Here is a 57,671-nt window from a genome sequence, read left to right on the forward strand (position 1 = left end):
AAGCATTAAAAAACAGTGGGTTTAAAACAGCTGTTCTTCCGGCTTTCCGTCCTGATACCTATATCAATATGATCAATCCTGAACAATATCTTTCAGGAATTAAAAAGCTTGAAAAAGTCTGTGGTTTTTCCATCGCATCAGTCTCTGATCTGTTGAATGCACTTCAGTCCAGAATCAATTATTTTGTGGAAGCAGGAGCAAAAGTAGCTGATCACGGCTTTGAATATTTCCCGGATACCACAAAGTGGAATCAAAACCTTGAAAAAGAGTTTTCAGAATTTCTGAAAGGAAATATTTCGACATTTTCCAATCCGGATGCATTATGCGGCTATTTGCTGAAAGAACTTTGCAAAATGTATGCAGAAAAAGGGTGGGTACAGCAGTTTCATGTAGGGGCAACCCGAAACAACAATTCAGAAATGTTCACGAAAATGGGTGCCAATGCAGGATATGATGCCATTGGAGAACCATATTACGCACAGCGATTGAGCGTTTTGCTTGATGCATTGAATTCAGAAGGAAAACTGGCCAAAACCATTATTTACAATCTGAATCCGGCATTTAATGAAGTTCTGGCTACTCTTGCCGGAAATTTCAATGAAGGAGGCATAAAATCCAAAGTACAGTTTGGAGCAGCCTGGTGGTTTCTTGATCAGCTTGACGGGATGACCAAGCAGATGAATACGCTTTCCAATATCGGTCTTATCAGCACTTTTGTCGGCATGCTGACCGATTCCCGAAGCCTTTTATCATTCTCAAGACACGATTATTTCAGGAGGCTTTTATGCAATATGTTCGGAAGTGAAATGGAAAGAGGTCTTCTTCCTGATGACGAAAAATGGGTAGGAAAGATCATTCAGGATATCTGTTATCACAATACAAAAAATTATTTTGAAATATAAAAGCATGCAGGATTCATCGAAAATATTATGTTTCGGGGAACTGCTTCTCCACTTTGCCCCGGATTCCGAAGGAAACTGGCTGAATGAGCAATCTCTTAAGATGTATATAGGCGGAGCTGAATACAATGTAGCAGCTGCACTTTCCCAATGGAAGAATTCTGTGAAACTGTTATCAGCATTACCGGAGAATTTTGTAGCAAACCAGCTGGAATCTCAGCTTAACAGTAAAGGAATAGAAGTCCTTGCAGAAAAGAACAAGGGAAGAATAGGAACATTTTATCTTTCTTCCGATGGCGATATGCAGAATGCTTCAGTGGTGTACGATCGCTTTCCGTCTGTTTTTACCCAGTCGGATTTTGAAACTTTCAGTGATGATGAGATATTTTCAGAGGTAAAATGGCTGCATATCAGTACCATCACACCGGCTTTGAGTGACCAGGCATTCCACAAATGTCTGCAAATCATGAAGGAAGCCAGAACAAGAAATATTACGGTTTCTCTTGACCTGAATTACAGGGCGTTGCTTTGGCAAAACCAGAATCCTCACAAAATTAAAGAGCTGATGCCTTTTGTGAATGTTCTTATGGGAAATATCTGGTCTGTGGAGCAGTTTCTCAATATTCCTGTTGAATATGAGCTTAACGGAAACTTCGATGATGAAAACCTTCTTAAACAGGCCGAAAAAACAGCATTGGAAATCAGAAGACAATTCCCTGAGGTGGAAAAAATTGCGAATACCTTCCGTTTTACAAACGGAGAACAGGTGAATTACTTTGCCACCTTATTTACTGATGAGCTTTTGATTTCGAAAAAATATAACTCAGATACCATTAAAGAAAGAGTAGGAAGCGGTGATTCTTTTATGGCCGCCCTAATTCATGGAATTTTAAAAGGAAATCCTGAACAGCAGATTCTGGAAGATGCTACAAAAGTTGCTTTTAAAAAGCTTTTTGTAAAGGGAGATACCATTGATGAAAGCATTAATATCGAAACATTATGAGTGAAATAGTACAAAAAATAAAAGACCAGAAAATCGTTCCGTTGTTTTATAACGAATCGTTTGAAGTCTCAAAAAATATCATAAAAGCTTTATACGAAGCAGGAATCCGTGTGATAGAATATACCAACCGCGGTCATCAGGCACTGGAAAACTTCACTAAGCTGAAAGAAATTTCCCATATTGAATTTCCAAGCCTTCTGTTAGGAATCGGAACAGTAAAAAATGTACAGGAAATGGATGATTATGCTCATGCAAAAGCAGATTTCATCATTACACCTGTCATCAGTGAAGCATTGGTAAAACATGCACTTGAAAGAAATATCCTTCTGATTCCGGGCTGTTTCACCCCTTCCGATATCAATATTGCCTATCAGAACGGTTTAAAACTGGTTAAAATATTTCCGGCTGATGCTTTAGGAAAGAACTACATCAAATCTGTGAAACCTGTTTTTCCGGGAATGAATTTTATGCCAACCGGAGGAATTCATGCTGAAACTGAAGATATCAGAGAATGGCTCAATGGAGGTGCCATAGCAGCAGGGTTGGGAAGCTCTCTCATCGGAAAAGATATTAATGATGAAGAACTGACGCTGAAAACAAAAAATTTATTACAACAACTTAATCAATAACTCAATGCAGGCTCCTCAAAACCGCAATATAAGATGGTGGATGCTGTCTCTTGTCTTCCTCGCTACTACGATCAATTATCTTGACCGTCAGGTAATGGGCTTGCTGAAACCTGTGCTGGAAAAAGAATTCAGCTGGGATGAAAAAGATTACAGTTATATCGTCATGGCTTTTACCACGACTTATGCTATAGGTTATATGGCCATGGGAAGATTTATAGACAGGGTAGGAACCAAAATCGGGTATGCCGTTTCCCTGATTGTATGGAGCCTTGCCTCGATAGGACATGGCTTTGTCAAAAATACCATCGGGTTTATCATTGCGAGAAGCACGTTGGGAATCAGTGAAGCAGGAAACTTTCCTGCCGCCATCAAATCAGTGGCTGAATGGTTTCCCAAAAAAGAAAGAGCACTGGCAACGGGAATTTTTAACTCAGGAGCGACGGTGGGAGCTATTTTAGCGCCACTATTGGTTCCGTTCATTCTCGGGCATTACGGCTGGAGACAGACTTTTGTATGGATTGGCGCTTTGGGTATGGTTTGGATTGTCCTTTGGTGGAAATTTTATGCCGTTCCGGAAAAAGCCAAAAATATCAGCAAGGAAGAACTGCAGTATATAAAAAGCGATCAGGCTGAAAAAACTGAAGAGAAAACGAAAATTCCTTTATCGGAATTACTGAAATATAAAGTAACATGGTCGTTTGCCATCGGTAAAATGTTAACTGATCCTATCTGGTATTTCTTCATGTTCTGGCTGCCGGCGTATTTTTCGGATGTATTCAAAATGGATTTAACAAAACCATCCCTTCCATTGATTATTATTTATAGCGGAACGACGATCGGAAGTATCGGCGGAGGATATCTTTCATCATTTCTGATCAAAAAAGGCTGGGCCATCGGAAGAGCCAGGAGTTTTACAATGTTATTATTTGCTTTGATGGTGGTTCCGGTCATGTTCTCAAAATACGTAGATAATATGTGGATGATTACGATCATTATTGCTTTTGCAACAGCCGCACACCAGGGATGGGGAGCCAATCTTATGACCACGGTCGGAGATCAGTTACCCAACAGCTATGTAAGTTCTGTCATTGGTTTTGGCGGAATGCTCGGTTCAGCGGCAGGAATTATTTTTCCATTGTTCATCGGGATCGTTTTGGACACATTCAAAAAGGCAGGAAATGTCAATGGTGGTTACAATATTATTTTCTTTATTGCAGGAATTTCATATGTTGCAGCCTGGGGACTCATTTCGTTGATCAACAGAAAGAAAACAGTTTAGTATAACAATAATATAGTTTGAAGTTTAAAAAGTAAAAATGAAATCCGGGTTTTACATCACCATAGGTCTTCTGATCAGTATATTTTCCTTTGCCCAGAAAGGAGGAAAGTATAAGCTGTGGTATGACAAGCCCGCAAAACAATGGGTGGAAGCTTTACCGGTAGGAAACGGAAACATTGCAGCTATGGTCTATGGAGACCCTTATCAGGAAAAGCTTCAGTTGAACGAAGGGACATTCTGGTCCGGAGGCCCTTCCCGAAATGATAATTCGGATGCTCCAAAAGTTCTGGATTCAATTCGGTATTATATTTTCAACGGAAACTTTAAAAGAGCCCAGATCCTTGCGGATAAGGGATTAACAGCGAAAACAGTTCACGGTTCGGCATTCCAGAATATTGGTGATTTTACGCTGGATTTCAATAACCTCAAGGATATCAGAAATTATTACAGAGAACTGGACATTGAAAAAGCAATCGCAACCACTACATTTACCTCTGATGGCGTTAATTTTAAAAGAGAAGTTTTCGCCTCAATTCCTGATCATGTGATTGTCATTAAATTAAGCTCAGATCACAAAAATGCATTAAACTTTACAGCAAAATTCAACAGCGAGCTCAAAAAGGAAGTCAAAGCCATTGATGCCACTACTTTACAGATGGATGGGGTTTCTTCCACATTAGACGGCATTCAGGGGCAGGTGAAGTTCAGTGCACTGGCAAAACTCATGACCAAAGGTGGCAAAACTCAGATCTCAGAGAGCGGAATTTCGGTAAGCAATGCTCATGAGGTTACGATTCTTATTGCAATGGCCACTAATTTTACAGACTACAAAAATTTAAATACAGACGAGGTTGCAAAAGCCAGAAAGTATATTGAAGCAGCAGCAAATAAAAGTTTCAAAACTTTAGTTCAAAACCATCTGAATGCTTATCAGAACTATTTCAAAAGAGTAGATCTGAATTTAGGAACTTCCGAAGCAGCAAAAAATCCTACAGATGTCCGTATTAAAAATTTTGCAACGGGCTATGATCCGGAACTTATTTCATTATATTATCAGTTCGGGCGTTATCTCCTGATTTCTTCCTCTCAGCCGGGTGGCCAGCCTGCGAATTTGCAGGGGATCTGGAACAATTCCAATAAACCGGCCTGGGACAGCAAGTATACGATTAACATTAATACGGAAATGAATTATTGGCCGGCGGAAAAGACCAACCTTCCTGAAATGTATGAACCATTGATCCGGATGATAAAAGATTTGAGCGAAACAGGAAAAGAAACGGCAAAAACAATGTACAACAGCCGTGGCTGGGTAGCACATCATAACACCGATATCTGGAGAATAACAGGGGTGGTGGATTTTGCCAATGCCGGAATGTGGCCGATGGGCGGAGCCTGGCTTTCACAGCATTTGTGGGAAAAATATTTATACAGCGGAGACAAAAACTATCTGCGAGCCATTTATCCTGTTCTGAAATCTGCAGTACAGTTTTATGAAGATTTTCTGATTGAAGAGCCTGCACATCACTGGCTGGTGGTAAGTCCGTCAATGTCTCCCGAAAATATTCCGCAGGGACACCAGGGAAGTGCCCTGGCAGCGGGAAATACAATGGACAATCAGTTGATGTTCGATCTGTTCACCAAAACAAAAAAGGCGGCACAGATTCTCAATACAGATTCAGATAAAATTCAGGTCTGGAACACTATTATTTCAAAATTACCACCGATGAAAATCGGAAGTTACGGACAATTGCAGGAATGGATGGAAGACCTGGACGATCCTAAAGGTAACCACAGACATGTTTCCCATTTGTACGGATTATTTCCTTCCAACCAGATCAGTCCCTTTACCACACCGGAATTGCTGGACGCCTCCAGAACCGTACTCGTTCACCGTGGTGATGTATCCACAGGCTGGTCAATGGGCTGGAAAGTCAATCTCTGGGCTAAGTTATTAGACGGAAATCACGCCAATAAATTAATCAAAGATCAGTTAACGCTGGTGGAAAAAGACGGTTGGGGCAGCAAAGGCGGAACATATCCGAATCTTTTCGATGCCCATCCGCCATTCCAGATTGATGGAAATTTCGGCTGTACTTCCGGGATTACCGAAATGCTTCTGCAGACTCAAAATGGTTTCATAGATATTCTTCCCGCACTTCCGGGTGAGTGGAAAAACGGCAGCATTTCCGGGCTGAAAACGTATGGAGGTTTCGAGATCAGTATTACCTGGGAAAACAACAAAGCTAAAGAAATCACTATAAAATCCGGATTGGGAGGAAACTGCAGAATAAGGATTCCGAACGAAATGCAGCTTTCCGGAAACACAAAACTGAAAAAAGCAGAAGGTAAAAACCCGAACTCTTTTTTTGAAATTCCGGAAACTCCGAAACCTCTGATTTCTGACAAAGCAAAATTGAATCCTGTTGAAATTAAAACTGATCTTATCTATGATTTCCCGACTGAAGCAGGGAAGGTATATACATTAAGAAGGAGTGATAAAAGCTCTGAAAGACAATCCGAAACTAAATCTATTTACAATAAAAACTAAAAAATCTATATATGAAAAAGAGTCTAATGAATCCTGTTTTTTTTAAGAAATAAAACCCATGTCATTGCAGTGGCGGCTTTACTTTCCATCAGTAACCTCTCTGCACAGACTTTTTCCGACTTCAACTACCATGGAAACGATAAAATATATAATGACAACCCTCTTAAGCCGGACGAGTTCTATTCTCCGATTTTGCAGGGTTGTTATCCCGATCCCAGCATTACCAAAAAAGGTGATGATTATTACCTGGTAAACTCTTCTTTCTCAATGTTTCCTGGTGTTCCGATCTTCACTTCCAAGGATTTGGTCAATTGGAAGCAGGTTGGACACGTTCTCGACAGACCTTCTCAGTTAAAGGTGGAAAAAGGAGGTGTTTCTCATGGAATTTATGCGCCTGATATCAAATACAATAAACACAACGATACATTTTATATGATCACTACCCAGATTGCAGGCGGTATCGGAAATATGGTCGTAAAAACCAAAGATCCGGCAAAAGGGTGGAGCGAAGTCCAGAAACTGAATTTTGATGGTATTGATCCTGCCATTTTCTTTGATGATGACGGAAAAGCTTACATCGTTCACAACGACGCGCCACCACAAGGAACCGAACAGTATCAAGGTCACCGTGTTATTAAAATGTGGGATTACGACCTTGAAAAAGATCAGGTTGTGGCAGGTTCAGACAGAATTATTGTAAACGGTGGAGTCGACCTTTCTCAAAAACCCATTTGGATTGAAGGTCCGCATTTGTACAAATACAAAGGGAAATATTACCTGATGTGTGCAGAAGGCGGAACCGGAGGCAACCATAGCGAAGTGATTTTTATGGCAGATTCTCCGAAAGGACCATTTGTTCCCGCTAAAAATAATCCGATTCTTACGCAAAGATATTTTCCGAGAGACAGAAAGGAAAAAGTGGATTGGGCAGGTCATGCAGATTTGGTAGAAGGTCCGAACGGACAATGGTATGGCGTATTTTTAGCAATTCGTCCGAATGTAAACAACCGTGTTACCAAAGGCCGCGAAACTTTCATTCTTCCTGTAGACTGGAGCGGAACGTATCCTGTTTTCCAAAATGGTCTGGTTCCGATGAAACCAAAATTGAAAATGCCACAAGGCGTTCAGAATCAAACCGGGCAAAACGGATTTTTCCCGAACGGCAACTTTAAATACAACGATAAACTAACCGATAAAAACCTCGATTTCCGTTGGATTGCGATGCGTGGTCCTCGTGAAAACTTCATTACAGCAACAAAAAATGGTGTAAAAGTGAACCCAATGGAAACGAATATCAAAGCGTTGGCTCCGGTTTCATCTTTGTTCCACAGATTACAGCACGAAGATTTTGAAACTTCCGTAACCTTGGATTATAAACCAAAATCGGAAAAAGAATTGGCTGGAATTACCCTCTACCAAAGCGAAACATTCAATTACGTTTTCGGAATTACCAAAAAAGATAAAGATTTCTATATCGTATTGGAAAGAACAGAAAAAGGCCAATCAAAATTGATTGCAAGCGAAAAAATTTCACTTTCAAAGACTATCAAATTTCAGGCTACAGGAGAAAAAGATGAAATTAGCTTCAATTATTCTTTGGATGGCAAAAACTTCAAAAATCTGGGAGGACAAGTTTCAGGAGATATACTTTCTACTGATGTAGCGGGAGGTTTTACGGGGAGTCTTATCGGACTGTACAGTACTTCTTCCAATGATATTATCCCGCAATAGTAGGACATTAGAAAAGATACTTAATGACAAAGATTAAGTGTTTTAAAATGAAAAACTAAGAGTAAAACCAAACATCACATACATTTTGAAAATCAAAATATCTTATATAGTTTCTTTTTTGGGGTTTATCGGGCTGAATCTTCTTTCAGCCCAGGTAAACTCTTCCGGAAAGCAGAGTACAACTTTTACCAATCCCATCATCTGGGCAGATGCACCGGATCTATCCATTACCAGAAACGGAAATGATTTTTACCTGATCAGTACCACCATGCATCTGATGCCCGGAGCTCCGGTAATGCATTCCAGAGATCTGGTACATTGGGAAATGTCCGGGTATGTTTTTGACACTTTGAACGACAACTCGAAATATGATTTATTGAACGGAACCGTTTACGGCAGAGGCCAATGGGCTTCATCAATTCGCTACCATAAAGGGAAATATTACGTTTTGTTTTCTCCGAATGATGAACCTTTCAAATCCTATTTCTATGTGACTGATCATCCCGAAAAGGGAAAATGGAAACTCATCACCAGAACACGGCATTTTCATGATGCGTCTTTGTTTTTTGATGATGATGACAGGATATATGTTTTCACTTCCAATAAAGTTTTTGAACTGAGTCCTGATTTTAAAGAAGTGATCGGAAATCCGGATGGAACTGAGGTATTTCAGAAAGATGCTTCGGAAACCGGACTTCTGGAAGGTAATCAGATCATCAAAAGAAACGGAAAATATTATATGATGATGATATCATGGCCAAGAAACGGAAAACGCCGCCAGGTAGTCTACAGGGCAGATAAAGTGACAGGTCCTTACGAGAAAAAAGTAATTCTGGAAGATAATTTTTTAGGATTTTCCTATGCAGGTCAGGGCGCTTTGATAGATGATAAAAACGGAAACTGGTATTCCCTTATTTTCCAGGACAGAAACGGAGTGGGACGAGTTCCGTTGCTTCTGCCTGTTCAATGGGAAAACGACTGGCCGGTATTGGGAGATAACGGAAAAGTTCCTTTGAAAGGAGAAGTTCCGCTTCCGCCGTTCAAACCCAAAAATCATCTGGTGGAAAGCGATGAGTTCTCTGGTAAAACAATGAAAATCCAGTGGCAATGGAATCATAATCCGGTGAATGAAGCATGGTCTTTATCTGAAAGAAAAGGCTTTCTGAGACTGAAAACCAGCAGAGTGGTAGACAATCTGTACGCGGCTCCCAACACTTTGACCCAGAGAATGGAGGGTCCGACTTCTTCAGCAGTTGTCGCAATGGAACTTAAAGGAATGAAAGATGGAGATGTAGCAGGTTTCAGTGCCTTCAACGGGGATTCCGGGATTTTGTCAGTAGTAAAGGAAGGTGAAGAAAAATTCATTGTTTTTTCAACCAACGAAGTGAGCCTGGATAGTAAAACAAAAGCCATTACAGGGGTTAAAAAAGAAGAAAAAAAACGGATTCCTCTTAATTCTGATAAAGTTTTTCTTCGTATCGATGCTGATTTTAACCTCGGGAAAGATCTTGCAGACTTTTATTACAGTACTGATCAGAAGAACTGGACGGAAATGGCAAAAGATTACAAAATGATCTTTGATTACCGTAGATTTTTTATGGGATCAAAATTCGCAGTTTTCAATTATGCCACTAAAAATACCGGAGGCTTCGTAGATGTGGATTTTTTCAGAGTCACTGAAGTCGGAAAATAAGAATCAGATAAAAGTCTGTTGTAAACAGTAAATAAAATATACGCTATTATTTTTTTATCTCAATTAATAAGTGTAAAAAATACAAATAAAAATCATGAATAAATCAGTTATATTGGCTTTAGGACTTGTTTTGTCGGGAATGTTTGTTTCCGCACAAACCCTTGATCAACAGGCACCGCAGGGTTTCGATGTGGAAAATGCTGCTGTTTCCCACGGAAAAATTGACACAATTCAATATCCGTCAAAAACTGTTGGAACAACAAGAAAAGCTTTGGTTTACACACCCCCGGGTTTCAAAAAAAAATGAAAAATATCCCGTTCTTTATCTTCTTCACGGAATTGGCGGGGATGAAAAAGAGTGGTTCAACCAGGGAAAACCCAATATTATTCTGGACAATCTGTATGCACAGGGAAAACTGCAGCCGATGATTGTTGTACTTCCCAACGGCCGTGCAATGAAGGATGACAGAGCAACAGGAAATATAATGGCTCAGGATAAAGTGGAAGCTTTTGCAACTTTTGAAAAAGATTTGCTGACTGACCTGATTCCGTTTGTAGAGAAAAAATATCCGGTTAAAAAAGACCGTGACAACCGTGCTTTGGCAGGATTGTCAATGGGAGGCGGACAGACACAGAATTTTGCTTTCGGAAACATTGATAAGTTTGCCTGGCTCGGCGCATTTTCTTCTGCACCCAATACAAAAGAACCCAATAAGCTTTTACCCAATCCACAGGATGCGTTAAAGCTGAAGCTGATCTTTATTTCCTGTGGTGATGCAGACGGGCTGATGCCTTTCAGCAAAAGAACGAGCGATTATCTGAGAAAAAATAAAATCCCTCATATCTTTTATATAGAACCGGGCGGTCACGATTTTAAGGTTTGGAAAAATGATTTATACATCTTTTCACAGCTACTGTTTAAGCCTGTTGATAAAACCAAGTTTGAAGGATTTACCGTTTTGGGAACTCCTGCAGCAACCAATATCAGAAATGCCCGGTATCCTCAGATCCTTCCCGATGGAAGGGTGATGTTCAAAGTGAAGGCACCGGAAGCGCAAAAAGTTCAGATCGATTTAGGAAAAAAATACGATCTGAAAAAAGATGCTGATGGCTTCTGGACAGGTACAACTGATCCGCAAAGCGGAAGCTTCCATTATTATTCCCTGCTGATTGATGGGGTTGCGGTTGCAGATCCGTCCAGCGAAACATTCTACGGAATGGGAAGGTATGCCAGTGGAATAGATATTCCTTTCGAAGGAGATGATTTCTATGCATTAAAAGACGTCCCTCATGGAGATATCCGTATTAAAAATTTCTATTCCAAAGTCACCAATTCCTGGAGAAGAATTTTTATTTACACGCCACCGGGTTACGACCAGAATCCTGCTGAATCTTATCCTGCACTGTATATTTTACATGGCGGCGGTGAAGATGAAAGCGGCTGGGCTAACCAGGGCAAGACCAATCTGATTCTGGACAATCTGATTGCAGAAGGAAAGGCAAAAAAAAATGGTCATCATTATGCCGGATGCGAATATCGGACAGGGCGGAATCCGAAACTTTGGAGAACGCAATCTTCAGATGTTTGAAAAAGAGCTGAAGGAATCCATCATTCCGTTTGCCGAATCTAATTACAGGATAAAAAAAGGTAAAGAAAACCGTGCGTTGGCAGGACTTTCCATGGGTGGAATTTATACACTGTATGCCGGAATTCAGAATTCAGATATGTTTTCCGGTCTGGGAGTTTTCAGCTCAGGATATATGTTGCCAATGCTTCAGGATGTTGCTGATAAACAGTACAAATTTTTAAATGAAAATAAATCTGCTTTTTCATCCAACATCAGAAATTTCTGGATTTCAATGGGCGGAAAAGATGATATTGCTTATGAAAACGGTCAGAAAATGTTGAAAGAACTGGATAAAACCGGAATTAAATATACGTACACAGATTATCCGGGAGGCCACACATGGCCGGTTTGGAGAAATAGTCTGCATCAGTTTGCCCAGGTACTTTTTAAATAATGTTTTTAAGTCAAAGGCATAAAGAAAAGTAATTCAAATCTGAAATAAAATGGGCTTTACAAAGATAAACACCAAAACTTCTATCATTACGGTCATCATGTTTTCCGGAATGGTAAATGTCAGTGCACAGGCTTATCAGAAAACAGATTCAGGATTGAAGTTTTCTGCTGATCATATGAATGTTGAAGTGAAATTTTATGGAGAAAATACGATCAGGGTTATTAAATATCCCGCCGGAAAATCATTTGTCAAAAATAGTTTGTCGGTCATTAAACAGGAGCAGAAAATCAAATTCTCAGTTTCAGAAAAAAATAATGTTATTTCATTAAAAACAAATGACCTCCTGCTTTCTATTAATACTAAAAATGGAGTGATCACTTATACATTACCATCCGGAAAGGAGCTTTTGAAAGAAACCGCAAATGACTTCAAGCCATTCAATGATGCCGGAACGCAGACTTATTCTATAAGACAGGATTTTCAGCTTGAAAAAGACGAACCTATTTACGGTCTGGGAATTCTGCAAAATGAAAAAATGTCCCAGCGGAATACCGATGTAAAAATGATTCAGAATAATACCTGGGATTTTGTGCCTTTTTTCCAGTCTGTAAAAGGATATGGTGTTTTTTGGGATAACTATTCACCAACACAATTTACGGATACGCCTCAGAAAACATCCTTTTCATCAGAAGTGGGAGATGGTATAGATTATTATTTTATCTATGGTAAAAATGCCGATGGAGTCGTTGCCGGAATGCGTGACCTTACAGGAAATGTACCCATGCTTCCTTTATGGACATATGGCTACTGGCAAAGCAAAGAACGTTACAAAAGCCAGGATGAACTGACAGATGTGGTTAAAAAATACCGCGATCTGAAAGTCCCTTTAGACGGAATCATACAGGATTGGCAATACTGGGGAAACAATTATCAGTGGAACGCCATGGACTTTATCAGTCCCGATTTTCCGGATGCTAAAAAAATGATACAGGATATCCATGATATGAATGCCCATCTTTCGGTTTCCATCTGGTCGTCATTCGGGCCAATGACCAGGCAATACCATGAAATGGATTCAAAGGGAATGCTTTTCAACATCAGTACATGGCCTGAATCAGGCCGTGATGTCTGGCCTCCTGATATGAATTATCCTTCCGGTGTCCGTGTTTATGATGCGTACAATCCTGAAGCCAGAAATATATATTGGAAATACCTGAACAAAGGCGTTTTCAGCCTTGGTGTAGATTCCTGGTGGATGGACTCAACAGAACCCGATCATCTCAGCCAGAAAGCAGAAGATCTGGACACTAAAACCTACCTTGGCTCATTCAGAAAAGTAAGAAACGCGTATCCGCTGATGACGGTAGGTGGTGTTTACGATCATCAGCGTGAAACCACCAGTGATAGAAGGGTTTTTATTTTAACAAGGTCAGCATTTGCAGGCCAGCAGCGATATGCCGCCAACACCTGGTCCGGAGATGTCAATTCTTCCTGGGAAACATTGCGCAAACAGGTGCCGGCAGGATTGAATTTCAGTCTTACAGGAAATCCGAATTTCAACTCTGACATCGGCGGTTTCTTTGCTGGTACTTACAAAAGAAATGGAGGTTCAAAAAATCCAATGTTCCAGGAACTGTATGTCCGATGGCTGCAGTATGGAACCTTTACACCGATGATGCGCTCACATGGAACTGATGTTGCGAGGGAAATTTATCAGTTTGGGAATAAAGGAGACATTGTTTATGATGCGATAGAAAAATTCATCAGACTGCGTTACAGTATGTTACCGTATATCTATTCTGTTTCCCATGATGTTTCAAAAAACGGATCCAGTTTTATGAGAGCCCTTTCCATGGATTTTCCTTCAGACAAAAAAACATGGGATATGAATAACGAATATCTTTTTGGAAAATCATTGCTGGTGGCACCGGTTCTCAATGCCCAATATACCCCTGAAAAAGCAGTTAAAACTGATGAAAATGAAGGTTGGAATAAAACCGACAGCAATAAGGATAACTCGGTCTCAAATATAGATTTTACTCAAAACAAAAGCGTGAAAGTTTACCTTCCGGATGGAACAGATTGGTTTGATTTCTGGACTAATGAAAAATACAGTGGAGGGAAAGAAATTCAGAAATCTGTTAATCTTCAGACGATTCCTTTATATGTAAAAGCAGGAAGTATCATTCCGTTAGGCCCCGATGTACAATATGCAACGGAGAAAAAATGGGATCATCTTACCATAAAAGTTTATCCGGGAAGCGATACCGATTTCATTGTATACGAAGATGAATTCGATAACTATAATTACGAAAAAGGATTCTATACAGAAATACCTTTTCACTGGAACGAAAAATCAAAAACATTGACGATAGCTGCCCGGAAAGGGAAGTACAAAGGAATGATTGAGACAAGGAGTTTTAATCTGATTCTTCCTGATGGCCGACAGAAATCGGTGGATTATGCCGGAAAAAAGATAAACATAAGCTTGAAATAACATTAAAGTATTGATTATGAGGTTTTTAATTTTAATAATGGTTTTAGGGTTTTTTCAGATTTCTTTCGCTCAAAATCCGATCATTCAAACCAAGTATACTGCAGACCCGGCACCAATGGTTTACAGAGATACGGTTTTTCTTTATACCAGCCATGATGAGGATGATGCTTTCGGATTCAAAATGAAAGACTGGTTATTATACACTTCTACAGATATGGTCAATTGGACAGACCACGGTGTAGTGGCTTCGCTCAAAGATTTTAAATGGGTAAATACCGACAACGGTGCCTGGGCACCACAGGTTGTCGAAAGAAACGGTAAATTCTATATGTATTGTCCAATGCCGAACAATATGGGGATTGGTGTTTTAGTGGCGGACAGTCCATACGGCCCTTTCACCGATCCTATTGGCAAGCCTTTGATCAAAAATTCTCTGGATGACATCGATCCCACAGTTTTAATTGACGACGACGGGCAGGCTTATCTGTACTGGGGAAATCCCAATCTTTGGTATGCTAAACTGAATGAAGATATGATATCTCTTGCCGGACCAATCACCAAGGACCCTTCATTTGCGAAGGTGAAAGATCAGCCAGATCCTTTCAAATATCAGGAAGGACCTTGGGTTTGGAAAAAAAATAACCATTATTATATGGCTTATGCATCAAAATGCTGCCCGGAAGGGATTGGTTACGCCATGGCAAAATCACCGACAGGACCCTGGAATTATGGAGGCGTGATTATGGATGGCGACCAGAGATCCAGCGGAAATCATCCCGGTATTATAGATTTCAAAGGCAGATCTTATGTTTTCGGATTCAACCATATGCTTAGGATGCAGACCATGAGCAAGCATTACGAACGCCGATCTGTCAGTGTCACAGAAATTACCTACAATGCAGATGGAACCATTCAGAAGCTTCCTTTCTGGACTGCGGATGGCGCAAAAAGAGTGGGTACTCTGGATCCTTATAAAAAAGTTGAAGCAGAAACGATGGCTTACAGTGAAGGCCTGAAAACAGAAATGGTCACAGAATGGGAACGTAATCAACCCTATAACAGAGGTAAAAAAATTACAGACCGCATCATCGTTACCTCAATTAACAATGGTGATTATATTAAAATCCAGGGAGTAGATTTTTCCAAAGGTGTAAAATCTTTGGATGTGAATGTTGCTGCTCTCTATGGAGGAAGAATAGAAGTACGTTCAGATGCTCTTAATGGGCCTGTGCTTGGCGCTGTTAACGTTACAGGAAAAGGTGAGGGTGACTTATATAAGACTATTAATACACCTCTGAAAAGTGTAAGAGGAATCCACGATTTATATTTTGTTTTTAAAGGAGAAAAAGACCTTTTCTATTTCGATTGGTGGAAATTTAATTAAATCCAAATTTTTAAATAATGTTGAAGACGAAAATACTTTTAATTGCTGTAACATTTTTGCTGTCGGGAAATATTTTCAAGGCGCAGTCAACTGTTTGGTTAGATCAGTTGGATTTGAGCGTTGTAACACAGGGGCACGGAAAACCGGGCATCAATACTTCGGTGGACGGAAAACCTATAACCATTGCCGGCGAAGTTTTCAAAAGAGGTTTCGGAACTCACGCTGAAAGTTCTTTGTTGATTAGATTAAACGGGAAAGCAAAAAGCTTTACCGCAATGGTGGGAATGGATGATGAAATCAAAGGTCAAAATCCCGCTGCCGAATTTGAAATTTATGGCGACAACAAAAAACTTTGGTCAAGCGGGGTCATGAAATTAGGCGATAAAGCAAAGCCTGTTTCTGTTTCGCTGGAAGGTGTAAAACAATTAGAATTAGTCGTAACAGACGGCGGAAACGGACCTTATTATGATCACGCTGATTGGGCAGATGCTAAGTTTGAAACAGCAGGCGGTGCAAAACTGACAACATTTAACCCGATTTCATCAGTACCTTATATTTTGACGCCAAAACCTGCGGCAACTCCAAAAATTAATTCAGCAGGCGTTTACGGAGTTCGTCCTGGCTCACCTTTTCTGTTCAGGGTTGCAGCAACGGGTGACAGACCAATGATTTTTACGGCGAAAAATCTTCCGAAAGGTTTAACAATAGATTCAGAGACCGGAATCATCACTGGAAAAATAGATTCTAAAGGAAGTTATGAAGTGACTTTGAATGCTAAAAATACGAAAGGTTCAGCTTCAAAAAAAATTAAAAATAGAATGTGGGGACAGAATCGCTCTCACGCCAACAATGGGCTGGAATAGTTGGAACTGCTTCGGACATGAAGTTTCTGCCGATAAAGTGAAACGTGCAGCAGATGCTCTTATAAAGTCAGGACTAATCAATCACGGCTGGAATTATATCAATATCGATGATTCCTGGCAGTATAACAGAGATGGAAAAGACCCTTCATTCCACGGAAAAATGCGTGATGAAAATGGTTATATCCTGACCAATTCCAAATTTCCCGATATGAAAGGCCTTGCAGACTACATGCATAACAATGGCTTGAAAATGGGAATTTATTCTTCCCCCGGTCCATGGACCTGTGGCGGATGTGCCGGAAGCTACGGTTACGAAAAACAGGATGCTGAAAGCTACGCCAAATGGGGTGTTGATTACCTGAAATACGACTGGTGCAGTTATGGCGGTGTAATTGACGGACTGCCGGATAATGATCCCAATAAAGTTCCTTCTCTTGCCTTTCAGGGCGGCGGGGATCCGGATAAAGGCGTGAAACCGTTCCAACTGATGGGAAGCCTTTTGAAACAGCAGCCGAGAGACATCGTGTACAACCTCTGCCAATATGGAATGGGCGATGTGTGGAAGTGGGGTGATGAGGTCAATGCACAATCCTGGCGTACCACCAACGATATTACAGATACCTGGTCAAGCGTAAAGAATATTGCCCTTGCTCAGGATAAAGCGGCTCCTTTTGCGAAACCCGGAAACCGGAACGATCCGGATATGCTGGTTGTTGGTGTTGTAGGTTGGGGAAATCCACATCAGAGTCGGTTGAAGCCTGATGAACAGTATCTTCATATGAGTCTGTGGAGCATTTTTTCAGCCCCGTTGCTGATTGGCTGTGACCTTGAGAAGCTGGATGATTTCACTTTAAACCTTCTGACGAATGATGAGGTTATTGCCGTCAATCAGGATGCTTTGGGAAAACAGGGTGTTTGTTTGCAGACTATTGGTGAGCTCAGAATTTATGTCAAAGAATTGGAGGACGGAAGCAAAGCGGTGGCTTTTGCCAATTTCGGAAGAGAAAAAGTGACAATGTCATATAAAGATTTCAAAAAATTAGAAATTTCCGGCGTTCAGACGGTTCGTGACCTTTGGAGACAGAAGGATATTGCAGAAATCAATACGGACAAAAAAGGTCTTTCATTGGACATTCCGGCACATGGCGTTGCCTATTATAAATTCATTTCACTCAAATAAATAAGATTAAGATATGAATCAACGAAACTTAAAATATATCACACTTTCTTTTCTGTTGGCAGGGATTGGTATTTCTGCGCAGAATCCGGTTATTCAGACCCATTTTACACCAGATCCGGCTCCCATGGTCTATAAAGGGAAAATGTATGTTTATACAGGGGATGATCAGCCGGGATTTGATTTTTATACGATGACCAAATGGAGGGTGTATTCCACGGAAGATATGGTCAATTATACAGACCATGGTTCGCCTATTTCTTTAGAGTCTTTCAGCTGGGCGCGGGACAGAGCCTGGGCAGCACAGTGTATTGAAAGAAACGGTAAATTCTACTGGTATATCTGTGTACAGACCGTTGACAACAATATGGCTATTGGGGTTGCAGTGTCTGACAGTCCTACCGGGCCTTTCAGAGATGCTTTGGGAAAACCTCTGATTTCAACCGGAACCTGGGATAATATTGACCCGACGGTTTTTATAGATGATGACGGACAGGCTTATCTGTATTGGGGAAACAGTAAATTATTTTATGTGAAGCTCAATAAAGATATGACTTCCTATCAGGGGAAAATCACAGAAATTCCACAATCTGTGGAAGCTTTCGGCGGGCTGAGACGTCCCGGGAAAAGTGATGAGGTTCTGCAAAAGCAGGAAAAATTTGATGATGTATATGTAGAAGGACCATGGCTTTACAAGCGAAACAATCAATATTATATGATGTACGCCGGAATGACCGGAAGAACAGAATGTTTATCCTATTCAACCAGCCCATCGCCAACCGGGCCGTGGAAATATCGGGGGAAAATAATGACCGATCAGCCTACTAACAGCTTTACCAACCATGGCGGAATTATCGATTTCAAAGGAAAGTCCTACCTGTTTTACCATACCGGATTATTGCCGGCCGGAGGAAGTTACGGACGCTCAACTGCTGTAGAAGAATTCAGATATAATGCTGACGGGACTATTCCGAAGATCACCATGACCAAAGAAGGTGTAGCTCCGGCTGGAACCTTAAATCCATATCAGAGAACAGAAGCCGAAACTATGGCATGGTCGGAAAAATGCAGCACTTCCGAAAGCAGGAAAACCGGAGTGTATGTCTCCGATGCCAGAGCAGGAGGGTATATCAGGGTCCGTTCGGTAGATTTTGAAAAGGGAACTTCAGGATTTTCAGCTTCCGTTGCCGCAGGAATTGATGGCGGAATTCTGGAAGTTCATCTGGATGATGTTAAAGGACCGAAAATAGCTCAAATTGAGATCCCCAGAACCGGTGGCTGGGAAGAGTTCAAAACCCTGACCTCAAAAATTTCAGAATCTGTTTCCGGTGTTCACGATGTATACTTTGTGTTCCAGGGGAAAAATATTACGGCAGGAAGAAAATTATTTAATTTCGATTACTGGAGCTTTCAGAAAAAATAAAACTGACTATGAAAAATACAATACAATATATACTGGGGCTTTGTCTGATAGGCTTTTCCGAAGGTTTATCAGCACAGAACCCTATTATTCAGACCAATTATACTGCAGACCCGGCACCAATGGTGTACAATGACAGGCTGTATGTGTACACGACACACGATGAGGATGATTCCACCTGGTTTACCATGAACGACTGGAAAGTGTATTCCACCAATGATATGGTCAACTGGACAGATCACGGAACAATTCTCTCGTATAAAGATTTCGACTGGGCAAAACGTGATGCCTGGGCCGCACAATGTGTAGAAAGAAACGGAAAGTTTTTTTTATACGTTCCGATGTGGTCCAAAACCAATAACAAAGGCGCTATAGGGGTTGCCGTTGGCGACAGTCCGTTTGGGCCTTTTCATGATCCGCTGGGAAAACCTCTTGTTCAGAGCGAATGGGGAGATATTGATCCCACCGTTTTTGTGGATGATGACGGACAGGCCCATATGTACTGGGGAAATCCTAAGCTTAAATATGTAAAGCTGAATGAAGATATGATCTCCTATTCCGGGAATATTACAGAAGTTCCGATGACAGAAGAATCATTTGGCAAAAGAGATGGGAAGCCCAATCCGGAAAGACCCACAAAATACGAGGAAGGCCCGTGGCTGTACAAAAGGAAAAACCTGTATTATCTTTTCTGGCCGGGTGGTCCACTTCCTGAATTCATAGGCTATTCTACAGGGAAAACAGCACAGGGACCCTGGAAATATGGAGGAATTGTAATGCCTACTGAAGGGAAATCATTCACCAATCATCCCGGTGTTATTGATTTCCGGGGGAAAACGTATTTCTTTTATCATAATGGTGCATTGCCGGGCGGAAGCGGGTTTACAAGATCGGTAAGTCTGGAAGAGCTTACCTTCAATAAAGACGGATCCATTTCGCCATTTAAAATGACCAACGGAATTACAAAAGCTATCGCAACAGTTAATCCTTATTCATTCAATCAGGCGGAAATGATTGCGTGGTCAGAAAATGTAAAATCCTATCAGAATAAAGAGGCTGGTGTTTTCATCAAAGCCAAGAAAAATGGTGCTTATACCAGTGTAAAGAATGTGGATTTCCGGAAAAAAGGAGCCGCAGCTTTTTCTGCAAGAGTAGGAACTACCCATAACAGTGAGGTAACAATGAGCGTTCATCTGGATGCTGTGAACGGACCGGTTGCCGCAACGGTAAAGGTTCCGATGACGGGTGGGGATGACCGCTGGGAAACCGTAAAAGTTCAGCTTACTGAAAAAATTACCGGCATTCATGATCTGTATTTTGTATTCAATGGCAAAGCCTCAACAGATATTATGTACTTCGATTACTGGACCTTTCTTGAAAATAATGAGTTATGAGAAAAAAAAGTTTTATATATTGTATTCAGCTTGTTTCTGATCAGCAAAAGCTTTGCACAGGTAGCAGAAATTTCAAGTCCGGACGGACAACTGAAGCTTCATGTTTTTTCAGAAGACGGAAAAGCCTTATATGATATTATCCTTCAGGGAAAAACAATGCTTGAAAAATCCCCGTTAGGCTTGGTAACCAACGAGTCTGATTTTTCAAAGAAGCTGAAATTTATCGACAGCAAAAAAGATATCGTTTCTAAGAAATATACGAACGAAAAAATCAAAAAATCTGACATTGATTATAAGGCCAATACTTTATTGGTTAACTTCAGTAATGCAGACCAGCATCAGATAAGTATTGAATTTCAGGTGAGCAACAACAATATTGCTTTCCGTTATAATATTCCACCGATGAAAGAACGGCTCAGTGTTGTGATACAGTCAGAATCCACAGGGTACAGATTTCCGTCACAGACTACCACTTTTCTTTCACCTATGATGAAGCCGATGACGGGATTTGCCCGTACAGGGCCAAGTTATGAAAGTGGCTATAAAGCTGATGCTGAACTGGGAATGCCATCCGATTATGGATACGTTTTCCCTGGCCTGTTCCATATTGGAAATGAGGGCTGGGTATTGCTTTCCGAGACAGGAGTGAACAGTACGTATTGTGCTTCACACCTTGAAACCACAGCAGAAAAAAATCTTTACAAAGTAGCGTATCCGAATATTGCTGAAAATAACGGTTTCGGAAGTACCGGAGCAGCCGTCTCTCTTCCCGGAAAGACACCATGGAGAACAATTACAGTGGGGAATTCTTTAAGACCTGTTGTGGAGACCACAATTCCTTTTGATGTGGTAGATCCGATGTACGAGCCTTCACAGGAGTATCAGTTCGGAAAATCTACCTGGAGCTGGATTCTGTGGCAAGATAACAGTATGAACTATGATGATCAGGTGAAATTCATAGACCTTGCTGCTGCGCTGAAATATCAGTTTATTCTTATCGATGCGCTTTGGGATAAAAATATAGGTAAAGACCGTATGAAAGAGCTTATTCAATATGCAAAATCTAAAAATGTCGGGGTATTACTCTGGTATAATTCCAACGGTGCTGCGAATGATGCACCCATGGGACCTAGAAACAAAATGAATTCATCCATTGAACGGAAAAAAGAAATGAAATGGCTGAAAGCTGTCGGTGTAAAAGGACTGAAAGTGGATTTCTTCGGAGGAGACAAACAGGAAACCATGCGTCTGTACGAAGATATTCTGTCGGATGCCAATGATTTTGGACTAACCATTATTTTCCATGGAGCCACTGTCCCGAGAGGCTGGGAAGTAATGTACCCGAATTATGCAGGAAGCGAAGCTGTTCTTGCTTCGGAAATGCTTTATTTCTCAGAAGATGTAAGGAAACAGGAAGCTTTTTTTGCCACACTTCATCCTTTCATCAGAAACACAGTGGGAAGTATGGAATTCGGAGGTACTTTCCTCAACAAATATTTAACAAAATCCAACAGGGATAAAAATAAAAGACATACTACGGACGGCTTTCAGCTGGCTACGGCAGTCCTGTTTCAGAATCCCGTTCAGATGTTTGGCATCATGCCGAATAACGTGACCGATGCTCCGGAATTTCAGCTCAGCTTTATGAAAGAAGTTCCGACACTTTGGGATGAAACAGTTTTCATAGACGGCTATCCCGGGAAGTATGCTGTAGTTGCGAGAAGACATGCGGATCAATGGTATGTGGCTGGCGTAAATGCTGAGAAGCAATCCCAAAAACTGAAAATAAAGCTTCCGATGTTTGCAGGGAAAACAGTTAGATTCATTAATGATGATGCAAAGGGGAATTCATCAGAAAAAGAAGTGAAAGTAAATGCAAAAGGCGACTTTACGATTGAAATTCAGCCGAACGGAGGATTTGTAGTAAGATAAAACGAAAAACAGAAAAAATGCACTTCAAAAACTTATACATCTTTATCATTTCGGGTTTTTTGGTTTCCTGCTCTTCCTCCCAGAGTTTGGAGAAGCAATCATCCAAAGACCAGTGGCTCACTACCTGGGCAACGGCTCCCCAATTGGTGGAACTCAAAAACCTTCCGCCGGAACCGGGACTTTCGGGGAATACCCTGCGTCAGATTGTCCGTGTATCTGTGGGTGGAAAAAAATTGCGGTTACGTTTTTCCAATAAATATTCTGTAGACAGCCTTGCAGTAAAAACAGTTTCTATTGCCGTGCCATCCGATAGCAGCAATGTGGATGCAGCCACTATCAGGACATTAACGTTTGAGAATAAAAACAGTTTTAAAATTGCTCCCGGATCTGATATTTATTCTGATGAAGTGAACTTTAACCTGAAGCCTAATTCGTTACTGGCTATTACAATTTCCTATACAAAAGTAACCCAATCTGTCACCGGACATCCGGGGTCAAGAACAACCTCTTTTATTGTAAAAGGTGAGCAGGCTAATGCTGCAGTATTTAAAAATCCTGTAAAAACAGATCATTGGTATTCACTTTTTAACATTGATGTAAAGACCCGTGAACCTTCGTATGCGGTGGCTATTATGGGAAATTCCATTACCGACGGAAGAGGATCGGGAACCAACAGACAGAATCGCTGGCCGGATATTTTTTCTCAGCGGTTATTGGCTAATCCTTCTACCAGGAATATAAGTGTCCTTAATTTCGGGATTGGTGGGAATTGTGTAGTGCGTGGTGGTTTGGGTCCTACAGCATTAGACCGTTTTGATTATAACATCCTCAATCAGCAGGGCGTAAAATGGCTGATCATTCTGGAAGGAGTGAATGATTTGGGAGGAACAGGAGATCCTGATGACGCTTCCAAAAGAACAGAAGAACTGATTGCTGCTTACCAGGTGATGATTGATAAGGCACATGCTAACGGAATCAAAGTGTACGGAGCAACGATTCTTCCTTTTGCAAAGTCGTTCTACGACAAACCTTTCCGTATCGAGGCCTGGAAAAAAGTAAACGACTGGATCAGGAACAGCGGGAAATTTGATGCCGTCATCGATTTTGCCAAACACATGCAAAGTGAAAATCCGGAAGTCATCTTAAATGATATGCACGATCATGATTTTCTTCATCCCAATGAGGGCGGCTACAGGAGAATGGGAGAATTTGTGGATCTGAATTTATTTAAAAATTAAAATCAAAAAGATATAGTATGAATTTTACAAAAAACATTTCGCTGTTTCTTACGTTGTTGTTTATATTTTTTGTAAAAGCAACCGAACCATTTATTTCTTTTGCTAAGACAGAAAATTCGATGGTATTGAAAGAGCGCAATTTAGGTTTGATGCTTTTTTCAGACAGTGATTCGGATAAAGGAATTCTGCGGGCCGTTGCGAACCTTCAATCTGATTTTCAAAAAGTAACCGGTGTTCAGCCTGAGCTTATTTCACAAAATTCCGGTATGAACGGAATGGTCATCATTATTGGTGAAGCAGGTAAAAGCAAAACCATTGATGCTTTGATCAGACAAAAAAAGCTGGATGGAAAAGCATTAACAGGGAAAAGGGAAAAATATATCATTCAGAATGTCAGCAATCCTTTTCCGGGCGTTTCCGAAGCCATTGTGATTGCAGGTAGTGATAAAAGGGGAACAATTTATGGAATTTATGAAATGTCTAAGCAGATAGGTGTTTCACCATGGTATTATTGGGCAGATGTTCCGGTTGAGAAAAAAGAAAATGTATACTTTAAAAAAGGATTATATACTGATGGTGAGCCTGCTGTAGAGTATCGCGGTATTTTCCTTAACGATGAAGAACCTTCACTTGGAGGCTGGGCAAGAGCAACTTTTGGCGGAGTTAATTCTAAATTTTACGAAAAAGTTTTTGAACTGATTCTGCGTCTTAAAGGAAACTATATCTGGCCGGCAATGTGGGGGAAAGCATTCTATGACGACGATCATCTGAGCGGGCCGTTAGCAAATGAAATGGGTATTGTGATGGGAACTTCTCACCATGAGCCTATGGCTTTGGCACAAACCGACTGGCACAGGTATATCAAAAAAAAATAACCTCCCGAATATCTGGGATTATGCTAAAAATGCAGAAGTTTTAAAGAAGTTCTGGAAATCCGGACTCGAAAGAAGCAAGAGCTGGGAAAAGCTTGTTACAGTCGGAATGCGTGGTGATGGTGATGAAGCGATGGGAGAGGGAACTAATATTTCCCTGCTCGAGAAAATTGTAAAAGATCAGCGTAAAATCATTGCTGATGTTACAGGTAAAAAAGCAGAGAAAACACCTCAGGTCTGGGCATTGTATAAAGAAGTTCAGGACTATTATGATAAAGGAATGCGGGTTCCGGATGATGTGATCCTGCTTTTCTGTGATGATAACTGGGGAAATGTAAGAAAGCTCCCTGATCTTTCAAAACCTTTGCATAAAGGAGGCTATGGAATCTATTACCATTTTGATTATGTAGGCGGCCCAAGAAACTCCAAATGGATTAACATCAGTCCCATCCAGAGAGTCTGGGAACAGATGAATCTTTCTTATGAACATAAAGTAGATAAGCTTTGGGTAGTGAATGTGGGAGATTTAAAACCTATGGAGTTTCCGATCAGTTTTTTCCTGGAAATGGCCTGGAATCCGAAGCAGTTTAATGCTAAAAATCTTTTGGAATATACTGAGAAGTGGGCTGCTCAGCAGTTTGGTGAAAAACATGCCGGGGAAATTGCCGGGATGATTAACATGTATTCCAAATACAACAGAAGAGTAACCCCTGAAACCCTTGACAGCAAAACATACAGCCTAGAGAATTACCATGAATTTGAAACGGTCTTAAATGATTACAGAGCATTGGCCGTAGACGCCTTACGGTTAAAAGAGCAGATTCCTGCAGAATATCAGGATGCGTATTATCAGTTGGTTTTGTACCCGATTGATGCATGCAGTAATTTATACGAAATGTACTATGCGGTGGCAAAAAACAGGGAACTGGCAGCGAAAAAAGATCCGGGAGCCAATTTCTACGCAGATAAAGTGAAGGCATGTTTTGAAAGAAACGCTTATCTGGATAATCAATACAATAATGTGATTGCCGAAGGAAAATGGAAGCATATGATGGATCAGATGAGGATAGGATATAAAAGCTGGGCAGACGGAAAAGAAAATATAATGCCTGAAGTGACCTATATTTCTGAAGCCGAGGTTCCCAAAGAAAAAATATTTCAGGAGAAAAACGGCTATGTTTCCATTGAAGCAGAAAATTTTGCAAGAATGAGCAATTCTGACCGAATCCATTGGGAAGTGATTCCTGATTTTGGAAAAACAAAATCCGGTGTGACAACCTTTCCGCAGAATGCATATCCTAAAAGCGATGAAAATATCTGGCTGGAATATGATATCAATTTTGAATCAAAAGGGGAGTTTGAAGTCCAGTTATTATTAGCTCCGACTTTAAATTTTAATCATAATAAAGGACTTCGCTATGAAATTTCTTTTGACAATGAAACTCCGCAAATTGTCAACTTCAATGGCCATTACAAAGGAGAATTGGGAAAATGGCAGTCAGAGCATATTATTAAATCTATTACAAAGCATTCGGTTCAGCAGGCTGGAAAGCACACGTTACGTTTCAGAGTGCTGGAACCCGGCATTGTCCTTGAAAAGATACTGATCAACACCGGAGGATTAAAACCCTCTTACCTGGGCGCTCCCGAAAGCGAAATGCTTCACTGAGTGACCAATACTCATCACAAACAACCCTTTAATTATGAAACACTAATCTTAATTCACATTCCAATCTGAAATACAGTTCCTTCACAGAGAATGAAGAGAAAGAACAGCGAATGATTTTGTAAGCAACTTTATTTAACAGATCGCTCCTGATATCATTCAGGGTACTTTCCTGACGGTTTTTGAAAATGGACCGTCTTGATGGGGAATCTATTGCCCTTACTTTAATTGTTTACGATCAAAATCACGACTATCTAAAACTAAACCATTATGAAAAAAATTTTAAGTCTTGTAACCATTCATTCTATAGCTCTGTTTTGCAGCCTGATGCTGCATGGACAGCTTACAACCGTAAAAATTGATAAGAATATTCCTTATCAGAAAATAAAAGGATTCGGAGGATTTGTCTGCAGTCCCCAGTTTGCGTATAACCATATGTCTACCTCAGAGATTCAGACCCTTTGGGGGCTTCCAGTGAAGGCGGGTATAATATTATGAGATTGTATATTCCCGAAAACAGCAGCAACTGGAGTTCTGTACTGGCTACAGCACAGCTCGCCAAATCTATGGGACTTACCATTTTTGCTTCGCCTTGGACAATGCCCGCAGCCTGGAAAACCAATAACCATGTGAATGCAGTGTATACTGATGCGAACGGAGTACAGCAGGTAGGATATTTAAAGCCGGAAAATTACCAGGATTATGCGCTTTATCTTAACAGCTTTGTTACCTATCTCCAGAACAACGGAGTAGAGCTCGATTATATCTCCATTCAAAATGAACCGGATGAAATGGCACAGTATCAGGGATGCATCTGGACTCCTGCGCAAATTACTACCTTCATCAAGAATTACGGACAGCTTATCAATTGTAAAGTGATTGCCCCGGAAAGTGTGGGATTTACAGATAATTTTGCCAGTGCTTTGCTGGATCCTGCGGCAATGGCCAATTTTGAAGTGTATGGCGGGCATCAATATGGGCTTATGCAGTCTACCTACAAACAATTCCAGAATTACAACAAAGAAATCTGGCAGACAGAATATCTGATCAACTGGAACTCTTTGTCCACCCAGCCGGCAAGAGATTTCAGCTGGAATACAGATGCATTTACCTTTGCCAGCAGTGTCAACAATGCATTATTAGGTAATGTCAATGCGTGGATTCATTATTCTGCCAAACGTTATTATGGCTTAATGGGTGACGGAACTTACGGGACTACTGCAGGTGTAATGACCAAAAGAGGCTATATTCTTTCACATTATGCCAAATATACAACAGGAAAGACGAGAATAGAAGCCAAATGGGATGACAAAACAGGTGTTTTACAGGGTTCTTCCTATATTTCGCAGGATGGAAATCAGGTTGTTCTTATGGTTATTAATCCTTCTCAGAACTCCTATAGTTTAAAGGTTGATCTGCCTTTTTACACGACTTCAGGAACAAAAGTCCTGACCAATACACAATCCAATATGGTGAGCACACCTATTTCTTTAAGTACGGCAACATTCCGGCCTACTGCTGATATCAGCCCTTCCAGTGTTATGACTTTCGTTTTTAATAAAAGTGGTGACAGACCTGCTTCTCTGATGACAGGTGGTGATATTCATTATAATAAAATTGAAACACAAACTCCTACCAATACAGCTTTTGGGACAGGATTCAATATCAGCAATACAACGGTGACGTTCTCCAATCCAAGCCCTCTTATCAGTAATAATATGACTGCGGCTAACGGATATCTTCAGCTTAATGATAGGTACAATAAACTGATTCTGCATGTAAACAGCTATACAACGGCAGGACAAAGTTATTCGGACAATACGACTTTATACTATATCAACAGCCAGGGGGTAGCGAAATCATATAATTACGGCAAGATTAATTTTCCACAGGGAGGAAACTTCGATATCACATTAGATATTTCAAGACAGGTGCTTACAGACGGATGCAAAGGAATTTTAGGACTGAGAAATTCTAACTACAGCTCTGTACTGACGCTTAATCTGGGAGATGTTTATTTCAATGTGGGGAATGAAATTGCTTCTAAATTCGGAGGTACCTATTCCGCAAGCGACAGCTATCTGATGGATGCACTGGAAAATGGCTACTACACTTCTGTAGACTTCAGAAATGCAGCGGGAGTCACTTCCTCCAATAACTGGCAGCCTATGAGTGCCAACTCTAACAGCATTTATTATGTGAATTCAAACGTAAGTTCATCTGCCAATAATGTGATTTCAGGTACAGTTTGTTCAAATCTTGTCCTTTCCGGTCAGGGTATGGATTTTCAGGTGCCGTTTAACTTCACAGCCAATGCTGCCTCTTACAGCCGTACATTTAATGGTTACGATGTGCTGATCCTGCCATTCCAGGCTAATATACCTTCCGGAGTTACTGCTTATCTGATGTCTCCGAATGCCAATAATATCAGCTGTACCGCAATTTCAAACGGAATCATTCCTGCAAACACTCCGGTAATCGTCAATGCGACAGGGAATATTACTTTCAGCGGTACAGGAAATGTTTCCACACCCAAAGCAATCACGGTCAATCAGATGAACGGAGTTTACCAGGGCATCAAAGTTCCGGCGAATGCTTATGTGCTGAAAACAGAAAACGGAGTAACAGGTTTCTATAAAGTAACTGCCGGAAATGAGCCTTTAATTGGTGCTTTCAAAGCATATCTTACAGAAGAAAATACTTATTCTGCCAACGTTCTTCCTTTAAACTTCGGATCGTTAAGCACCAGAAATATTTCTGCTGAAGCTAAAAAAGAGCCTGTTAAAATATATCCTAATCCGGTAAAAGCAGACCTTTTCATTGATTCTGACTTTTCAGAAGCTGCTACCACCATTTTTGACGGAAGAGGAAGCATCATCAGATCCGGGTTGAAAATAAATTCAGGGAAAAACCAAATTAATGTGGGAGATTTCCCGGCTGGTATTTACTTTATTGAGGTTACTCAAAAAAATAATACAGTCGTAAAACAAAAATTTATCAAAGAGTAAATTGAATCCAAAGTCATCATGAGCACTGCTTATGGTGGCTTTATTTCTATATAATTACAAGGCAACATTGAAAAGTAGCCGGATTTATCGTTAATTTAAGTGTGTTATTTACATTTATTTAAAATAGAACGTTATATTTGTTTTTCATTGCATTGTTGCTCAATGATAGGGGCGATTTGTATAAAATAAGAATGAAAACATAATTATCCGTGAAGATCTGTGAAATCAGTGGTTTGAAAATGATTAATCACAAAATCCACAGCCATTTTCCGGACTTTATTGAAACCATACTACCTATGAAAAGAATTGTATTAATGCTATGTGCAACACTGGCAGCATCTTTATTTTTTGCTCAGAATCATTATAAATACCCATTCAGAAACCCGGATCTTCCGGTTAATGAAAGAATAGAGAACCTTCTTACTTTGCTGACTACAGAAGAAAAGATTGGAATGATGATGGATAATTCCCAGGCAGTTCCCCGTCTGGAAATTCCTGCCTACGGATGGTGGAATGAAGCACTTCATGGGGTGGCAAGAGCAGGAACAGCCACTGTTTTTCCTCAGGCAATCGGGATGGCGGCCACATGGGATGTTCCGGAGCATTTTAAAACTTTTGAAATGATTTCTGATGAAGCACGTGCAAAATACAACAGATCTTTTGATGAGGCTCTGAAAACAGGGCGGTACGAAGGACTGACCTTCTGGACACCCAATATCAATATTTTTCGTGACCCAAGATGGGGAAGAGGCCAGGAAACCTATGGTGAAGACCCTTATCTTACCTCCGTTCTGGGCGTTGCTGCAGTAAAAGGTTTGCAGGGAAACGACCCGAAATTTTTTAAAACCCACGCCTGCGCTAAACATTTTGCAGTACATAGCGGACCGGAATGGAACCGCCACTCTTATAACGCAGAAATCTCAAAAAGAGATCTGTATGAGACGTATCTTCCCGCTTTCAAAGCGTTGGTTCAGGAAGGAAATGTAAGAGAAGTGATGTGCGCCTACAATGCTTTTGACGGGCAGCCATGTTGTGCAAACAATACTTTACTTACTGAAATTCTCCGTGGAAAATGGAAGTATGACGGAATGGTGGTCTCAGACTGCTGGGCACTGGCCGATTTCTTTCAGAAAAAATACCACGGCACCCATCCTGACGAAAAAACAACCGCAGCAGATGCCCTGAAACATTCTACGGATCTGGAATGCGGAGATACCTATAACAATCTGAATAAATCTCTGGCAAGCGGACTGATTACCGAAAAAGATATCGATGCATCAATGCGCAGAATCCTGAAAGGGTGGTTTGAGCTGGGAATGCTTGATCCGAAAACTTCCGTTCACTGGAATACCATTCCATATGCTGTAGTCGATTCTGAAGAACATAAGAAACAGGCACTGAAAATGGCACAAAAATCAATTGTGCTGATGAAAAACGAAAAGAATGTTCTGCCTCTCAGCAGAAGTATTAAAAAAAATTGCCGTTGTAGGACCAAACGCCAACGACGGATTGATGCAGTTAGGAAACTATAACGGAACTCCTTCTTCCATTGTAACGATTTTAGACGGAATCAAAACCAAATTCCCGAATGCTGAAATTATCTACGAAAAAGGAAGCGAAGTAACAGATCCTTCATCCAGAACATCACTCTATCAGAATTTTATCAGTCAGAAGAACGGCGCGAAAGGAATGAAAGTAGAGTTCTTCAATAACAATGAATTCAAAGGGCAGCCAGCCAATGTTTCCGTAAATTCAACTGCCATCAGCTACAACAGCTTTGGAGGAACCCAGCTGGCACCCAATGTAGGAAGAGAAAATACCTCAGCGATCATTTCAGGGATTTTCAAAAGTACCTACACAGGAGAGGTCGTGTTTTCTGCTTCCACTTCCGATATCTATACCCTTTTCGTGGACGGAAAAGAAATCGCAACAAGAAAAGGACCTGATGCAAGACATCCTTCAGAGTTTCCTGTAAAAATGGAAAAAGGAAAAGAATACCGGATAGAACTGCGTCATACACAAAAAGGAAAATATGTAAGCATCAGCTTTGAGGTCTACAGAAAAGACCCTGTTAATTTTGCTTCGGTGAGAGAAAAGGTGAAAAATGCAGACGTTATTGTCTTTGCAGGCGGACTTTCTCCAAGTCTGGAAGGTGAAGAGATGATGGTGAATGCAGAAGGCTTCAAAGGAGGTGACAAAACTTCGATTGCTCTTCCTAAAGTCCAGAGGGACCTGTTAGCGGAGCTTAGAAAAACAGGAAAACCTGTTGTTTTTGTTCTTTGTACCGGAAGCGCTCTGGGATTGGAACAGGATGAGAAAAATTATGATGCCCTGTTGAACGCCTGGTATGGCGGACAGTCCGGAGGAACGGCTGTAGCAGATGTTTTGGCAGGTGATTATAACCCTTCCGGAAAATTACCCATTACCTTTTATAAAAATATTGAACAGCTGGACAATTCCCTTTCAAAGACAAGCAAGCACGAAGGATTTGAAAATTATGATATGCAGGGGAGAACCTACCGTTATATGACGGAAAAGCCTCTTTATCCATTCGGGCATGGCCTGAGCTATTCAAAATTTGTTTACGGAGATTCAATGCTGAGCAAAAATACGATCGGTACCGACGAAAATATGACAATCACAATTCCGGTAACCAATATTTCAGAAAGAGATGGAGAAGAAGTGGTTCAGGTTTATATCAAAAGAAACAATGATGCCCAGGCTCCTGTAAAAACGTTAAGGGCTTTTGAAAGGACTTTAATCAGATCTAAAGAAACAAAAAATATTCAGCTGACCCTCTCTAAAGACTCATTTGCGTTCTACGATGAAAAAGCAGATGATCTGGTTTCAAAACCTGGCGACTATACCATTTTTTATGGCGGAACCTCCGATGATGCAGGGTTAAAAAGTATTCCGCTAAAAGTAAAATAAAAATTGATTCAGGACAAATTGAGATATGCTTTAGCTTTCAAAATATATGATCTATGACAACAAAAAATAAAATATTTTCCATCGCGATTTCCCTTAGTGCTGCTTTTTTTTTCGGCTCAGAATAATACGGTCCATACTTTTAACCTGGATCTGAAAGAAACTCCTGCACCTATTAAAATACAACCCACCATGTATGGGATTTTCTTTGAAGATATCAATTTTGCCGCAGATGGCGGATTGTATGCTGAACTGATTAAAAACCGCAGTTTTGAATTTGACGAACCATTTACAGGATGGAAACAGCCCAACACAAAAACACTATCTCCTAATCTGGATTCCGGGTTTCTGACCATTTATTCCGATCCTGCCAAAACCAATAAAAATTACGCACGAATTACCGTTCTGAATGATAAAAATTATATTCTGGAGAATGAAGGATTCAGAGGAATAGGGCTTCATCAGGGTGAAAATTATGATTTTAGTTTTGATCTGGAGAATGTTTCAGGAAATATTGCTGCAGTAAATGCCAGTCTTGTTGATGAAAGCGGGAAGGAAATTTCTTCAGTCTCCACACTCATCAAAGGAAAGGGATGGCAGAGATATACAGCCGTTTTTAAATCACCACAAACTGTAGAAAAAGCAAAACTGCAGATTACATTTACCGGAAACGGCATCGTGAACATGGATATGATCTCCCTCTTCCCGCAAGACACCTGGAAAGGCAGAAAAGGAGGATTACGAAAAGACCTCGTTCAGAAATTATATGATTTACAACCCGGTTTTTTGAGGTTTCCGGGAGGCTGTATTGTAGAAGGAAGAACTTTGGCTGAGCGCTATCAGTGGAAAAAAACAATAGGAAATATAGCAGACCGTGAATACCTTATCAATAAATGGAGCACAGGATTTCCGCACAGGCTTACACCGGATTACGGACAGTCCTTCGGACTGGGATTTTATGAATATTTCCAGCTTTCCGAAGATCTGGGCGCAGAACCTGTTCCTATTCTGAGCTGCGGGATGGCTTGCCAGTTCAATACGGCAGAACTGGTGAAAATGGAAGACCTTGATCCCTATGTTCAGGATGCCCTTGACCTGATTGAATTTGCCAACGGGGATTCCGGAACAAAATGGGGTAAAATCCGTACTGAAATGGGACACCCAAAGCCTTTTAATTTAAAATTTATCGGAGTGGGAAATGAACAGTGGGGAGCAGATTACATCGAACGCTATAAAGTATTTGAAAAAGCCATTCATGCAAAATATCCTGACATTAAGATCATCTCCGGAAGCGGACCGTCACCTGACGGCGAATTCTTCGAGTATGGCTGGAAAAAACTGAAACAGCTTAATGCGCAGATTGTAGATGAACATTATTACAATTCTCCCGAATGGTTCATGCAAAATGCAGGCAGATACGATAAGTATGACCGCTCCGGGCCAAAAGTTTTTGCCGGAGAATATGCAGCCCAATCTGTAGGTGTGGTAAAACCTGATAATAAGAATAACTGGCTCACGGCCCTTTCAGAAGCCGCTTTTATGACAGGTCTTGAAAGAAATGCGGATGTGGTTTATATGACTTCCTATGCACCGCTTTTTGCCCATGCTGATGGATGGCAATGGACACCCGATCTTATCTGGTTCAATAATCTGAAATCTTATGCAACCCCGAATTATTATGTTCAGAAATTATTTTCCAACAATAAAGGAACGGATGTATTAAAAATAGAACATAACGGAAAAGCAATATCCGGGCAAGAAAAATTATACGCTACAGCAGTGAAGGACACGAAAACTCATGAGATCATTATAAAAATGGTCAATACTGATACTCAGGCTAAAACGGTAAATATCAAACCAGGAACTTTGAAAACAGGTAAGAAAATAACCAAAATCCTTCTATCCGCACCACAGCTTTCTACTGAAAATAGTTTCGATGCTGAACCTATAAAACCTAAAGAAGAGATTTCTGAAGCCAAAAATGGGGAAATTTCAACGGAAATTCCTGCCAATTCTTTAGTTGTTTTAAAGATAAAAATAAATTAATTATTTGATATATAGTATTTTGTGAAAAATAAGTGTGTTTTTTACATTTATTTAAAATAGAATCTTATATTTGTTTTTATCTCATCAGGAGAATTTAAAATCTCAATAATCAAAAACGTTTCACCACCATGAAAAAATATGTTATCGGGCTGGACTACGGTACAGATTCCGTACGGGCCGTTCTTATTGACACTGAAAACGGTTCTGAAATAACTTCTTCAGTCAGCTACTACCAGAGATGGAAGGAAGGTAAATTCTGTAATCCTTCAGCCAATAGTTTCAGACAGCATCCTTCAGATCATATTGAAGGTCTGGAAAAAACCATTTCAGATGTAGTAAAAGAAAGCGGAATACCGGCAGAACAGATCGTCAGTATTTGTATTGATACTACAGGCTCTTCACCGTTACCAGTAACAAGTGACGGAGTAGCCTTAGCACTGGTTCCGGGATTTGAAGAAAATCCCAATGCCATGATGGTTTTATGGAAAGACCATACCGCTATCCGCGAAGCCGAAGAAATCAATACCCTTGCAAGAACATGGGGTGGTGAAGATTATACAAAATATGAAGGTGGTATTTACTCTTCAGAATGGTTCTGGGCCAAAATACTGCACATCATCAGAGCAGATGCAGAGGTAAAAAATGCGGCTTATAGCTGGATGGAGCACTGTGATTATCTGACTTTTCTTTTATCAGATCATAAAGACCTGGCAACCTTTAAAAGAAGCCGTTGTGCAGCTGGCCACAAAGCCATGTGGCATGAGACATGGGACGGCCTGCCTTCCGAAGAATTCCTCAACAGGCTTGATCCTTCTCTGGGTGCACTCAGAGCAAGATTATACCGGGAAACCTATACTTCAGATGAAATTGCAGGCTACCTGAATGAAGAATGGGCCGCAAAAACCGGTCTTACCACCCAAACCATCATTACCGTAGGAACCTTTGATGCCCATTCAGGAGCTGTAGGAGCCAGAGTGGAAGAAAATACACTGATCAGGATCATGGGAACTTCTACCTGTGACATTATGGTGGCCTCACAGGAAGCTATTGGAGATACAACCGTAAAAGGAATATGCGGACAGGTTGACGGCTCCGTAATTCCCGGATTGATAGGGCTTGAAGCAGGGCAGTCTGCCTTTGGAGATGTGCTGGCATGGTATAAAGATATCCTGATGTGGCCGGTTCACCAGGTTATGATGCATTCCGAAAATATTTCAGATGAACAGAAGACAAAGCTCGCAGATGAAATGGAGGCAGGACTTATCAGAAAACTAACCCTTGAAGCAGAAAAAATTCCTCTTTCAGATACTGTTCCGATTGCATTGGACTGGGTAAACGGAAGGAGAACGCCGGATGCAGACCAGGAACTTAAGGCAGCGATCAGCCAGCTTTCTCTGGGAACAAAAGCACCTCATATTTTCAAAGCTTTGGTGAATGCCATTTGTTTCGGAGCTAAAAAGATTGTTGACCGTTTTGAAGAGGAAGGTGTGAAAATCAATAAAGTGATCGGAATCGGTGGAGTAGCAAGGAAATCGCCGTTTATCATGCAGACTCTCGCTAATGTTCTGGATATGCCGATTGCAGTAGCTGCTTCAGATCAGACTCCCGCTTTGGGTGCTGCTGTTTATGCAGCTGTATCAGCAGGAATTTATCCGACCGTACAGGAAGCAAGCATGAAAATGGGCTCCGCATTTGAAGCGGAATACCAGCCGAAAGCGGAAGAATTACAGCTCTACAGAGAATTAATGCAGCAATACCAGAAGCTCGCTGATTTTGTAGAATACAATACCAAACTGAAAAACAACAGGAAAGAATTTCAGAACTCCTGATTCTCCCATTTTAACCTTTTGAATATACTCAAAATGAATACCTATAAAGAACTCCAAAGAGAATGTTATGAAGCGAATATGCAATTGGATGCCCTGAAGCTGGTGGTCTATACTTTCGGGAATGTAAGTGCTGTAGACCGTGACAAAGGCATTTTTGCCATTAAACCAAGCGGTGTTCCCTATGACATTTTAAAGCCGGAAGATATGGTGATTTTAGACTTTGATGCCAATGTCATTGAAGGTAGGCTCAGACCCTCTTCCGATACCAAGACCCATGCTTACCTGTACAAAAACTGGGAAAACATCGGTGGAATTTCCCACACTCATGCGATCTATTCCGTGGCGTGGGCACAGGCACAAATGGATATTCCTGTTTTCGGGACCACCCATGCAGACCATTTAACAACAGATATTCCCTGCGCCCCACCTATGCGGGATGAGCTGATTGAAGGAAACTACGAATACAATACAGGAATACAGATTCTGGAATGTTTTAAACAAAAACAACTCTCTCCGGAAGAGGTAGAAATGGTTCTGATCGGCAATCACGGCCCGTTTACCTGGGGGAAAAATGCAGAGAAAGCAGTTTACAACAGCAAAGTACTGGAGACCATTGCCGAAATGGCTTATCTCACCAGACAGATCAATCCTGATGCGGAACGACTGAAAGACTCACTCATCAAAAAACATTATGAACGTAAGCACGGCAAGAATGCTTATTACGGACAGGAATTTAAACACTAAACACTTCAACATAACAACTATTAACGATCAACAAAATTATGTTAACACCTCTCAATACCAAAGAAGTCTGGTTCATCACAGGAAGTCAGCATTTATACGGACCTGAAACACTTGCCCAGGTGGCAGACCATTCACAGAAAATTGTGGCAGAACTTGAAAAATCTTCTTTCATTCCGGTAAAAGTCATTGTAAAGCCAACGGTAAAAACTACCGAAGAGATATTTGAAACCATTGCAGCCGCTAATCATGCAGAAAACTGTATAGGAGTAATCACGTGGATGCATACCTTTTCACCCGCTAAAATGTGGATCAGAGGACTAAAAATTTTACAGAAGCCTCTTCTGCATCTGCATACCCAGTTCAACAGAGATATTCCGTGGTCTACCATGGATATGGATTTTATGAATCTTAACCAGGCAGCTCACGGAGACCGTGAATTTGGTTTTATGGTAAGCAGGCTCCGAAAGAACAGAAAAGTAGTGGTTGGGCACTGGTCGGAAGAAAGGGTTCAGAAGCAGATCGGTGACTGGAGCCGTGTTGCAGCAGGATGGGACGACTGGCAGGGCGCTAAATTTGCACGTTTCGGAGATAATATGCGGTTTGTAGCCGTTACAGATGGAGATAAAGTGGAAGCTGAAACTCAATTCGGCTTTTCAGTCAATACCTGGGGAATCGGTGATCTTGTAGGCGTTATCAATTCTGTAAGTGAGGGAGAAATAAAAAGCCTTATGGAAGAATATGAATCTTCTTATCACATGGCAGCTTCCCTTTTGGAAGGAGGGGCCAACAGAAGTTCGCTACATACCGCTGCAAAAATTGAATTAGGACTTGAAAAATTTTTAAAAGACGGAGGATTTAAAGGATTTTCAGATACCTTTGAAGACCTTCACGGGCTGGAGCAGCTGCCGGGAATTGCTGTACAGCGACTGATGCAGAAAGGATATGGATTTGCAGGCGAAGGAGACTGGAAAACAGCAGCGCTCGTACGTGCCATGAAAACAATGGGGCAGGGCCTTGAAGGTGGAAATGCCTTTATGGAAGATTATACCTATCATTTAGACCCTTCCAATCCTTCTATTTTAGGCTCCCATATGCTGGAAGTAGATCCTGTGCTGGCTGCCGGAAAACCTTCATGTGAGATACATCCGCTGGGAATCGGAGGAAAAGCAGATCCGGTTCGTCTTGTTTTTAACTCCAGAGGAAATATTGATTCTCTGAATGCTGCCCTGATGGATTTTGGAAACCATTTCAGACTGCTGATCAATAAAACCAGAGCATTGGAAATTACAGAAGAGTTGCCAAAACTCCCGGTAGCAAGGGTTTTATGGAAACCTCTTCCTGATTTATATACGGCCGCAGAAGCCTGGATACTGGCAGGAGGGGCACACCATACATGTTACAGTGAAAATATTTCAGCAGAACAGCTGGAAGATTTTGCTGAGATAGCAGGAATTGAATCATTAGTCATTGATGAAGATACCAGAATGCGTGACTTTAAAAATACACTTCGTTGGAATGAAATGTATTATCGTTAATTAATTTTAAAAAATATGTAAATAATTATGAAAAAAACAACATATAACGGCATTTTTATTTTATTATTTTTAATTATTTTCGGCTGTAAAAAAGAAAATAATAAACAGGATATTTCAGGAAAAATGGAGAATATTTCTACTTCAGACTATGGAGTGACGCCAAAAGGCGATTCTATTAAAAAATATACGTTGACCAATAAAAACGGGATGAAAGTTGAGGTCAGCAACTTCGGGGGAATTATCACATCCTTAACCGCTCCGGACAGAAATGGGAAATACGAAGATGTAGTGCTTGGCTTTACAAAACCCGAAGGATATTTCGATGGCAACCCTTATTATTTCGGGGCTTTGATCGGAAGATACGGCAACAGAATTGCCAATGCCAAATTCGCACTGGAAGGTAAAACATACGAAATTGATAAAAATGATGGTCCCAACAGCCTTCACGGAGGAAAGGAGGGATTTCATACCAGATTCTGGAATATTGAGGCAGTAAAAGATGCAAAATTTCCGACATTGAAATTATCTTATATCAGTGCAGATGGTGAAGAAGGATATCCGGGGAAATTAACAACAACTGTTTTTTACACGCTTACAGACGATAATGCTTTGGAAATTTCTTACGAAGCTGAGACCGATAAACCTACAGTGGTAAATCTTACTCAGCATTCTTATTTTAACCTGTCCGGGAATTTTACTAAAACGATTACTGATCATGAACTGCAGATTAATGCAGATCATTTTCTTCCGGTGAACGAAACCTTAATTCCTACTGGTGAGCAGAAAGCAGTAAAAGGAACTCCTTTTGATTTCACGGTATCAAAAGCCATCGGAAAAGATATCAATGCAGACGATGATCAGTTGAAAAAAGGAAAAGGATATGACCATAACTGGATTCTGAACGGAAAAGGACTAAGAAGCATCGCCAAAGTATATCATCAGGGAACAGGAAGATTAATGGAAGTCTTCACAGATGAACCCGGTGTGCAGTTTTATTCCGGAAATTTTCTTGACGGAAAGTTTGATACCAAAACAGGAGGTAAAAATGAATTCAGAACAGGATTCTGCTTAGAGACACAGCATTTCCCGGATTCACCAAACCAGCCTTCTTTCCCTTCTACAGAACTGAAGCCTGGGCAGAAATACCACTCGAAAACCATCTATAAATTCTCCGTTAAAAACTAAACTATGGGAAAATTAGCAACTATTGATATTGTCATATTCCTGATCTATTTTGTAGTGGTAGCTTCCTACGGATTATGGATCTATAAAAAGAAAAAATCTGAATCCACAGGAAGTAAGGATTATTTCCTTGCGGAAGGATCTTTGACCTGGTGGGCAATTGGAGCCAGCTTAATCGCTTCCAATATTTCTGCTGAACAGTTTATCGGAATGAGTGGTGAAGGTTTCTTTGTCGGAATCGCTGTTGCTGCTTACGAATGGATAGCTGCTCTTGCGCTGATCATTATTGCGGTCTGGTTTATTCCGATCTATCTTAAAAATAAGATCTATACCATGCCTCAGTTTCTGGAGAGAAGGTATAATAAATCTGTTTCATTGATCATGGCAGTATTCTGGCTGTTTCTGTATGTTATCGTGAATCTTACTTCTATCCTTTATCTGGGTGCTCTTGCCATCGATACTTTACTGGGAGGAGAACATCTTCACGGGATTATGATAGCTCTTCTGCTTATGGCACTATTGATCGGTCTTGGAGGAATGAAAGTAATAGGATATACAGACGTTATACAAGTGGCAGTTCTTATCATTGGTGGTTTTGCAACGGTGTATATGGCGCTGCAGATTGTAGACCAGAGAATCAACGGAGCGGCTGTAGGAAATGCACTGGCAGGATTCAATACCCTGATCAATGAGGCTCCGCAGCACTTTAAACTGATTCTTCAAAAACCAACAACCACCACAACTACGTTGGCAATGCCTCAAAACCTTGATGTACAGAAGTATGTCGTGTTACCAGGCTTGGCGATGTATTTTGCAGGTCAGTGGATTGTTAACCTGAACTATTGGGGTTGTAATCAGTACATCACCCAGAGAGCTTTAGGGGCAGATCTGAAAACGGCAAGAACAGGAATTCTGTTTGCAGGTTTTCTGAAATTATTCATGCCTGTGATCGTAATGCTTCCGGGGATTGCGGCTTACGTTTTATATTCAAAAGGACATCTTCCGGGATTCAACGGAGTGAAAGACGGAGCATACTCTGCAATATTGGGATTCTTGCCTGTAGGATTGAAAGGATTGGCTATTGCCGCTTTGACCGCAGCGATTGTAGCTTCACTGGCAGGAAAAGTGAACAGTATTTCAACCATTTTTACATTGGATATCTATAAGAAATACCTTAAGACAGATGCTACCGAAATCCAGATGGTGAGAACAGGCCGCTGGGTAATTATTATCGCGATGATGACTGCATTGGCTTTCACATGGACAGATGTTTTAGGAATAGGCGGAGAAGGAGGCTTCACATTTATCCAGAAATATACTGGCTTTATCAGTCCTGGAGTTTTTGCCATGTTCCTTCTGGGAATGTTCTGGAAAAGAACAACTGGTACAGCTGCATTGGTAGGAGTTATCTTAGGTTTTGTCCTGGCGATCTTCTTCAACAGTTTTGCTGTAGAGATTTTCGGGAAAGAAACATGGTTGTATACTGCATTCACTTATGAAAAGCTGGAGAATGGTGTAGTTCATACCATTACCGAGATTCCTTTCCTGATCAATATGGGATGGTCATTCTTTATCACGATAATCGCGATGATCCTGATCAGTCTTGCAGGTCCGAAAGTAAATCCTAAAGCTTTTGCCATTGATGTGACGATGTTTAAAGTGGACAACAGAACTTTAGTATTGATTGTAATGACGCTGCTTTTACTGACGGCTTTGTATGTAAGGTTTTGGTAGAAATTATTATACATAACAAAAAAATAGGATGCTGAAAAAGCATCCTATTTTTTTTGATCTTAGAATTGGTTATGTATGTTTAATTCATTGCAATAAATTTGAACTTAAACAGCTGGCAGGATGTACCATAATAATCCCAAAGATGTAAGTTTGAATTACCATCCATGGTACAGTTGGGAATATCCCAGCCGCGTGTAGGATCCACCTTGGATAGTATTTTGTAATAACCATTAGAGACAGCAACTACCTGCCAGGCTTGTGCGTCATTACTATAGTTCTGCCAAAGCCTGATCGAAGTTCCCAATGTATTACTATTGCTGGCCAGATCAATACAACGATTGGTTGTGCTGGCTTTGGATACAAAACGCCAGTAGCCATTACCTGCGTCAATGGCAACCCAGCGCTGGGCAGCAGCGCCATTCCTTGTCCATGGCCTTAATACTGCACCATTGGCGTCTTCTCCTGATTTCAGATCAACTACTTTGTTGGCATCAGTCTGAAATTCGATCTCATAAATACCATTATTAACCAGGCTACTGTTTGTGTTGCAGTTGGCAACGGGGTAGTTGGAGGATGCATATTGCTGAAACCACTGTTTAACCGGGGCAGCGCAGGCTTCCCAATCGTTATTGTAAGCTGTTCCTGCATTAGGATCGCCTTTGTGGAGGAGATTATCCGGGGCAAGAACATTCCAGCTTACATTGCCGGATTGATCCACGATGTATTTTAAATTGGCACCAAATCCGCTTCCGCCTGCCGTACCGGTATTACCAATGCCGAAGGTACCATATCCTTGTGGAGCCCAGTCGGTCTCGGTAATGGCGATCGGTGCAATGTCTGCAATAGGCTTAACGTTTACATTCCATGCGTTCTGAAAGGATTGATAGTTGCTGAGACCACCCCAGTAACCGGGATAAATATGAACAGCGTAGCCAATATTACCACCTGTGATCTGATTATTGACATAGCCTTGATAATGCGATTGCCAGCCTGTACCCGGAATCCAGCAAACATTGTTGGCTCCGTTGTTACGTATGATGTTAACCAGTGGCTGAAAGAAGTTTTTGAGTGCTGCAAAATGCTCATTTCCCGTACTACCCCAAGCACCATTTGTTCCCAGGATTTCAACAGGTTCGTTAGCTAATTCAAACATCACATTGTCAGCATTCTTTAATCCGGGATGCTGAGACAGGAAAGTCCATACGGTCTTCAGATAGCTATGGTACGCATCATTGACTGCAATACGATTTGGGCATACACCTGGTGGGCGAAGGATGACATACATTCCCAGACTGCGGGCATGGTTGATCAGTGGGATAATTACCTGATCGGTGTAGGTAACCAGGCGACTGTAATTGAATCTTGAGATATCGTTCTCCGGGATAGCCGGTCCGGGATCATTGGTCCAATACGGATCAATATGAAGGCGGATGTAATTGAGGTACCAGCCATCGGAAGCGCTGCTGAGCTTGTTCATAACAGCTTTGTTGTAGTTCAGAGCACCCTGTACATTGTAATTATCCCAGGTACAGTAGCCGGAATTCGCACCATATTGACATCCATTGAACCAGGGGCTTGGGGTTATGGCAACCCCATGTAAGATAACGTTATTGTCACAAGGGTCTTTAAGGTATCTGCCTCCAACATGCAGCATTGGAGTTGCTGCCAATGCCCTGGCGCTGGCGCTGTTGCTTACATTGTTTTCAGGTTCTTCTTGTAAAGTTTTTTCCATCCGGGAGCAGCCGGAAAGAATGGTTAACAGAAAGGCCATAAATAGCCACATTGTGTTTGTTCTCATAATTTATATATTAAAGGGTTATTAATTTTGTTTTTGGTGATCGATTTTTTCCTCTTTACCCTTAGAAGGATCAGGCAGATACTCGATTTTTTTTAAATCTTAATGCGATAGTTGACTGGACAGGGCGTATTGACTAAAAACTGCTTATCTCAAAGTGTTATAATCTGTTGCGGTTTTTCGGCATTAATCACGGGGAGGAAATGACAGGACTATCTCTGTCAGGTTTCAGATATGAAAACCCTTATTCTCTTTTTCTCCATTTTTCACGCATGAAGCATGATATGATGAAAATTCAAATAAATGATATTTGTTGTTGCTAGTTTTGTATAAAAATACATATTTATTTAAATATATGGTAATATTTTAGTTAAAATTAACATAAAAAAATCATATCATAAATATAATAATTGGCAAATAGTTATAATTGTTTTATTTGAAAGGGAAAATAGAAAACCTTATCATAAATTTTCTTTATGATACTTCTATAAAAAGGCGCAAATGTTTATTTGCCAGCTGAAATTTCCAGGTTAGCTCAAAAAAAAAATCCCGTAAAAAACGAGATTTCATTTATCTTAAGGTCATAGAAGATTTGTGGAAAGGTGCAGGGTATAGATATTAAATAGATGATTTGCATAATATCAAAAACAATTACATTTTAAACATAAACCCGCGCGATATTTTCTTGGTGTATTTTTTTTCGTCAAAGCGGTAAAGAAAAGAACCTTTTCTGGATGAGGTCATATCCTTTTTATTGGTATTGACAAGGATATCCATGCTATTGATCTTGCTTGTGAAATTACGCTTATCGAATTTTTCGTCAAAAATGGCTTCATAAAGATTCTGAAGATCCTTCATGGTGAATTTTTCAGGAAGAAGCTCAAAGCCAATAGGTCCGGTGGAGGCTCTTCTCCGCAGCCTGGCTACAGCATCCTTTACCATATCGTTATGATCGAAAATAAGATCCGGTGCTTTCTGAAGCTCAACCCATTCTGCACTGTACTGTTCATTGATCTGAATATCTTTTTCAATATTGATCAATGCATAGTAGGAGATTGACATGATTCTGGCTGTAGGCTCACGTTTAATTTCCGTATAACATTTCAGCTGTTCAAGATAAATATTTTCAAGACCGGTTAATGTATACAGAACCCTGTTGGCCGCTTCATCGGATGTCTCTTCACTGCCAATGAATCCACCCATGAGGGACCATTCGCCCATCTGGGGTTCAAAATTTCTTTTTACCAATAGGATTTTAAGATTTTCGCCATCAAAACCGAAAATAATGCAGTCAACAGCAACCAGGTGTTTGGGATATTGGGAGTAATCCTCAGTCATCTTTTATATTTTGATGCAAAGGTAAAACTTTTATACTTACGATCTTATACAAATGTAATTCTTACACTTTTAAATCTGAATCATTATTTTTATTAAAACGATTCTACAAAGGTATTTTGGGAGCTAAAACTGGGATTAAAAATGAAAAATAGCAATGAAATCCAGTTAAATGTATATGAATTTAATGTTAAAATTGTGTTAAAATTAGAATTAACACTTATTATTATTAATTAAAATAGCTTAACGTTAAAAATACGATAAGGTATTCACTATATCATTGAAATTTTTATTAAAACGTATTCTTAATTCATTTTCATAGGGAATCCTGTGATTGCAAAGTTTTCTTTTTCTGTGAATTGATTATCTTATTTTTTATGATAAGGTAGTGGCTTTTCTTTTATTTTCCGGGCTTTGTGAAAGGTTTTAAATAAAAAAATAACTAAAACAGACTCAAAAAAAGTTTCGTATATAGATTGTTTCCATTATTTTAGAAATGTTGAATTAACATTTATTCATGAGACCAAAATTTTCAGTTATTTTATTGTGTTTCACTTCATTTACCTCAGCGCAGGTAAAGGAGAAAATTCATTATTTCCCTTTGGAAACTGTAAGGTTATCAGAGAGTGTTTTCAATAAAGCCATGACAGCAGACCGGAAATACCTTATGGAGATGGAGCCGGACAGATTGCTGGCTCCCTATCTTAAGGAAGCCGGGCTGAAGCCAAAAGCTGATAATTATCCCAATTGGGAAAAGACCGGATTAGATGGTCATATAGGAGGACACTACATTTCTGCACTATCATTAATGTATGCTTCCACAGGTGATTCCGGAATCAAGCAGAGGATTGATTATATGATCAGTGAGCTGGAACGATGCCAGAAAGCCTCTCCGGACGGATACATTTCTGGGGTTCCCAACGGGAAAAAGATCTGGAAAGAAATAAAGCAGGGGAATATACACGCCTCAGGTTTTGGATTGAATGATCGCTGGGTTCCTTTGTATAATATTCATAAGTTATATGCAGGATTACGCGATGCCTATTGGCACGCAAAAAGTGACAAAGCAAAGACAATGTTGATCCGACTTACGGATTGGATGCTGAATGAAGTGTCAGGCCTTTCTGATGAACAGATACAGGATATGCTGCGCAGTGAGCATGGAGGACTTAACGAAGTTTTTGCGGATGTTTACGATATTACCCATGACAAAAAATATCTGCAACTGGCTCATCGCTTTTCCCATCAGGCTATCCTTAATCCTCTTCTGGCGGGAGAAGATAAGCTTACAGGTCTTCATGCCAATACACAAATTCCAAAAGTAATCGGCTACAAACGCATTGCTGATCTTGAAAATAATACTTCCTGGAGTAATGCCGCTGATTTTTTCTGGCATAATATTACCGAGAAAAGATCGTCTGTTATTGGCGGAAATAGTGTCAGTGAGCATTTTAACCCTGTCAATGATTTCAGCAGCATGATAAAAAGTATAGAAGGTCCGGAAACCTGCAATACCTATAATATGCTCAAGCTGACGAAAGAGCTTTATGCAACGCTGCCTGAATCTTATTATATCGATTATTACGAAAAAGCATTATACAATCATATCCTTTCCACGGAAAATTATAACCAGGGAGGCTTCGTGTACTTTACCCCGATGCGTCCCGGACACTATCGTGTTTATTCACAGCCTCAGACCAGCTTCTGGTGCTGTGTAGGATCAGGGATGGAAAATCATGCCAAATACGGGGAAATGATTTATGCCCGGTCGGATAAGGATTTATATGTGAACCTGTTTATTCCTTCCACATTGACCTGGAAACAGCAAAAAGTGATAGTTCGTCAGGTGAATAACTTCCCGGAAGTTCCTGAAACAACACTGATCTTTGATGCCGCAGGAAAATCAGAATTTGGTTTAAAACTAAGATGTCCGGAATGGACCACAGCCTCGGAAGTAAGAATTCTGATCAACGGAAAACAGGAGAAAGTACAACGAGGTTCCGATGGCTATTTTACACTGACTAAAAGATGGAAAAAAGGAGATGTTGTTAAAATGATTTTGCCGATGCATCTTTCTGCAGAACAACTTCCTGACCATTCCAATTATTATGCATTTAAATACGGACCTGTAGTGCTTGCCGCAAAATACGGTGCCGGAAACCAACAGGGACTTCTTGCGGACGATAGCAGAGGCGGCCATATTGCTCATGGTCCGCAGATTCCCTTAAACGAAATTCCAGTTATCCTTGGAAATTCTTCCGAGGTGGTTAGCCATGTTTCACCTTTGAACAGTAAACCGCTCAACTTTGCCGTTACAGGGCTTTATCCGTCGGAAAAATTCGGGAAAGGTTTAGAGCTTGTACCGTTTTACAGTATCCAGGCAGAAAGATATATTCTGTACTGGCCGCAGGCCGACAAAAACGGGATAGAAAATATGCTGAAACAGAAGGCGAAAGAGGAATCGGAAACCAAAGAACTGGATGTCATCACAACTGATAGAATCCAATTAGGAGAACAGCAGCCGGAATCAGATCATTTTATAGAAAGCAAAGACTCAGGTACAGGTTATATGGAAGACCGGCACTTCCGAGATGCCAAAGGCTGGTTTAGCTATCAGATGAAAAATAACGAAAAAAATGCTTCATTCCTTTACCTGCTTTATTTTGATGCCAATGCCAATCGAGTACTGAATATTGAAATCAACGGTAAAAACATCATTACTCAGAATTTGAACGGAAAGTCCGGAGCCTTACCTCAATATCTGGTTGTTCCGATACCGGATTCAGAAAAGAATAAAGAACATCTAACGGTAAAATTCCTGGCAGATGAAAAATTGATGACCGCTAAAATCATCGAAGTCCGTTTGCTGAAAGGAAAATACGAAAAGCAATACAAGCTGAACTAAAAATAAAAACAGATTTTTCCCATGAAAAACAGAACCCTATACTTATTATTTTTTCTGGCAGCCATTTGCAGTTTTCATGCAAAAGTAAGGCTCCCTGCTTTGGTTTCGGACGGGATGATCCTTCAGAGGAACCAGGATCTGAAAATCTGGGGATATGCAGATGCGGGAGAAAAAATTACGGTTAAGTTTATCAGTAAAACCTATCATGCCACGGCTGATCAGAATGGCAACTGGACCCTTATGCTTCCAAAGCTTAATGCCGGTGGTCCATATAGCATGACAATTAATGAGATCACCCTTAAGGATATCCTTATTGGAGATGTATGGGTGGCTTCAGGGCAATCCAATATGGAACTTCCGATGCGCAGGCTGACACCTTTGTATGAAAATGAAATTAAAAATGCCAATAATCCGAATATAAGATTCTTTACTGTCCCGCAGAAATATAATTTTAAAGCGCCTCAAAATGATCTTGACGGCGGGAAGTGGGAAAGTACCAACCCTCAGACTATTCTTGATTTTTCAGGAGTTGCCTATTTCTTTGCCAAAGAACTGAATGAAAAAAACAAAGTTCCGGTAGGAATCATTCACACCAGTCTCGGAGGCTCTCCGGTTCAGGCCTGGATGGATGAAAACTCACTGAGAAAATATCCGGAATATCTGGCTGAAGCAGAAAGATGGAAAAATGATGACCTGATAAAAACCACAGAATCTCAGGAACGATCCCTAAGCAAAGCATGGTATGCAGAGCTTGATCAGAGTGATATAGGGTTGAACCAGCACTGGGAGAAAGACAATGGGGATGATTCCGGATGGAAAACCATGGTGGTACCGGGATCGTGGGAGGATCAGGAAGGCTCGTTTGACGGTTCGGTATGGTTCCGCAAAGAAATTATTCTTCCAAAAGGAGTGGATCAGAAAACAGCATTTTTGAATCTGGGAAGGATAAAAGATGCTGATGTTACTTACATCAATGGAATTAAAGTAGGAAATGTCACCTATGAATATCCGCCACGCTGGTATGACATTCCCAAAGGCGTTTTAAAAGAAGGCAAGAATATCATTACCCTAAGAGTAATCAATGGAAGCGGTAAGGGACAGTTTATTGCCGATAAACCGTATTACCTCGAAATTGACGGACAAAAAACAGATCTTAAAAGCGAGTGGAAATATAAAATAGGAGCAAAAATGGAAAAAATGGCTCCCGGACAAACTTTTATCCGGTGGAAACCGTTAGGACTTTATAATGCCATGATTAACCCGCTGATCAATTATAACATCAAAGGATTTATCTGGTATCAGGGTGAAAGCAATACAGGAAAACCTAAAGAATATGGAGATTTGCTATCAACAATGATTTCACTTTGGCGTTCAAAATGGAACAAGAATGATTTGCCTTTCCTGATTGTGCAGCTGGCTAATTTCATGGAGAAAAAAGATGAACCTCTGGATAGTGGCTGGGCTGAGCTGAGAGAGCAGCAGAGACAGGTTTCCCTCAATGTTCCTTACGCAGGGCTTGCAGTAGCTATTGATGTAGGAGAATGGAACGATATTCATCCGCTGAATAAAAAAACAGTAGGTGACAGATTGGCTTTACAAGCCCTAAAAATTGCGGAAGGTAAAAAGATTATTGCAGACGGACCCGTTTATCAGTCCATGAAAACAGAAGGAAATACCATTATTTTATCCTTTAAACCCGGAACAGATGATCTGGTACAGGGAGAACTGAAAGGTTTTGCCATACAGCAGAAAGATGGCAGCTACCAATGGGCCAAAGCAGAAGCTAAAGGTAGTAAAGTCATTGTCTGGAATGACCAGGTCACCAGCCCTGTCAATGTACGTTACGACTGGGCAGACAACCCGGATGGCAATCTTAAAAACAAAAACGGGCTTCCTGCGTCACCTTTTACAACAGAAAAAAATTAATTTAACATAGAAAACCTTATTAAAATCAATGGATAATCAACCGCAAAAAATATCGGTAGTAGAAAAAGTAGGGTATAGCCTGGGAGATCTGGCAGCCAACCTCGTTTTTCAGACCCTGGTAACCTACCTGACCTATTTTTACACAGATATTTACGGACTCAAGGCAGAAGATGCCTCTGTCATTACGCTTACGGTAGGCTTAATTGCCGGATTTGGCTTTAACCCGCTTATCGGAGCACTGGCGGATCGTACAAGCTCACGATGGGGAAAATTTCGTCCATGGATTCTATTTACCGCCGTACCGCTTGGTATTGCAGCACTATTAGCTTTCAGCACGCCTCACTTTTCCTATCAGGGTAAAATGATCTATGCAGCGGTTACCTATTCATTATTGTTGCTATTATACGCATCCAATAACTTGCCGTATGCTGCGTTGAGCGGTGTTATTACGGGAGATATGGGAGAAAGGAACAGTATTTCTTCATACCGTTTTGTAGCCGTGATGTTTGCACAGTTCTTTGTACAGGTATTTATGCTTCCCATCATTTTATATGTAGGACACGGAGATAAAGCTCAGGGAATTGAAACTGTTATGACATGGCTGGCGGTGATCGGATCCATAATGCTTCTGATTACTTTTTTTACGACCAAAGAAAGAATCATTCCCAAGCCGGAGCAGAAATCAAGTCTGAAAGAAGATTTAAAAGATTTATTCCAGAACAGACCGTGGATTATTATGCTTACCGTGACCGCATTTATATTTATCACATTGGCTATGAAAGGAGGATCTTATGTATATTATTTTAATAACTATGTGGATGAAAATGCCCTGAAGAGTTTTATCTCACCCATTACCGCATTTTTTAATTCTGCAGGGATGAATTTCTTCGGAGAAGATCCAAAGTCTGCGGGATTCGGATTATTTAATGCAGGAGGAATTGTCATGATGATCGTCGGGATTACTTTCTCTAAAAAGCTGGCAGACAGATTTGGAAAGCGTGATACTTTTATTGCTTCATTATTTATCTCTACATTGTTCATCCTGATGTTTATATTTTACCCTCCGAAAGCAGTAAAAGTGATGTTTTTGTCACAGATCTTACACGGATTCTTTTACGGAATCAGTACGCCGCTTTTGTGGGCCATGATTGCTGATGTTGCCGATTATTCGGAATGGAAGAACAACCGCAGGGCAACGGCTATTATCTTTTCCGCAATGATGGTTGGCTTAAAAGTAGGTCTCAGCATCGGAAGCTCATTGGTCGCTTTGATCATTGGGAAATACGGATACATTTCAGTACACGGGAGCGAACAGGCTATTCAGCCTGAAACAGTGGCTGCAGGAGCGAAAATGCTTGTGAGCATATTTCCATCCATACCGTTTTTCATTGCCTGCGGACTGCTTTTATTCTACAAAATCAACAAAAAAATGGAAGTTCAGATTGAAAAAGATCTGGCTGAAAGAAGAAAATAAACGATTACTATGAAACGTATTTTACTAGGTTTGGCGGCTCTTACCGCTGCCGGTCTGTCGGCGCAGAAGTCTGACGGTACTTTAAAAAAAGCATTTCAGGATAAATTTTACATCGGAACGGCGATGAGTCTTCCCCAGATTGACGGTACAGATAAAAAAGCGGTAGCCATCATCAGAAACCAATTCAGCTCTATTGTTGCTGAAAACTGCATGAAATCTATGTTCCTTCAGCCTCAGGAAGGGAAGTTCTTCTTTGACGATGCCGATAAATTTGTCGATTTTGGAATAAAAAACAAGATGTTCATCATCGGGCATACGTTAGTCTGGCATTCGCAACTTCCAAAATGGTTTTTTACAGATAAAAATGGGAAGGATGTCTCTCCGGAAGTATTGAAACAACGCATGAAAAATCATATTACAACGGTAGTTTCCCGTTACAAAGGGAAAGTAAAAGGATGGGATGTGGTGAATGAAGCCATTATGGAAGACGGAACCTACAGAAAAAGTAAGTTTTACGAAATCCTGGGCGAAGATTTTATTCCTTTGGCATTTCAGTATGCACAGGAGGCCGATCCCAATGCAGAACTATATTATAACGATTATAATGAATGGTATCCTGAAAAGGTAAAAGCAGTCATTAAAATGGTTGAAAAACTTAAATCAAAAGGAATCCGCATTGATGGGGTGGGAATGCAGTCTCACGTCGGAATGGATAACCCTTCTATGGATGAGTATGAAAAAGCAATTGTAGATTATTCCAATGCCGGTGTTAAAGTTAATATAACAGAACTGGAAATAAGTGCGCTGCCTTCTCCGTGGGGAAGCTCTGCCAATGTTTCGGATACCGTTGCCTATCAGAAAGAAATGAATCCTTACACCAAAGGTCTTCCCAATGAAGTAGAAACGAAATGGGAAAAACGCTATCTTGATTTCTTTGGTTTGTTTTTGAAACATAAAGACAAAATAAGAAGAGTAACCTTATGGGGTGTTACCGATAAGCAATCCTGGAAAAACGATTTCCCGGTAAAAGGAAGAACGGATTACCCGCTACTTTTTGACAGGAAAGACCAGGAAAAGCCTGTAGTACAAAAAATAATAAAGCTGGCAGAGAAAAATTAAAATCAATAGAATTTTTACTTAATGAAAAAATCAAAATATTTATTCCCGGAAGATTATATGGCAGACCCTTCCGTTCACGTTTTTGAAGATAAAATCTATATCTATCCTTCTCATGACCGCGAAAGTGGAATTGAAGAAAACGATAACGGAGACCATTTTGACATGAATGATTATCATGTCTTCTCAATGGATGATGTGGAAGGTGGAGAAATTAAAGACCATGGCGTAGTACTTTCGGTAAAAGATATTCCATGGGCGGGAAGACAGCTGTGGGATTGTGATGTTGCGTTCAAAGACGGCAAATATTATATGTACTTTCCCTTGAAAGATCAGAATGATATCTTCAGAATCGGGGTTGCTGTGAGCGACAAACCTTACGGGCCTTTCATTCCTGAAAAGCATCCGATGATGGGCAGTTACAGCATCGATCCGTGCATTTTTGAAGATAAGGGAAAATATTATATGTATTTCGGAGGAATCTGGGGTGGACAATTACAGCGCTACAGAGATAATAAAGCACTTGAATCTGCTGTAATTCCCGAAAATAATGAACCTGCAATCCATTCTAAGGTAGCTTTGCTGAGCGATGATATGCTTGAATTTGCTGAAGCACCTAAAGACGTTGTCATCATTGATGAAAACGGAAAACCACTGCTTCATGGAGATAAACACCGCTTTTTTGAAGCATCATGGATGCATCGGTATAATGATACCTATTATTTCTCTTATTCAACAGGAGACACCCACCTGATTTGCTATGCAACCGGGGATAATCCTTACGGGCCGTTTACCTTTCAGGGTGAAATTCTTACTCCGGTGGTAGGATGGACTACTCATCATAGTATTGTGGAATTCAAAGGGAAGTGGTATCTGTTTTTCCATGATTCTGTTCCCAGTGGCGGTAAAACATGGTTGAGAAGTATGAAAGTGATTGAACTGGAATACGATCAGGAAGGGAAAATCAAGACGATTGAAGGTCTAGAAGACCAATCATAGTCATCTTTAATAATTTAAAATTTTTCAATGCGATATCTGAGACTCAACATTCTATTTTTTCTGATCATTCCGTTACTGGCCTTCGCGGAGGACGGAAGTCAGCTATGGCTTCGGTTTCCTGCAAAAAACGGAATATCGGCAGATAAAATTATTTCCAAAGGGAACAGTCCCACGCTGAACATTGCCAGAAAAGAGCTGAGCAGCCACTGGCAGGGGCAGGCGGTGGAACTTCGTACAGAAAACAAAGAGAAAAATCTGAAAGATGGCTATAAAATTGTTTCCACCCCTGAAAAAATCGTTATTTCTGCAGGGAAAGAAATAGGATTGTTGTATGGAGTCTATCATATTTTGCGATTACAGCAGACAAAAGCCGACCTGTCTCACTTAAACAGTATTGAAAAGCCATCATACGATGTAAGGATTCTGAATCATTGGGATAATCTGGACGGAAGCATTGAGAGGGGATATGCCGGAAGATCGCTTTGGAAATGGGAAGATCTGCCAGGGAAAATTTCTCCGCGCTATGAAGAATACGCGAGAGCGAATGCTTCTGTAGGAATTAATTCCGTTGTTTTGAATAATGTGAATGCATCGCCTAATATGCTCAGGGAAGATTATCTTAAGAAAGTAAAGGTTCTGGCCGATATTTTCAGGCCTTATGGCATCAAGGTGTATCTTTCTGTGAATTTTTCTTCCCCAAAAGTGCTTGGCGGATTGCAAAATTCAGATCCATTGAATAAGGATGTACAAAAGTGGTGGAAAGATAAAGCTGCTGAAATTTATAAGTTAATTCCCGATTTCGGTGGATTTTTGGTGAAAGCCAATTCCGAAGGGCAGCCGGGTCCTCAGGATTACGGAAGAACCCATGCAGACGGAGCCAATATGATGGCTGATGCCCTGAAACCTTACCATGGAATCGTGATGTGGAGAGCATTTGTCTACAGTCCGAGCAAAGACGACAGAGCCAAACAGGCTTATCTGGAATTTGTTCCTCTGGATGGTAAATTCAGGGATAATGTGATTATTCAGATCAAAAACGGTCCGGTTGATTTCCAGCCCCGCGAAGCGTTTAATCCGCTTTTCGGAGCATTAAGAAAAACTTCCGAAATGGTAGAATTTCAGATTACACAGGAATATCTGGGCATTTCAAATCATTTGGTTTATTTGGCTCCATTATTCAAGGAAACACTGGAAAGTGATACTTACTCGGACGGTCAGGGATCTACGATTGCTAAAATAACAGACGGTACATTAAGACCCGCAAAATTGACAGCCATTTCAGCTGTTGCCAATATCGGAGAAGATACCAACTGGACAGGGCATCATTTTGCACAGGCCAATTGGTATGCCTTCGGAAGGTTGGCATGGAACCATCAGCTGAGTTCAGAGCAGATTGCGGATGAATGGATTAAAATGACCTTTACAGACAATCAGAAATTCCTGAATCCGGTAAAAGAAATGATGCTTTCGTCCCGAGAAACCGCTGTGGATTATATGATGCCTTTGGGACTTCACCACATTTTTGCAGGCGGACATCACTACGGGCCAGAGCCATGGGGAGATTATAAAGGCGGAAGACCGGACTGGTCACCTGTCTATTATCATCAGGCTGATGCTCAGGGATTGGGCTTTAACAGAACAAAAACAGGAAGTAATGCTGTTTCGCAATATTTTCCACCATTGAATGAATGGTATGGGAATATCTCAACCTGTCCGGAAAATCTTATCCTGTGGTTTCATCATGTTCCGTGGGATTATACTATGAAAGACGGAAAAACACTGTGGGATGAGCTGTGCAATACGTATGATTCCGGAGTAAAAAAAGTAAGGGACTATCAGAAAGTATGGGATAAGATGGAACCTTATATAGATGAACAAAGATTTGCTGATGTTCAGTCAAAACTCAAGATTCAGTCAAAAGATGCAGTCTGGTGGAAGGATGCCTGCCTGCTGTATTTCCAGACTTTTTCCAAAAAACCGATTCCTTATGACATCGAACGCCCTGTTCACGAATTGGAAGATCTGAAAAAAATTAAATTGAATATGGGACATCACAATTAAAAAAATGCGGCCGTTCTTTTTCCGGATCGGAAAGAAGAGCGGCCTCAAATAATAATAGCTATGTAAAATTTTAAATCCAAATAATTGGAATGAATGATCTTTAAATGTAGCCGGTTTTATCTAAGGGAAATTATTTTATTAAAGATATTTCCGTTTTCTTCAACCTGGATGATATATTGGTTAGCTGTTTGTGGGTTAAGATTAAAGGTAATATCTACATTGCCGTCAGCATATTCTCTGTTGGATGTATAATACGTCGTATTGGATAGATCATATACTGAAATATTTACAGGACCCTTTACATCCGACATGTGCAGCTTCGCCATATTACCGGAAATGGTATATTCAGGCTTATTGATTGAGCTCACAGGCTTTTTTTCCACTTCCATTACATTATCGGAACTGATTTGTATTTTATACTTCTCTATCTTCATTTCTGATTCTGCTACCAGATAATAAGTTCCGGGTTCAAAGCTTTGAAAATCATACGTTTTCATTACATGGCTCCCATCCGTAAGATTTTCGGAGAATAGTTCATCATGTGCACTGTTATAAACAAAAACAGATACGCTTCTGGCGTTTGACAGCTCAAAATTTAACGTTTTGGCTTGTACGTTTCCAAAGGAAAGGGAAAAATCTCTATCCTTACTCATAACATTTGCTGAAAACAACAAGGCTCCTGCAAAAAATACGGCTTTTAATAATGTACTCATGGGTTAAGGCTTTTAGGATTAATACTGCAAAGCTAGGGCACCAATAATTCTCAGGCTATAATTAAATTTTCATATTTATGTGTTATATTAACCTTGTTTAATAATATTATTGTATTATTTGTTAATTTTGCATATGAAATTATTTGTATTTGGCCTATGAAACATGTAAATCCTTCTTTTGAGGCGGTAAGACCTACTATAGGAAGCAGCTTTACCAGCCTTAAATTTCTTACTAATGAGAATATAAAATCACATGTCTGGCATTACCATCCCGAGGTTGAGTTGATTTTTGTATGCAAAGGTTCCGGGAAAAGACAGATTGGAAGTAGTATCACTTATTTTTCAGAAGGAGATCTTGTACTGATAGGAAGCAATCTACCGCATTGCGGACTCACCAATGAAAGTACGCATAATGAGTATGAAATGGTTATTCAGTTCAAACCTGATTTTTTAGGAGAACCTATCTGGGACATACCGGAAATGCAAAGGATTTCTTCTTTGCTTGAAAAATCAAAAGCAGGTATTGTATTTGGGGAGGATGTGAAAAAAAGAATCGGGAAAGAGATTGTTGAGATGCATGAAGCTTCCTCTTTGGACAGATTATGCAGATTTTTAAAAATATTGGATGAATTGGCTGTTACTCAGGATTACAGGATTTTAAATGCGGGAAAATATTACCTTCAGACACAGATTGAAGATAATGAAAGAATCAATCTTATATTCAATTACGTCAAAGATCATTTTAAAGAAGCCATAACCCTGGAAGAAATGGCTGATCTTGCCAATATGAAAGTACCGTCTTTTTGCCGTTATTTTAAAAAAAATCACAAATAAGACCTTTACACAGTTTGTTAACGAATACAGAATTACCCATGCCCTCAAGCTTCTTGCTGAACAGCCCTTAAGCATTACAGAAGTCTGCTTTGAATCCGGATTTAATAATTTCAGTTATTTTAATAAAACGTTTAAGGAATACATCCAAAAAAGTCCTTCTCAATACAGGAAAGAGTTTAATTATTTCATGGAATAATTTTTAGCAAAACAATAAAAAAGTGTAATCATATGATGATTTATTAAAATATAAGTGTAATTTTAACACTTATAAAATAACAATCACTTTTTATGAAATTTTTTATTGACACTGCCAATCTGGCGATGATAGAAGAAGCTCATGCCCTTGGAGTTCTTGACGGAGTAACCACCAACCCTTCGCTGATGGCGAAAGAGGGGATTTCCGGAAAACAAAACATACACCAACACTATCTTGATATCTGCAACATTGTGGATGGCGATGTAAGTGCTGAAGTTTTAGGAATTACTTTTGAAGAAATGGTTAAGGAAGGTGAAGAGCTTGCGGCACTACATCCGAGAATTGTTGTAAAAGTACCCATGACTCAAGATGGGATTAAAGCCATCCGCTATTTTTCTGAAAAGGGAATAAAGACCAACTGTACGCTTGTATTCTCTTCCGGACAGGCATTGCTGGCTGCCAAGGCAGGAGCCACCTATGTTTCTCCATTTCTGGGAAGACTGGATGATGTCTCTACGGACGGCCTTCATCTGATATCGGAAATCCGGGAGATTTATGACAATTATGCTTTTCAGACACAGATCCTTGCTGCTTCAGTCCGACACAGCATGCATATTATCAATTGTGCAAAGATTGGTGCTGATGTGGTAACGTGTCCTTTGGCTCCTATACTTTCTCTTCTTAAACATCCGCTTACAGATTCAGGATTAGACCAGTTTATTAAAGATTCACAAAAAATGAAATAAGATTGGGCATATAAAGTATAACTTCTCTGTTAAAATTCAGTAGTTTTATACTTTAGATGAGCCCAGATCTGTTGATCAAATGAGATTGATATGCAGGAACAGTTAATCAACCCAACCATACAAAAGTTTAGGACCGAATTCAAAGCAGAGCCTGAACACATCTTCCTTTCTCCCGGGAGAATTAATATTATCGGTGAGCATGTAGACTATAGCGACGGTTTTGTATTACCTGCTGCCATAGATAAATACATTTGTTTTGCCGTCCGCAAGCTGCCACAGTCTAATTTTTGTACCATCATAGCCAAAGACCTCGGAGAA

The 57,671-nt window shown here is 40.4% G+C and carries 43 protein-coding genes (2 of these 43 cut by a window edge); 40 read left to right on the forward strand and 3 right to left on the reverse strand.

The window, feature by feature from the left end:
* The 30 genes from uxaC to ACJ5H0_RS00400 form a co-directional block, all read left to right on the forward strand.
* Positions 1-902, forward strand: partial view of a glucuronate isomerase gene (uxaC, locus tag ACJ5H0_RS00255; protein ID WP_411246671.1) — the 3' portion only. Its footprint begins 517 nt before the window's first position; only the last 902 of its 1,419 coding nucleotides appear in the window; its start codon lies beyond the left edge, outside the window; it ends in the stop codon at positions 900-902.
* Between the two features lie 4 nt (positions 903-906).
* Positions 907-1,902 (forward strand): sugar kinase, encoded by a 996-nt coding sequence (locus ACJ5H0_RS00260; protein ID WP_411246672.1) that lies wholly within the window; start codon positions 907-909, stop codon positions 1,900-1,902.
* Entirely contained in the window at positions 1,899-2,531 is a 633-nt protein-coding gene (locus ACJ5H0_RS00265) for a bifunctional 4-hydroxy-2-oxoglutarate aldolase/2-dehydro-3-deoxy-phosphogluconate aldolase (RefSeq protein ID WP_306611813.1), read from the forward strand. Before ACJ5H0_RS00260 ends, ACJ5H0_RS00265 begins: the two co-directional genes overlap by 4 nt.
* Before the next feature lie 4 nt (positions 2,532-2,535).
* Positions 2,536-3,810, forward strand: coding sequence for an MFS transporter (locus ACJ5H0_RS00270; RefSeq protein ID WP_306611815.1), 1,275 nt, complete (start codon positions 2,536-2,538; stop codon positions 3,808-3,810).
* A 37-nt stretch (positions 3,811-3,847) separates the two neighbouring features.
* Entirely contained in the window at positions 3,848-6,358 is a 2,511-nt protein-coding gene (locus ACJ5H0_RS00275; RefSeq protein WP_411246674.1) for a glycoside hydrolase family 95 protein, read from the forward strand.
* 69 nt (positions 6,359-6,427) lie between these two features.
* Positions 6,428-8,089 carry a glycoside hydrolase family 43 protein gene (locus tag ACJ5H0_RS00280; RefSeq protein ID WP_411246675.1) on the forward strand — a complete coding sequence of 554 codons (1,662 nt, stop codon included), beginning with the start codon at positions 6,428-6,430 and terminating at the stop codon, positions 8,087-8,089.
* 85 nt (positions 8,090-8,174) lie between these two features.
* Positions 8,175-9,782, forward strand: a complete 1,608-nt coding sequence (locus tag ACJ5H0_RS00285) for a glycoside hydrolase family 43 protein (protein ID WP_411246676.1) — start codon at positions 8,175-8,177, stop codon at positions 9,780-9,782.
* 94 nt (positions 9,783-9,876) lie between these two features.
* Positions 9,877-10,089 (forward strand): hypothetical protein, encoded by a 213-nt coding sequence (locus tag ACJ5H0_RS00290; RefSeq protein ID WP_411246677.1) that lies wholly within the window; start codon positions 9,877-9,879, stop codon positions 10,087-10,089.
* Positions 10,034-11,371 (forward strand): alpha/beta hydrolase-fold protein, encoded by a 1,338-nt coding sequence (locus tag ACJ5H0_RS00295; protein ID WP_411246678.1) that lies wholly within the window; start codon positions 10,034-10,036, stop codon positions 11,369-11,371. Before ACJ5H0_RS00290 ends, ACJ5H0_RS00295 begins: the two co-directional genes overlap by 56 nt.
* Positions 11,304-11,804 (forward strand): alpha/beta hydrolase, encoded by a 501-nt coding sequence (locus tag ACJ5H0_RS00300; RefSeq protein WP_411246679.1) that lies wholly within the window; start codon positions 11,304-11,306, stop codon positions 11,802-11,804. The genes ACJ5H0_RS00295 and ACJ5H0_RS00300 overlap by 68 nt, the downstream gene beginning before the upstream one ends.
* Positions 11,805-11,853: 49 nt before the next feature.
* Positions 11,854-14,301 (forward strand): glycoside hydrolase family 31 protein, encoded by a 2,448-nt coding sequence (locus ACJ5H0_RS00305; protein WP_411246680.1) that lies wholly within the window; start codon positions 11,854-11,856, stop codon positions 14,299-14,301.
* Positions 14,302-14,317: 16 nt separating this feature from the next.
* A complete protein-coding gene (locus ACJ5H0_RS00310) occupies positions 14,318-15,685 on the forward strand; it encodes a glycoside hydrolase family 43 protein (protein WP_411246681.1) in 1,368 nt (455 codons plus the stop codon).
* Between the two features lie 17 nt (positions 15,686-15,702).
* The gene (locus ACJ5H0_RS00315) at positions 15,703-16,548 is read left to right on the forward strand and encodes an NPCBM/NEW2 domain-containing protein (protein ID WP_411246682.1); all 846 of its coding nucleotides are present in this window, start codon (positions 15,703-15,705) and stop codon (positions 16,546-16,548) included.
* Positions 16,457-17,728: a glycoside hydrolase family 27 protein gene (locus ACJ5H0_RS00320; RefSeq protein ID WP_411246683.1), complete on the forward strand. Its 1,272-nt coding sequence runs from the start codon at positions 16,457-16,459 to the stop codon at positions 17,726-17,728. The genes ACJ5H0_RS00315 and ACJ5H0_RS00320 overlap by 92 nt, the downstream gene beginning before the upstream one ends.
* Positions 17,729-17,741: 13 nt before the next feature.
* Complete coding sequence (locus tag ACJ5H0_RS00325) at positions 17,742-19,148, forward strand: glycoside hydrolase family 43 protein (RefSeq protein ID WP_411246684.1); 1,407 nt, start codon at positions 17,742-17,744, stop codon at positions 19,146-19,148.
* 8 nt (positions 19,149-19,156) lie between these two features.
* Positions 19,157-20,539, forward strand: coding sequence for a glycoside hydrolase family 43 protein (locus tag ACJ5H0_RS00330; protein ID WP_172278167.1), 1,383 nt, complete (start codon positions 19,157-19,159; stop codon positions 20,537-20,539).
* 30 nt (positions 20,540-20,569) lie between these two features.
* Positions 20,570-22,471: a glycoside hydrolase family 97 protein gene (locus tag ACJ5H0_RS00335; protein WP_411246685.1), complete on the forward strand. Its 1,902-nt coding sequence runs from the start codon at positions 20,570-20,572 to the stop codon at positions 22,469-22,471.
* A 17-nt stretch (positions 22,472-22,488) separates the two neighbouring features.
* On the forward strand, positions 22,489-23,709 hold the full coding sequence (locus ACJ5H0_RS00340) for an SGNH/GDSL hydrolase family protein (protein ID WP_411246686.1): 1,221 nt from the start codon (positions 22,489-22,491) through the stop codon (positions 23,707-23,709).
* 17 nt (positions 23,710-23,726) lie between these two features.
* Positions 23,727-24,584 (forward strand): glycosyl hydrolase 115 family protein, encoded by an 858-nt coding sequence (locus ACJ5H0_RS00345; protein ID WP_411246687.1) that lies wholly within the window; start codon positions 23,727-23,729, stop codon positions 24,582-24,584.
* Positions 24,529-26,250: a glycosyl hydrolase 115 family protein gene (locus ACJ5H0_RS00350; protein ID WP_411246688.1), complete on the forward strand. Its 1,722-nt coding sequence runs from the start codon at positions 24,529-24,531 to the stop codon at positions 26,248-26,250. Before ACJ5H0_RS00345 ends, ACJ5H0_RS00350 begins: the two co-directional genes overlap by 56 nt.
* A 267-nt stretch (positions 26,251-26,517) precedes the next feature.
* Complete coding sequence (locus tag ACJ5H0_RS00355) at positions 26,518-26,745, forward strand: hypothetical protein (protein WP_411246689.1); 228 nt, start codon at positions 26,518-26,520, stop codon at positions 26,743-26,745.
* On the forward strand, positions 26,742-29,255 hold the full coding sequence (locus tag ACJ5H0_RS00360; RefSeq protein WP_411246690.1) for a T9SS type A sorting domain-containing protein: 2,514 nt from the start codon (positions 26,742-26,744) through the stop codon (positions 29,253-29,255). Before ACJ5H0_RS00355 ends, ACJ5H0_RS00360 begins: the two co-directional genes overlap by 4 nt.
* A 296-nt stretch (positions 29,256-29,551) precedes the next feature.
* A complete protein-coding gene (locus tag ACJ5H0_RS00365; protein ID WP_411246691.1) occupies positions 29,552-30,787 on the forward strand; it encodes a glycoside hydrolase family 3 protein in 1,236 nt (411 codons plus the stop codon).
* On the forward strand, positions 30,699-32,186 hold the full coding sequence (locus ACJ5H0_RS00370) for a glycoside hydrolase family 3 C-terminal domain-containing protein (RefSeq protein WP_411246692.1): 1,488 nt from the start codon (positions 30,699-30,701) through the stop codon (positions 32,184-32,186). Before ACJ5H0_RS00365 ends, ACJ5H0_RS00370 begins: the two co-directional genes overlap by 89 nt.
* Before the next feature lie 96 nt (positions 32,187-32,282).
* A complete protein-coding gene (locus ACJ5H0_RS00375) occupies positions 32,283-34,229 on the forward strand; it encodes an alpha-L-arabinofuranosidase C-terminal domain-containing protein (protein ID WP_411246693.1) in 1,947 nt (648 codons plus the stop codon).
* 128 nt (positions 34,230-34,357) lie between these two features.
* A complete protein-coding gene (locus tag ACJ5H0_RS00380) occupies positions 34,358-36,058 on the forward strand; it encodes a ribulokinase (RefSeq protein WP_411246694.1) in 1,701 nt (566 codons plus the stop codon).
* Between the two features lie 33 nt (positions 36,059-36,091).
* Positions 36,092-36,802 (forward strand): L-ribulose-5-phosphate 4-epimerase, encoded by a 711-nt coding sequence (locus ACJ5H0_RS00385; protein ID WP_411246695.1) that lies wholly within the window; start codon positions 36,092-36,094, stop codon positions 36,800-36,802.
* Between the two features lie 38 nt (positions 36,803-36,840).
* Positions 36,841-38,337 (forward strand): L-arabinose isomerase, encoded by a 1,497-nt coding sequence (araA, locus tag ACJ5H0_RS00390; protein WP_273647710.1) that lies wholly within the window; start codon positions 36,841-36,843, stop codon positions 38,335-38,337.
* 27 nt (positions 38,338-38,364) lie between these two features.
* The gene (locus ACJ5H0_RS00395) at positions 38,365-39,522 is read left to right on the forward strand and encodes an aldose epimerase family protein (RefSeq protein WP_411246696.1); all 1,158 of its coding nucleotides are present in this window, start codon (positions 38,365-38,367) and stop codon (positions 39,520-39,522) included.
* A gap of 3 nt (positions 39,523-39,525) precedes the next feature.
* On the forward strand, positions 39,526-41,253 hold the full coding sequence (locus tag ACJ5H0_RS00400) for a sodium:solute symporter family transporter (RefSeq protein ID WP_411246697.1): 1,728 nt from the start codon (positions 39,526-39,528) through the stop codon (positions 41,251-41,253).
* 79 nt (positions 41,254-41,332) lie between these two features.
* Here the strand turns inward: ACJ5H0_RS00400 and ACJ5H0_RS00405 are convergent, their stop codons facing one another.
* Entirely contained in the window at positions 41,333-43,051 is a 1,719-nt protein-coding gene (locus tag ACJ5H0_RS00405) for an RICIN domain-containing protein (protein WP_411246698.1), read from the reverse strand.
* Positions 43,052-43,699: 648 nt separating this feature from the next.
* Positions 43,700-44,386 (reverse strand): NUDIX hydrolase, encoded by a 687-nt coding sequence (locus ACJ5H0_RS00410; protein WP_172278194.1) that lies wholly within the window; start codon positions 44,384-44,386, stop codon positions 43,700-43,702.
* Between the two features lie 514 nt (positions 44,387-44,900).
* On the opposite strand from ACJ5H0_RS00410, the gene ACJ5H0_RS00415 reads away from it, so the two are divergent.
* From ACJ5H0_RS00415 to ACJ5H0_RS00440, 6 genes are read left to right on the forward strand one after another with little or no spacing between them, the layout of a single operon-like run.
* Complete coding sequence (locus ACJ5H0_RS00415; protein WP_411246699.1) at positions 44,901-47,288, forward strand: beta-L-arabinofuranosidase domain-containing protein; 2,388 nt, start codon at positions 44,901-44,903, stop codon at positions 47,286-47,288.
* Between the two features lie 21 nt (positions 47,289-47,309).
* On the forward strand, positions 47,310-49,214 hold the full coding sequence (locus ACJ5H0_RS00420) for a sialate O-acetylesterase (RefSeq protein ID WP_411246700.1): 1,905 nt from the start codon (positions 47,310-47,312) through the stop codon (positions 49,212-49,214).
* 28 nt (positions 49,215-49,242) lie between these two features.
* A complete protein-coding gene (locus ACJ5H0_RS00425) occupies positions 49,243-50,688 on the forward strand; it encodes an MFS transporter (RefSeq protein ID WP_411246701.1) in 1,446 nt (481 codons plus the stop codon).
* A gap of 9 nt (positions 50,689-50,697) precedes the next feature.
* Positions 50,698-51,807: an endo-1,4-beta-xylanase gene (locus tag ACJ5H0_RS00430; RefSeq protein WP_411246702.1), complete on the forward strand. Its 1,110-nt coding sequence runs from the start codon at positions 50,698-50,700 to the stop codon at positions 51,805-51,807.
* A 21-nt stretch (positions 51,808-51,828) separates the two neighbouring features.
* Complete coding sequence (locus ACJ5H0_RS00435) at positions 51,829-52,803, forward strand: glycoside hydrolase family 43 protein (protein ID WP_411246703.1); 975 nt, start codon at positions 51,829-51,831, stop codon at positions 52,801-52,803.
* Between the two features lie 27 nt (positions 52,804-52,830).
* Entirely contained in the window at positions 52,831-54,864 is a 2,034-nt protein-coding gene (locus ACJ5H0_RS00440) for an alpha-glucuronidase (RefSeq protein ID WP_411246704.1), read from the forward strand.
* 116 nt (positions 54,865-54,980) lie between these two features.
* Here ACJ5H0_RS00440 and ACJ5H0_RS00445 read toward each other — a convergent pair whose 3' ends face one another.
* Positions 54,981-55,577 (reverse strand): hypothetical protein, encoded by a 597-nt coding sequence (locus ACJ5H0_RS00445; protein ID WP_273647720.1) that lies wholly within the window; start codon positions 55,575-55,577, stop codon positions 54,981-54,983.
* Between the two features lie 156 nt (positions 55,578-55,733).
* On the opposite strand from ACJ5H0_RS00445, the gene ACJ5H0_RS00450 reads away from it, so the two are divergent.
* From ACJ5H0_RS00450 to galK, 4 genes are all read left to right on the forward strand, one after another.
* Positions 55,734-56,411: a cupin domain-containing protein gene (locus ACJ5H0_RS00450; protein ID WP_411246705.1), complete on the forward strand. Its 678-nt coding sequence runs from the start codon at positions 55,734-55,736 to the stop codon at positions 56,409-56,411.
* Between the two features lie 31 nt (positions 56,412-56,442).
* On the forward strand, positions 56,443-56,607 hold the full coding sequence (locus tag ACJ5H0_RS00455) for a helix-turn-helix domain-containing protein (protein ID WP_411248029.1): 165 nt from the start codon (positions 56,443-56,445) through the stop codon (positions 56,605-56,607).
* A 92-nt stretch (positions 56,608-56,699) separates the two neighbouring features.
* Positions 56,700-57,353, forward strand: a complete 654-nt coding sequence (gene fsa, locus ACJ5H0_RS00460) for a fructose-6-phosphate aldolase (protein ID WP_172278212.1) — start codon at positions 56,700-56,702, stop codon at positions 57,351-57,353.
* Positions 57,354-57,443: 90 nt separating this feature from the next.
* Positions 57,444-57,671, forward strand: the start of a protein-coding gene (gene galK / locus ACJ5H0_RS00465; protein ID WP_411246706.1) for a galactokinase. It continues 957 nt past the right edge of the window; the window shows 228 of its 1,185 coding nt (coding positions 1-228); the start codon lies at positions 57,444-57,446; its stop codon lies off the right edge, out of view.

The organism is Chryseobacterium proteolyticum (genome assembly GCF_046591535.1).
GTDB lineage: Bacteria > Bacteroidota > Bacteroidia > Flavobacteriales > Weeksellaceae > Chryseobacterium > Chryseobacterium proteolyticum.

Coding starts and splice junctions, on each gene's coding strand:
- ACJ5H0_RS00260 (WP_411246672.1), top strand. CDS start 907: ATGCAGGATTCATCGAAAATATTATGTTTCGGGGAACTGCTTCTCCAC.
- ACJ5H0_RS00265 (WP_306611813.1), top strand. CDS start 1,899: ATGAGTGAAATAGTACAAAAAATAAAAGACCAGAAAATCGTTCCGTTG.
- ACJ5H0_RS00270 (WP_306611815.1), top strand. CDS start 2,536: ATGCAGGCTCCTCAAAACCGCAATATAAGATGGTGGATGCTGTCTCTT.
- ACJ5H0_RS00275 (WP_411246674.1), top strand. CDS start 3,848: ATGAAATCCGGGTTTTACATCACCATAGGTCTTCTGATCAGTATATTT.
- ACJ5H0_RS00290 (WP_411246677.1), top strand. CDS start 9,877: ATGAATAAATCAGTTATATTGGCTTTAGGACTTGTTTTGTCGGGAATG.
- ACJ5H0_RS00300 (WP_411246679.1), top strand. CDS start 11,304: ATGCCGGATGCGAATATCGGACAGGGCGGAATCCGAAACTTTGGAGAA.
- ACJ5H0_RS00305 (WP_411246680.1), top strand. CDS start 11,854: ATGGGCTTTACAAAGATAAACACCAAAACTTCTATCATTACGGTCATC.
- ACJ5H0_RS00310 (WP_411246681.1), top strand. CDS start 14,318: ATGAGGTTTTTAATTTTAATAATGGTTTTAGGGTTTTTTCAGATTTCT.
- ACJ5H0_RS00315 (WP_411246682.1), top strand. CDS start 15,703: ATGTTGAAGACGAAAATACTTTTAATTGCTGTAACATTTTTGCTGTCG.
- ACJ5H0_RS00320 (WP_411246683.1), top strand. CDS start 16,457: ATGCTAAAAATACGAAAGGTTCAGCTTCAAAAAAAATTAAAAATAGAA.
- ACJ5H0_RS00325 (WP_411246684.1), top strand. CDS start 17,742: ATGAATCAACGAAACTTAAAATATATCACACTTTCTTTTCTGTTGGCA.
- ACJ5H0_RS00330 (WP_172278167.1), top strand. CDS start 19,157: ATGAAAAATACAATACAATATATACTGGGGCTTTGTCTGATAGGCTTT.
- ACJ5H0_RS00340 (WP_411246686.1), top strand. CDS start 22,489: ATGCACTTCAAAAACTTATACATCTTTATCATTTCGGGTTTTTTGGTT.
- ACJ5H0_RS00345 (WP_411246687.1), top strand. CDS start 23,727: ATGAATTTTACAAAAAACATTTCGCTGTTTCTTACGTTGTTGTTTATA.
- ACJ5H0_RS00350 (WP_411246688.1), top strand. CDS start 24,529: ATGAGCCTATGGCTTTGGCACAAACCGACTGGCACAGGTATATCAAAA.
- ACJ5H0_RS00355 (WP_411246689.1), top strand. CDS start 26,518: ATGAAAAAAATTTTAAGTCTTGTAACCATTCATTCTATAGCTCTGTTT.
- ACJ5H0_RS00360 (WP_411246690.1), top strand. CDS start 26,742: ATGAGATTGTATATTCCCGAAAACAGCAGCAACTGGAGTTCTGTACTG.
- ACJ5H0_RS00365 (WP_411246691.1), top strand. CDS start 29,552: ATGAAAAGAATTGTATTAATGCTATGTGCAACACTGGCAGCATCTTTA.
- ACJ5H0_RS00370 (WP_411246692.1), top strand. CDS start 30,699: ATGTTCTGCCTCTCAGCAGAAGTATTAAAAAAAATTGCCGTTGTAGGA.
- ACJ5H0_RS00380 (WP_411246694.1), top strand. CDS start 34,358: ATGAAAAAATATGTTATCGGGCTGGACTACGGTACAGATTCCGTACGG.
- ACJ5H0_RS00385 (WP_411246695.1), top strand. CDS start 36,092: ATGAATACCTATAAAGAACTCCAAAGAGAATGTTATGAAGCGAATATG.
- araA (WP_273647710.1), top strand. CDS start 36,841: ATGTTAACACCTCTCAATACCAAAGAAGTCTGGTTCATCACAGGAAGT.
- ACJ5H0_RS00395 (WP_411246696.1), top strand. CDS start 38,365: ATGAAAAAAACAACATATAACGGCATTTTTATTTTATTATTTTTAATT.
- ACJ5H0_RS00400 (WP_411246697.1), top strand. CDS start 39,526: ATGGGAAAATTAGCAACTATTGATATTGTCATATTCCTGATCTATTTT.
- ACJ5H0_RS00405 (WP_411246698.1), bottom strand. CDS start 43,051: ATGAGAACAAACACAATGTGGCTATTTATGGCCTTTCTGTTAACCATT.
- ACJ5H0_RS00410 (WP_172278194.1), bottom strand. CDS start 44,386: ATGACTGAGGATTACTCCCAATATCCCAAACACCTGGTTGCTGTTGAC.
- ACJ5H0_RS00415 (WP_411246699.1), top strand. CDS start 44,901: ATGAGACCAAAATTTTCAGTTATTTTATTGTGTTTCACTTCATTTACC.
- ACJ5H0_RS00420 (WP_411246700.1), top strand. CDS start 47,310: ATGAAAAACAGAACCCTATACTTATTATTTTTTCTGGCAGCCATTTGC.
- ACJ5H0_RS00425 (WP_411246701.1), top strand. CDS start 49,243: ATGGATAATCAACCGCAAAAAATATCGGTAGTAGAAAAAGTAGGGTAT.
- ACJ5H0_RS00430 (WP_411246702.1), top strand. CDS start 50,698: ATGAAACGTATTTTACTAGGTTTGGCGGCTCTTACCGCTGCCGGTCTG.
- ACJ5H0_RS00435 (WP_411246703.1), top strand. CDS start 51,829: ATGAAAAAATCAAAATATTTATTCCCGGAAGATTATATGGCAGACCCT.
- ACJ5H0_RS00440 (WP_411246704.1), top strand. CDS start 52,831: ATGCGATATCTGAGACTCAACATTCTATTTTTTCTGATCATTCCGTTA.
- ACJ5H0_RS00445 (WP_273647720.1), bottom strand. CDS start 55,577: ATGAGTACATTATTAAAAGCCGTATTTTTTGCAGGAGCCTTGTTGTTT.
- ACJ5H0_RS00450 (WP_411246705.1), top strand. CDS start 55,734: ATGAAACATGTAAATCCTTCTTTTGAGGCGGTAAGACCTACTATAGGA.
- fsa (WP_172278212.1), top strand. CDS start 56,700: ATGAAATTTTTTATTGACACTGCCAATCTGGCGATGATAGAAGAAGCT.